The organism is Microbulbifer maximicatervae (SeqCode), from assembly GCF_052467065.1.
Window position 1 is genome coordinate 2507672 of the sequence record NZ_CP174299.1, and the last position, 56871, is coordinate 2564542.

Here is a 56871-nt window from a genome sequence, read left to right on the forward strand (position 1 = left end):
ATGGTCAGCTCACCTTTGAGTTTGCCATCCTCACTTTGCCCTTCGGTTTTACTGGCAAATTCCGCTTGAAGTGCTTCCAATTCACCGCGCAGGTTGGCAATTCTCTTGCGCTCGATATCGATTTGTTCTCGCTTGGAATTTAGGTCCCGGTTGATAACTGTGGTCTCACCACGGATTTCTGCCAGCTGTTGCTGTAGTTCCAATACCTGCCCTTCGAGGTCTACTTCAGCTTCTTCTAATACAATCGGTTCTGCAGTCTTGGCGATCATCAGCAGCAAAACAATTGCGCCAAATCCACAGCAGATAACATCCAGGAAGGAAATGCTGAACTCCTCCTGGCGACGTTTTTTTTGTGCTCCTATCATGGCCAGTCCCTCGAAGGTGCAAGGAAAGAGCCTTTGCTTTGCATCGCCAGCTTCCAAAATTCACTAGCCGCAAATGGGTCCCCCTCCATAGGGGCAAGAATGACATTGATGGGGATATTCTTGGGGAGCACTTTGACCGCGCGCTTGAATAGACTGCGCCTGTCTCTACCCGAAATAGTGGGTTTTCTGGGCGCACTCATCCCTTGGGTCGGTAACCCATCGGTAATGAGAATAATGTTGTCGGGCAGTGGCGTCATAGCGTTAATGGCGTTAAATACTCTCTCTAGACTGGTACCATTTTCCGGCACTACTTCATCTAGTCCCTTGATAGCCTGGTCCAACTGGTCGCGGTCATCCACATTGAGCCAGCGATCTTCTGTACCGGCGATTGCGGCACGAAAAGAGGTATTAAAAGTATAGATCTGGTATTGGCTATCCCTGGGAAACTGAGCAGTAAGCCAGGAGACTGTGCTGACGGCCCTGCGCCATTTTTCAGTTTTGCGTTTTACCGGTGAAGACATGTTACGGGCGCGTATTATTTTAATAAGCTCGTCGCCGAGCATGGACGCCGATGAATCCAATAGAATCAGGATACGATTGCCGCCTAGGCGCAGACCGGTGAGATATTGACGGTCCCCATCACCGACAAACTTGCGAACGTTATTTCCCAGCTTTTTATTTTCTTCTTCAAGGTTCTTTTTCGCCTGCTCCAGTTTTTTGAGTTTATCTTGTAGCCTCTTGATATCCTCTTCTTCATCGATACTATCGATTTCAGCAATATTGCCTTTGGTTTCCTTTATTTGCTCCAAAATGCGCCTGGCAAGCCCTTGAGCCTCAACCAGTTCATCACTAACGACATCCAGAGTATTTCTAGCTTGAACTAAGTGTTCCTGTCCAAACTCCACCTCCTCTTCCAGAAGGTTCACCTCGGCAGTGAGATCTTCAGTCTCTACTTCAACTTGGTGATCGGAGCCGTGTTTGATAATAAGAAAAATTAACGCTACTGCCCCAAAACCACAGGACATGATATCGAGGAAGGACAGGCTAAATGTGGAAAAACGACGCTTTTTACGCCCCATATCGCTCCACGCTAATTGCAGTTATCACATCTTGATAATCTGCAACTCCAATTGTATCGCCGGCGTTGAGATTAACGGGTGACTCAATCTCTTTTCCATTGAGTGTGAGCTGAATTCCAGCATCCACCCGCAAAGCAAGTCTGCCGGCATGATTTGTGACTGTTGCGGCAGGGTGCTCCGGTGGTGTTGGGGTGACTTGAAATTTCTCGTCATGCCAGAAAACGAATAGAGGTTCCTGGGCGGCCAGTGCCTTGTGGCCAAAAAGTAAATGTGTCGCTACGGTTTCTGAGGATTTCTCTACATGCACCTTGACCTCGTTGGGGGGGAGGGCAGTGACAGAGTTGATCAGTTTCAATGTACTGCTATCACTGCGTAATTCTTTCCAGCGATGATTTATGGCATGTGCAATGGAGTCTCTTGAGAGAAGATGTACACGTTGGGCCAATTGAATTCCCCCTGGGATATCAGCCCAGCGATGGGAGATAAAACTCACACTTTGACTTTCCTCCAGGTTTTCAATCATTGCCCGTATACGAGAAAGGAGAGGGGTTGTTGCATCTTGAAGCTGCCGCAGGCTGATCTTTGCTGTTCGATCATCAAGTTCAGCTAGAACTTCTCCGTGACGCATCGCTCGATCAGTCCACTGGGGCATCAAATCATAGAGTTGCTGTTCTGATTCAGCTGAATGGAGAGGGTCAAATCGGCACTGCATAATAAATGCATCGGTAAATACGCGAGCCCAGGATTCCTGGAAGTTGTGTAGTCCTGCGTCGGCAACAGTTTCTACCGTTTTCACCGTGGCTTGCTTATCCACAGCAATCTTTGTTACCAGTGTCTGGTGGAGTTGTAGGTCGATATGCAGTTGGATTCCTGCAGGAGCCAAATTACCCAGGCACGCGGTTGCTGCATCAACAATGCCTACGATATTGATATCGCTGACTTTAATAACTCCCAGAAGTAAGGCCAGTTGTTCGTGGGTAAAATTGCCGGGAACAGCGAGAACAATTTCATCGGGAAGGTCACAGTGCTCCGCTATTTCCTGAAGGTGGCAGTAGACCAAGTCGGCATGATGGCGGCAGCGTTGATTTTCTGACTTTAGCGACTCGAGGCTCAGTCTTCTCCAAAACTGGTTGTTAACCTGAGTCGGATGGCTCCTGGCACGCATTTGAGCTGAGGTACCAATATGAATTTTATTGTGTTCAATAACTGCAATTCCAGGACTTTCCAGTACCTCGTTAGTATTTGAAAATACACGTAATCCGCAGTCATTTATTTCCAGGACGCCTTGTCCCATGGGTTTATTCCTCGCTACGACTTATTCAGGTAAAACCGCTAGCTGATTTTCAGAAAACGCAGTAAGCGGTTGTCACAGTAACTTTGTGTATCCAACACCAGGCGCTCCTGCATGAGTTGTAGCTGGTGAGTGAAAAACATAATGACGATACTAATTACCAGGGCGATAAAGGTAGAGTTAAACGCGACCCCCAGACTTACCGTCACGCCAGCTATATCCCCCTCTACGGCTCGATGCGCCTGTGATAATGCTTCGCCGATACCTCGTACCGTGCCAATAAATCCGATAGATGGAATAGCCCAGGTAATATAGCGAACCATTGCCAGTTCAGAGTCGAGTCTGTCTCCCTCAGTTTCGCAAACCTCTTTTACAGAGTTGGAAACGGCGGCGACATTCTTGGTAGAACCGAATCTCTGCAGGGCGGTGAGTAGTGCCCTGGGAACTAAATATCGTCGTTCCTCTTCAGGAAGGGCTTGTATCGGGCGGGATAAATCACGGGTATCCTCGGGAAGAATAGGAGTTCCCTCGCTGATATTAAGTAGAGCTTTGTCCAGTAATTTTCGTTCGCGAATGCTTCTCTGTGCCTTTAGTCCCATAATGGCCATTGCCCACAACATCAGAACAAAGCAGGCCTCTTGCTCATAGTCGCGCATCACAATGTAGATAGAGCGTTGTTGAACGTAGGTTTCCCCAGCGGCCTCCCTCGCCAGTTGCTCCTCAATTAGCGCATCTGCATTAGGGCGAATAATGGCGACATAAATCGCGTGGACCAAAATAATAGACCCCAGAAGAGCAAAGACCTGGAAGACAAAATCTGATGATTTAAATTTCATGGCGATACTCGCTAGAGGCTATTTCTATATATCTACGGGAAAGGAAACCGATAAGTCTTCGGAGATTTCTTCCGAGGCCTTATAGTCATCTGAATTACTTTTATTCCTAGTTATTGGTGCTTCTTTCTTTGGAATTACTGCCGCTGTTTGTTGGTTCTCTTCCGGCTTGTTTTCATCTTCTGCGTACGCGAAGTTGATAAATAGAAGCAGTAAGGTAAGTAATAAAAATTTCACACTAGTCTCCTAATTCACCCAGCGGGCAAGGCGGAAGCCAATATCATTACGAGCGGACTCTCCGTAATCACGGTAGGAGAGGCGTAATTCAGTCAAACCCGAATGACGCCAACTGGAACCACGGATTACATGGAAGTCCCCATCCTCCGGACCGACAGGGTTTTCTTCGATACGTCGGGATAACCCGGTCCCTATCGTGTATAGATCGTGAATCCATTCAGAGACATTTCCACCTAAGTCATAAATACCAAAAGCATTAGGACTGTAGCTACCTACCGGTGAGGTAGCTGCGTAACGATCACTGTAGGTGCGAAGGACTGCAGGAACTAGTTTTGTGGCAGTAGTATCTGCGTAGTTTCCGGAATTGTTCTTTATTGGTAGCTCATTTCCCCAAGGGAATTTTTTCATGGTGCCTTGATCGTATCGTGCAACCCAGGCCCATTCGGCTTCAGTCGGTAAACGATAACCGTTGGCTGCGCCATCAAAGCCCACAACACGTCCGGCTTCCGTCAAATAGACCGGTGTGAGACCGTCTCTTTCACTGAGCCAATTGCAAAATAGCACTGCCTCTACCCAACTGACATTTACAACTGGCAGATTGTCATTGTCGAGACTGACACCATTTACATGGCTTGAGGTGTGTAGGCGCTTGAAACGCCGATATTCCCGGTTGGTAACTTCAGTGGTCCCAATATAGAAAGGCCGATTTAGAGATACTTGACGCATAACCTCATTTGCCCGCCGCCCCTGTTCTCGTCGGGATGATCCCATGGTAAATACGGCGTTGGGGCGCATGAGCTTCATGGTGCCGCCAGCTGCGTGACGCAAAGTTGAGGGGGTTTCTCTCCAGCGCGCTTGTTCGGATGTAAGCAGTACCGCTCTGACAGTTTGCTCCAGTTTGGTGCTGGGAATGACACGAGTGTCAAATTCCTGGTAGCCCTGTTTGCGTACGACAATGTTATGGCTGCGAGCTGGTAGGTTAAAAGTTTGTCCACTGTTCCCGGCGTATTGACCATCAATGTAAACTTCCGCATCTGGAGGGACGCTACTGACGTGTACCCTGCCGTACACAGCATTTAGGTTTATATTCAGGTCACGCTGTGTGCCAGCACCGAGGTCAACAGTGTGCTCAATAGAGGCGTAGCCATCCTTGAAGAAGCGAAGTCTATGCCTGTGGCCGGAGGCCAATTCCAGTTCCAGTGGGGTATGACCGCGAAACTCTCCGTTGACTGTCACTCCCGCTCCCTCTGGGGTGGTAACAACGCGTAAAAGTCCATCAGCGGGTCCCAGGCTGACGGTTGCTAGCGTTTGATCGACACCGGCTGTAACAGCGACAGGAATATCGACAGTTTTATGTTCCGGCAGTGAAATGGACACGGTTCTGTCGCCCTGAACTAATTCGGTGGTCAGTGGTGTTCTGCCGAGAACTTTTCCTTCAACCGTGACCGTGGCCCCGGGAGGGTTGCTGCTGACGGTGATATTGGCCCAGGCCGGTCGAAGCGCGGCCTCCAGTGTGTGGGTATTGTCTAGCCCCTCAACATTGATTTCACGGGTGAACGGCAAGTACCGGTCTGATAGGACAGTCACACGCATAGGACCTGCGTTGATCGCTTCCACAAGACCATTTCTATTGGGTACTTCCCGTCCATTAATAAGGATTTTTACTGGTACAGGGGGCGTTGTTTTAACCTGTAGGTGGCCTGGAAGTTTTTCCAGGGAAACAGAGTGGCGACTGTGTCCGTCACGTTTTACTTCGACTTCGCCGCTCTGGGGTAAGTAGCCGTCGGCACTGATCGTGAATTGATAATTACCAGGTAAAACCAAATGGCCATCGCCCAGAGGGATGGCGAACCCACTGACCTTGATGCGGGCATCAACCGGGTTGGTATCAAAGATTAATGACCGCGCCATAATCAGATAGCTGAGTGCAAAAATAGCGAGTAAAAGGCAACCTGCGACAATCAATGCTCGCTTAGAAAGAAAGAGTCGCACGCGGGTAGATTTTATTTGTACCGGGGTGAATCCAACTGGCTCAATCAGGCTTTGTTCCTGAACTGGCGGCTTTTCATCCTGGACAGGTACTGCTTCCTTCACTGTCATTTATGTTTCCCTATTGCTGGTACTTATAGATTTTTCGCAATGGCATTGGTTTGGCACGCATCGCTTTATGCTCAGTCAGCCTGACCAAAGGTGGGTACACAATTTTCTATCTGCAGAAAGCTTAGCTTGCTGGCGTAATCTGCATGGGGATTTATAGGGTGTTTGTCACAGAACACCTCGTTTCGCTCAGCTCAACGAAGTGTCTGTTGTCATCGCAGCTCATTACGGAAAATCTTATTTTTAGAGTTTATGCTGCTGTCTGGGTTCTCTCATTTAACTATTATTGGCACCGTTTATCCTTTCGGCACATTGGATAACAACTTCCGTTGTGGGCTTACCTGGTTTTACAACAAACTCTTGGCGAACGTCCCGGTAACCTTCTCTGGTACCAATGGCGATATAGCGCCCAGGTTTCAGCGCGATTTCCCTCTGGTCAAAATTACCTAATTTCCCTACATGGTAAATGGTGACACTGGTGGTTCGATCCGACTTGAATTTAACCGGTAAGGGGATCAGGGCTTGTGTCAGGGCATTTTCAAGGTCTTCAATTTGTCTTTGCAGCCTTGGGGTTTTAGTATTGAGTTTGCGAGCGTCTGTTAGTACTTGTCGGGCAAAATAGTTCCTTTTACCTTCGCCAAGGGTTAATGGATCTTGAATTAAGTCTTTTAACTGGTCATCCAGCTTTGCTCTGGCAGCAGCTCTAGCCTTGCCTGTTATTGCGTCCACCAGGCTAGAGTCCTTCTTGACCAGATCTGTATAACTTTTTAGGGCTCTGTGCCATTCTTCCTTGGTTTCTTCCATGCGGGCTTGTTGGAGGAGTTTTTCTATCTGCACTCTGTCAGCTTCATTTTGTGCTTGTGCTAAGCCGATATCGGGGGCTTTTGCTGTTGGCTTTAAGTTCTTTGCTCGATGAAAATAGGATTTTGCCGATTCAAATTTTTCTTCGGCAATTGCACCGTAGCCAGATGACATCGCGCTTTGATAATCCCTTTCTGTAATTGCACCCTCAACCTTTGCTAATAGATCCTGAGCATCGGCTGTTTCTGAGTCGATCGCGAGAGATTTCTTGAGCTGTTCCTGAGCCAAATCCAATTTGGCCTGTTTAAATGCCTTTGTTCCTTGAGTTAAGTACCACCAAGCGAGGGGGAGTTTGTCGGCTCGCTCAATACCCTTAAGGCCTCTGGGATGGTTATTGGATATGGTTAATACCATCTTGAAAGCATCGCTGGCGGAATCCTTATCTCCCTGACTCAGAGCTCGATTACCTTCACTAATATGCGTCTCAATGCGCTCGGGAATACTATCTTTCAGGTACTCTAATGCCTGGAGTGATTCCCGGTATTTTTCGAGCGCTGCCATAAAATTGCGTTTGCGATAAATTTCATCAGCTTTTAGAGCCAGGTCTTCAGCAGAGTAGAATTCTTCAAAAGCCCATACTTCTACCTTTCGATCTTTGAGCTCTTCTTTGATTTCAAGAATTTCCTGGAGAACCTTTTGAACCTCCCTGCGCTGCTGCATTATTTCTGCATCGCTATAAGGAGATTTTTGGTTGCTCTCTACAGCTGCGCTGTTTCCAGGCTGTACGGAGACAATTGTATCGGCTGAACGCTTTGGTGGTTTTACAACTTGAGGAAGCCCCCAAAATACACCGACCAGTGCGCTTACCATTATCACCCCAAGAACGGCGGGCCAGTAGGACCTTTGCTCCCGTTGATGAATAGCGTTGGCAGTCGTTGACTTAGGGGATTTAGAGCTTTCCTCTCCGCCGAATGTGAATTCTGCGGGCTCTATATGAACTGTATCTTCCTTGGAGTTATCGCGGTGCTGCATAGTGATTCCGCCGTGTTATTCAATGACCCAGTGAAGATGTTGGGTATTCAGTAATAACTAATCACAATGATTAGCGTGCTTTTTGGGTACCTCTAACGTGATTTAAATGCTGTTACTGACTGCGCCAGTTTCGGCTTCATAGATTTCCTTTAGAATTTCCCGCCATTGCCGATACTGATTTTCTACAGTACCTGTGAGGGTAATAGTGCGATCTTCCAGCTCAACAATTTGCGGTTCTACCTCTGCCTCGATGGAGTCTCCTAATTCTTGCAGAGCTTCCAAATGCATCTTGGCATCGGATTTTCGGTCAAATGCACTTTTAACAAGATAGCCCCCGGCACCGATCCCAACCTGCCCAGCTGCCTGGGCGCTTCCAGTACCAGCGCCAGCAGCTGCAATACCTCCAATAATGGCTGCTGCTCCCATAATTGTGTGATTGCGGGCTTTGCGCTTTAACTCTCGCATCTCCCTTACTTCTTCATAGCTGCGGGCTCGCCATTCCTGATAGGGAACTTCCATACTTTTGGCGAAGGTGCCGTAGTACTCCTGCAGAGTGTCGACAAACAGATAATCTCTTTCCCGTATTTTTCTTACCCTCTGTAACATGGGGTCATTCTCTGCGGGTAAAGCACTTAAAAAATAGACACCCTCAGCACTTTGAGTTAAATAGCGATTGAATGCCTGGGGAGAAAAATCCCGTGCAAACCGCATCTCAGAAATTGTGCGCAGCTCTACGATTTGCTGATTTGAAAGCTTTTGTCGGTAATTCAGCATATCGTTAGCAATACGGTTATAGATTCCCTGAAAAGCATCTCCTTCAGTAGGGTGCTTTCGGTCGTAGGCATAGTGGGATGCGTTCTCTGAATACTGCTTGGTAAACCACAACTGCCCCCGGGAATCGGATACGGTGATTTCCACCGTCAGCTTTTCTCCATCAGATTGCAAAATACGCCCGGATACGGTCACATCAATATTGGTGCGGCTCGATGGAATAACCCTTACAGCTCCCCACCCCAGGCTGGACTGCAATGAATCGGCAAGGGTGACAGCCATATAGCGGGATTCAGCTTGACGAAGCTCGGGAAAAACAAGCTCATCTTCATCTGCTTGTGCTGTATCGAGACCTGGATTGAATTGAATAACGCCGACATCCAGCAGTCTCTCTTCGGGAACATTGTTATCTTCGATTGTTAGCGGAGTAAATGCGGTAGTTCTGACTTCGGTAGTGGTACAACCATTGATAACAACAAGAGTTAGTAAAAATGCTGCGACTCTTGTTATGAACTGATACTTAACCGGTCGGGTTTTTTGGTTGGTCGACATATCGGCGTTCTCCAAGACTACTGCGTTGCACTTTTATACTTGCGATACTCTTCCCAAAGCTTTTCGCGCAATTCGGGGTCAGTCTCGCGTGTGGCAGCTTCACGAATCTGTCGAGCTACGACGTCATCATCTGTACCACTGGGTATATCGGCAGGCACAACTGCCTGTGAACCACCGTGATTAAAATCACCTTTACGTCCAGAGGCGGGCAGTCCGGGACCGGTTATTTGTCCACTGGAGTTATTATTTTTGGGGCCGTTACCTGATGTTGGGCCTGCATTGGGGGGAGGTGGAATTTCGGCTTCTGCAGATTGAATTAAGTCTTCTAGGGATTCCCCTGCTGGTGGTGCCTCATCCATCGCCTCTTCTTTATTTTCATCGGAGGCTGACCCCGGTCTGTTTCTTACAAAGTCACGCTCCCGCAAAATCATGCCGTCATAGCTGACCATAGTGGATTCAAACTGGCCCTCAAGTTCTGCAACGCGATCTGCCGATGAAGTGGGAGCTTCATTGGGGGCACTTCCGGAACGTGGCGAACCACCGCCGGGTTGCCCAGAAGCTGAACTGCTGGCAGGCGCGCCGCTGGCCGCTGAGCTACTACTGGATGAGCTGCTGCTAGAAGCTGAGCTACTACTAGATGATGCGCTGGAAGACGAGGATGATTGCTCCTCCTCAGAAAAATCAATTTCTTCGGGAGGCGTTCCATCTTCACCAGACGAAGGATCAGTAGGTTTCTCTCCATTTTGGCTGGTTTGTTCGGGATCCGTATAAATTGGTGACGATGGATCATTTGAACCGTTTGGGTCCGGCATTTGATCCCCAGGTGAACTTTGATCCCTCGACTCTGATCCGCTACTTCCACTACTGGAGGACTGGCTCTGTTCTGATCTTGCTGTAGGCATATTCGCACTGGGCTGGCTGGAAGAGCTGCTACTAGGCTGCCCACTGCTTGAAGCCGTTGATTGGCCAGATCTTTGCGAACTACTGCTGCTACTAGATTGCGATTGCGATTGTGATTGCGATGCAGAACTGGAAGATGAACTGGAAGATGGTAAAGATGGCATTGCTGGTGGCTGTGACTGAGTTTGTTGGCTCTTGCACCCACCGGTTAAGATCGCCGCCAAAGCAATTGGTACCAGTACATTTGACAAACAGCTGTGGCGGTGAATTTTTTCTACCGCTGCTCGAGGTGTCATCTCTTTCTCTCCTAGACTGTTTGCCGGTGTGACCGCGTGAGACACATGAAGTGTTTTTCCGGTACTAGCAAATGCTCAATGTGGAACTTTAAAAATAGTTGTTATTTGATTATTTGCGTAGATTCCACATCGAGCTGGTGTCAGTGGTGATAGGTTTCTCAGTCGAATATAAAGCGTTGCACAATTCCGCGGGTTTCCACCGCCTCTCCATCTTCAAACCTTGGTCTGAATTTGGCGCGTTTTAGAATGTTTCTAACTTTTGAGCGGATCTTCACTTTATCTGAAGGGTAAGCCCTGAGTATTTTTATATTCCTCGCCTTGCCAAAAGCCGTGACATCATAGGAGACCGTAATCCGGGAATTGGCTAGGGCTTTGCTGTCCGACTCCAAAACGGGGAGCGCGGGTAAAGCCACAGGCCGTCCAAATATGTCCTCAATTTCATCGTTAGAGGCACCGTTATCCCAAAGTGCCTTGTAGGCCTCGCCGTAGGTTTGGCGTGCGGAGTGCCACTTGTTAAACATCATGTACCAGTCGCCGAGTTCAACTTTGGCTTTGGCTGAGGCTGCCGGGGGGGACTTGGGGTTTCTTTGGTAGACATCAACGATACGGGTAATGGCTTTTTTCCCGGTGTTAAAACTCTTCATCCGGTAGTGATCTAATTTGGTTCGCTGATGTGAGTCGGGGCCACTACCACCAAAGCTGGCGTTAACAAAAACTGGAGAGTTGGGTTCACCCTTATAGGTGGCCAGATAATAGTTAGTTGCTTTTAATCCGCGCAGGGCATCAACAAGGCGAAGGTCGGTGGAGCCAAAGTTTTTTGTAATAATATCTACCGCCAAACTGTAAAGATTGGTTGCACTAATTAGATGCTCAAATAGCGTGTCCCCTTTTTCCTCCACATAAGCCTGTAAATGCCAACGACTCAAGTTGTTGATTACTGGCAGCATACGGGGGTCTTTTTCGCCGTAATTTTTCTGGTAGAGCCAGTAGAGGTACTGCTGGTTGTCGTTAGCTTCTTCCCACTGATTGAGCGCTATTTGACTCTCGATCAAGCGCTTGATCATAGGGATTTGGCTTAGGGAATAGAGCCCCTCATTGACTCTGCTAATCAGCATTGCACGACGAAATTCAGTGACAGCCTGCTCATGATCGCCAGCTTTCTGTAATGCGGTGGCCAGCCCCAAAAGCTGTTCATCAATACCGGCGCCATAAGCACCATATTGGGCTTCGAGCTCCTCTATACGTTCACGGTAATTTTCTACAGCCTCGGAGGGCCTTAGCTGTCGAGGTGTTTTCTTGAGTGGTTTCGAGGCGGCTTCAATAAAGGCTTTTGGAGGTGCATTAGTTTGGACTGCCACAGGTGCGCCATCGTCGGCCAGGGCGCCATTACACAGCAGTGCTGTGGCTGTAAACATCAAGCCGATAGCAAAGGAATTGCTGGTATCTATCTGTGTCACGATTGAACCACTTCCGTTTCATATTTGGCTTCACCGAATACCAAACAGCTGAGGTTGGAACCTGCACCTGTCAGTTTTCGGGTCTTATTTCCGCTCGCCCACTGCAACAGCGAATACGGCGGAAGTTCTCTCCTGAATGTGGTTCTCTCGACCCTGAGCGCATTGAGGGGGTATCCTCAAGCTCACAGTGACGGCGCGACTGGATGCTTATAAATGCCTGCCTGGCCGCGTATTAGTCAGTATAGCTAGCACTATGTGCCAAGAAGGAAGCTGCGGCGGGTACTTCAGCCACTTAATGCCCATTGCGCCAGCATGCCTGTGACCACCCTTTTGGTTTAGCAGTTGGGAGTGCAAATTAGGGGTGAGGGACTGTAAGTAGATGCCAAAAATTTGTTGATTACGTCCGATATCGCGACTTGGCAGCGAAGTGTAGCGAGTGGCTTGGTTGGCGCTGGTGCCACATCAGGATGGCGGAAGCTAAATAGGTGGATCATCGTCCTAACAAGTATGCTGAATTTGGGGTTAGATTACTGCTGTTGCTGTATCAGAGGTTGATCTATTTGGATTGCAGCGTAACAAGCGCCATAATCAGCTGATTCGAATTCAGAGGAGAGCTCAGTGAGTATCTATATCGATCCAGAGATCGCGGTAAGCCTTCGGGGCTATGAAGCACCCGAGAAGCTGGGCTTTGGAACCGCCATGGCCCCAGTAATGTTTCGCGCCATTTGGCAGGATGGTTGCTGGAGTAGTGGAGAGTTGATCCCCTATGCGCCTCTGACCGTCGACCCTGCTGCTAAGGTACTTCACTACGCGCAGTCATGCTTTGAAGGAATGAAGGCCTATCGAACTTCCGAGGGGGGAGCTGCACTGTTCAGGCCCGAAATGAATGCTGCACGAATGGCATATTCAGCTAAGCGCTTATGTATGCCTCCGGTTCCTGAGTCCCTGTTCCTGGATGGCGTTCGTGTTGTGACTGCTTACTGCGCTGGCCTGCTCCCGAGCAACAGCGGTGAGTCCCTGTACCTGCGTCCTTTCCTAATGGGAACCCAGCCGGACCTAACGGTTTCAGCCAGTAATGCCTATGAATTTTATGTAATAGCTAGTCCCTCGGAAGCCTACCATTCCGGCAATATGCGTTTGTGGGTTGAGAGAGAAGATGCTCGAGCTGCAGTAGGGGGAACTGGGGATGCTAAAGTTGGCGGAAATTATGCCAGTTCTCTACTTAGTATCGGCCGCCTTAAAGAGCGAGGTTATGATCAGTCGCTTTGGTTGAGCCCCTCTAACCGGCAGAGTATCGATGAGCTGTCAGGGATGAATTTTTTTGCGGTCATTGATGGCGCTATATATACCCCAGCGTTGAACGGCTCAATTCTCGAAGGCATTACCCGATATTCTCTGATCCAGCTTGCGGAGGGATTGGGGTACAAGGTTGTTGAGCGGGCGATCCCCATTGATGAACTGTTAGAGCAGGTAGCTTCTGGAGACTGTAGCGAAGCTTTTGCTTGTGGTACTGCTGCAATAATCAGTCCTATCAGCGTAATCGGTGATGGCGATAGGGAGTACGAACTAGCCGATGCCCCAGGTCCTGTTGCAGAGCGTTTGCGACAAGCACTGCTGGATATTCAGGAGGGGCGTTCTGAGGATGCTTACGGGTGGATGCACTCTGTTGAGCCTGTAGTTTAAGTACTAAATCTTCGTACCCGGGCAGTTTCCAAGGCTGCCTGGGTCTAGTAACCCGCTTTTCCCCACCATAAATCCTGCTTTATCCTTCGCGGGTTTTTTTGTAGCAGTATTTTCTATTTACTTGTTTCCAAGCGAAACGCTCGCGTAAACATTCCCGCCAATTTAATTGAGTTTGTTGACTTGTGCGACCTTAACACCTAAAAGTGAAGGGGTTAAATAAGAAATAAATTGGAGCTTGAGATTGGCCTGATTGCGGTACACCTCATTTTGACAAGCAGTTCCAAGATCAATTTGAGCTAATAGGTCTCGCTTATAGTTCCTTGCACAGTCGAGGATAACGAGATGTTGACCCATATGCTTGGCCTTATGCTGCAACCACGTAGACAGTGGCAGCTTATTGGCAGTCTCTCTGAACGTAATCTGCGTAGACAGGTTCCTTATGTCATCGTTCTGGCATTACTTCCTGCAGCTGCTTGGTATTTTGGCACGACACAAGTTGGCTGGACGATTGGCACTGGTGCCCCGGTGAGAATTACGGGACAAAGTGCTTTGGAATTGGTCGCCGTATTTTATTGCACAATGGTTTTGGCTGTTACTGCTATTGGTTATTTTATCCATTGGATGGCAAAGACTTACGGAGCTGAAACTCACCCCCTTAAAGGCGTTGTTGTAGCGGGTTTCACTGCCACGCCTATTTTTATTGTGGGTATTGCAGGGATTTACCCTGTGTTGTGGCTGGACATACTGCTCGCAACTCTGGCGGTTGCTTACGCCGTCTATCTGCTTTATTTGGGAATTCCTATAGTGATGGGTGTTTCTGAAGAGCGTGGCTTCCTTTTTGCCAGTGCAATTATTACGGTGTCACTCGTCATGGCAGTCATTGTTATGGTTGCTACAGTTCTATTCTGGAGCTATGTATCCGCACCGGTCTTTTACTCCTCTTGAGTAGTTTGGGCTCCTAGCTATCACTAGATGAAATGTCGTTTCAGGCATTTTCGCCAGGAGATTTAGGGCTGTTGTTGTGGTGGGGATACAAGCTATCGACGTCGTACCCGGTGAATGGCTCATATTCACGGGTACGGCGAAGTCTCTTCTATCCTGGCTGTAACGACAATGCGTAAAGTAAATGACCGCCTTTCGGGGTTTCTTGAAGAATTCAACAGCTCTATGAAAGAGCTCTACTCGAAGGGCTTTGAGTTCAACCCCATCAATGTTCGGGAATCGACCACAAAGTTTATAGATAAGTATGTGACCGATATTCCAGATGTTGCCTCGGTACGAGATGGCATTATCTATGCCTCTGGATACGATGTACCAGTAAGAGTCTTTGTCCCCTATCCCGATGAGGTTCTACCTGTTCTTGTCTATTTTCATGGCGGTGGTCATGTAGCTGGAAACGTTTATTCATTTGACCCGATTTGCAGAAAGATTGCCCGGGAGACTCGACATATTGTTGTTGCGCCTGAGTACCGGTTGGCCCCTGAGAATCGCTATCCGAGCGCAGTAACAGATTGCTATGCTGCAGTTATTGGGGTTTGGGCGGCACTGGATAGATTGGGCCTATATTATCAACAGAGTTTGTCTGTCGCTGGGGATTCTGCAGGTGGCGCTCTGGCCGCCACAATGTCTCACCTGGCTCAATTTGACTACAGCGTTAAGATTAAAAAGCAGGTTTTAATTTATCCGGTTCTCGATTACACCATGCATTTACGGTCCCATGAAGAGAATGCGGTAGGCTATTTTTTAGAGGCACGAAAATCAATTTGGTACTTGGGGCAATATTTTGCTGAGGGGCAGTGTAGAAAAAAAGCATCCCCTCTTTTTATGGATTTTACGGCAGCTCTTCCTGAAACCTTGGTTTTTACCGTAGAGTTTTGCCCGCACCGGGATACTGGGGATATTTACTACCGGAAAGTGGAAGAGGTGGGTGTTAGATCTGAAAATGTTCACTTTTCCGATATGATTCATCCATTTTTGATTCTTGAAGACTTGGTGAAAGGGGAGTGCGCAAAAGTTTATGCTGGCATGAATAGTTTCCTGAATGACTAAACTTACGGCTTTCCTTTTGTAATTGAGTACTGGTAAGATAATTTATACCCATTATCAAACTCTAGTATTTCTTCTGAATTTATTGATCTTTCGATAACTATCTCCGCTATTGATTTAATAACTTGTTTAGGTTCTGCGTCCATGCAATGTATGCTCATGGAGTTAATGGACATGTCAGCGCTAATTACTCGGTGTTCAACAACCTGAATGAGCAGCTGCTTATCACTTTGGTAGAGCTTGAAACCAGGCCCCTCCGTCATCCATTTTTTGTACTTTGTAGCGCCCCACGGGCCTTTGCACTTTATTGCTTGATATTGAGTTGATGATATTTTGATATAGATAGGCTCGCTTCCTTTGATATCTGCACTTTTATCGATAGGTTGTTCTGTGTAGAGGTTTGATCCATTAGGAGCAGTGATCTGTATCGCTATCATTTCGGCAGCAGCGTCAAGTGAGCAGAATACGTAAATAAGAAAATACAAAAACTGACATTTTTTAATTGAAGTGCTGGCCATCTTGATTTCAATAAGTGGTTTTTGTTTTTGGGAGTATGGCGCTTAAATGAATTTCTAGGGTTGTCTTCTGTATTAATAATAGCGCCTTGATAACGAGGTGTTGGTTGGATAGTATCAAAGTGTGTATTTAGTCCTGTTTTCACCTTTAAATTGGTACATGAGTACCAATTTGAGGTTTGAGTAGCTCAATTGACAATAATTTATATAAAAGGTGTGGCTATGAAGACTTTAGCGTATATGGGAGTAATTCTGGCTTTAATAGTATCCGTTGGATGTTCTGAACGGCCTGAATCCAGAGTTGAGGACAGTTCCAGTAAGGTTAATTTTCAAAAGCAACTATTAAAAAAACTGATATCTGCAAAGACCGGGGATGTTATTACTATTCCTGAGGGTAAATTCCATATTAATCGTAGTTTATCCCTGAATATTGATGGGGTAACGCTACGTGGAGCTGGCATGGATAAATCTGTCCTCTCCTTTGAGGGGCAAATTCAGGGTGCTGAGGGGATATTAGTTAATGCCAGTAACTTTATTATTGAGGGGTTGGCTATTGAGGATACCATAGGCGATGCCCTGAAAATTAATGAGGGCAAAAACATTATCATCAGGGATGTTCGTGTTGAATGGACCAATGGCCCGTCTACCCAAAATGGTGCCTATGGTATTTATCCTGTACAGACTGAAAATACTTTAATCGATGGTGTGGTAGCTATTGGTGCTTCAGATGCCGGAATTTATGTCGGTCAGTCGCGGAATGTTATTGTTCGCAATAGCCGTGCAGAATTTAATGTGGCGGGTATTGAGGTAGAGAATACGATCGGTGCAGATGTTTACAACAATATTGCTGTGAATAACACTGGGGGAATTCTTGTTTTTAATATGCCTAATCTTCCGCAGCCAGGGCACAGTACACGTATCTACAATAACCAGATAAAGAATAATAATACTGGAAATTTTGGTCATGAGGGCACGCCGGTTGCTGCCGTGCCAGCAGGATCTGGGGTGGTTATTAACTCGAATGATCGGGTGGAGATTTTTGAAAATGATATTTCTGATAATGATACCGCTAACATATTGATCAGCAGCTATTTTACGGCTGGATACTATAGTGATAAGTCTACGCAGGCTGATTTTGACCCATACCCAGAGGGGATCTATATCTATGCCAATAACTTTTCTGGGGGTGGTACATCGCCAGATCATCTTAAGTTAAAAGCTCTGAAGCTAGCTATGTTTGGAATCTCAGGTACATTGCCGGATATTCTTTGGGATGGGGTTGTTGATCAAAGTAAACTGGTGGATGGTCAAATACCTGAGGCATTAAAGTTATGTATTGATAACGAACCTGCAGGAATTCTCAACATAGATTTTGGAAATGAGTATAAGAATATATCCACGGATATAGCACCTCATCAGTGTCATTTGGAAAAGCTTGCCAAAGTAGTTTTAGACTTTGATTCAAAGCTAGAAAATGAAGACCATTTGGCAGTGATAGAGGTAACTAATGAAGAATAATAATCAAATAAGTAGGAAGCTTGTCTACTCTATTTGGAGCCTTATATTATTGATTGGCCTTGCGGGGTGTGAATCATACAAAAAGGATGTTCATTTATTCCCAGCAGAAGAGGTGCCCGAAAAACTCAGTGCATGGAATTTACTGAGGATGGAGAAAGGTGTGCTCTTTCCTGCAGAAAGAGCATTACCCTATGATTTGAATACGGGGTTATTTACCGATTATGCTCATAAGTTCAGGACCGTCTGGCTGCCTGAGGGGGCTTTTGCAGCCTACGGAGAAGAACAGTTTAATTACCCTGTCGGAACTATCTTAAGCAAGACATTTTACTATCCACAGGAGAGTAGTGGTGTAGTTCGCCGTACCGATGACTTTTCTGCGGATTATGTTGAGGGGCGCTTTGGGCAGGCACTTGATTTAAATCGAGTCCGTCTCGTTGAGACGCGGCTTTTAATCCGCAGGCAGGAAAATTGGCAGGCGCTGCCCTATGTCTGGAATAAAGAGCAGACTGAGGCAACTCTTGAGATTGCTGGTGATGTGAAAAATTTTCAGTTGGTTAGCCTGAACGGACAGCAGGAAAACCTTAGTTATGTAGTACCTGACGCCAATCAATGTGCTGGTTGCCATGCAGAAAAGTTTACTGAAAAAGCCATTTCTCCTCTCGGCCCTAAAGCTCGACATCTGAATAAAGACTATCCCTATGGTAGCGGAGTAGAGAATCAATTGCTGTTTTGGCAGAAGGCTGGCTATTTACGTGGGCTGCCTGATCTGAAAAGTTTGCCGAGAAATGCCAATATTTACGATGCAACTGTGTCGCTGGAAGACCGCGCCAGGGCTTATTTGGATATTAATTGTGGCCACTGCCACAATCCCACTGGGCCGGCAGACACCTCAGGGCTTATGTTGCATCATGGCGAAACTGATTGGCGCAAACTTGGGCTATGTAAACCGCCTATTGCTGCGGGTACAGGCAGTGGGGGGCATTTATTTGCAATAGTACCGGGAGAGCCTGAAAATTCTATTTTGAATTTTCGTGTAGAGTCTACCGCGCCTGGGGCCATGATGCCTGAATTAGGTAGAAGCATGGTGCATACAGAGGGCGTTGAATTACTAAAGCAGTGGGTAAGTTCCCTACCGGGAAGCTGCACTTAATCTTTATTGGAAGCTATCTGGAAAGAGCTATATGAAGAGGAATTGGGTATGGAGGGGACAACTCCATACCCGTTTCCTGGAGACGAGTAATTCAGAAAGATTCAGCCGTATGCTGCAGTTTCAGCAACAACTGTTGCCGCTGGAATTAATCCGTTGATCATCAAGGTGACGGTGCGTTCCAACAGCGGTGAGTCGATTGCAATAGCACCACTCAAAATTTCATACTCAAGGTTCAGGATCGTACCGTGAGCAATTTGTGCAGCCGCTTCAGAATCCGCTAGACCCAGTAATTGGAAGAATTCCTTAATCATTGACTCTCTGGCGTGATTGGCCATCCGCACTGCGCGGGTCAGCTGCTCATTGCGAAGCGCTTCATTGCGGAATGCCAGTTCAACCAATCTGCGATCCCGGTCTTCAGCCTGGGTGCGGACATGAGTAAGAATAAAACGGGTCAATTGTTGAATCAGCAGTTTACGACTGCTATGTGACGCCCGCTCTTGTGCGGATAAATTCCGTGCCGCACTAAAACTCTCTTCATGCAGTTGGCGTGTAGCCTCGAGTCCCTGCTCAACAAAATAAGTAAATGAATCGCTGATCAGGTCATTCAGGTCTTTGAAATAATAAGTAGTAGCCGCGAGAGGAACGTTAGCTTCGCGGGCGACTGCACGGTGCCTGATGCCGCGGATACCTTCTTTAACGATCAGTCTCAGGGTGGCCTCTAGAATCGCCTTGCGCCGCAGACGGCTATCTGCGCGTTGGGCCCGGCGGCCGTGGTAGACCAATTCAGACTTTCCAGTGTCTACAGTCATAGCATTATCCCTGTCTTATTGCGTTGGCGCCGATAGCAAGGTGAAGCTGGTCGGCCGTGCCATTCTAGCCAAACAAAATTAAAAAAAGGGAATAATGCTATTACATTCGATTACACGAATATTGCACTGGTACAGCGCAATTAATGTAAAAAAGTGGGGATTTGATGATGTATCTCATCATACTGAAAAAGTGAAAGATGAAAAATCCGCAAGATACAGATTAGTGAGGGGGTTCACATTTTGGCTTTTGGTGAAAAAATTAAGTTCTGCAATCGATTGGCAGGATAAATAGCCATTCAATTGCAGAATTAAATTGGTTAGCTGCTGCTTATCTTAAGAGATTTTTCCGGTAACACGTACGCGCTTTGAGCCTGGAATGATCTTAACTTTCTGGCTTTTATGTCTCTCAATACCGATATCAATGGCGTTTTTTGCTGCGATCAATAAGCCGGCGACAAGGAATGCACCGGGAGGAAGCACGGCAACAAGAACGCCTGGATAGTCACTGCCAAAAATTGAAATACCCCAATCTTTTGCCATTGAACCAAATAACAAGTCCATATCTGAAAATAGCGTGCCTTGGCCAAGAATTTCTCTGACTGCGCCAATGGCGATGAGTACTGCAGTGAAACCTATACCCATCATAAATCCATCTGCCAGGGACGGAAGCACGGGGTTTTTACTGGCAAAAGCATCTGCTCGCCCGAGGATCGCGCAGTTGGTTACGATTAGCGGGATAAAAATACCTAGTACCAAGTAAAGCTCGTAGGTATAAGCCTTCATCAATAGCTCAACGCAGGTAACGAAGGTGGCGATGATCATAACGGAGGCTGGTAAACGGACAGTATCCGGAATTTGTCGTCGGATCAGGGAGACCGCAAGGTTTGAGCAGGTGAGAACTCCGGTAGTGGCCAAGCCGAGGCCGATGCCGTTCACTACGGAACCGGTGACCGCTAGCAGGGGACAGAGGCCAAGCAATTGCACCAGGGCGGGGTTATTTTTCCACAGCCCATTTTGGGCGATTTCTGTGTAGCCGGGAGTTGCCATCAGTTCTGCTCCTCAACCGCCGCAGGTACTTGTTCCGAGTCGATTTCAGAGTTCTCAATCTCTACTGCTCGCTTGGACATTGGCGCATTAAATATTTGTTCGTGGTGCTGGGCTACAAACTCAAGCACCTGGTGTACTTCATTGACGACAGCGCGAGGAGTAATTGTTGCGCCAGTAAATTCATCAAAAACACCGCCATCCTTTTGTACTTTCCAATCGGCTGAGGGCGGATTTTTTAGTGACAGGCCGTCAAACTGGAGCACCCAGTTACTTTTTTTCAGCTCGACTTTATCGCCCAGCCCCGGAGTTTCTGTGTGGCTTGTTACCCTGACGCCAGCAATAGTGCCATCTCGATTCACACCAACGAGTATTTTTATCGGGCCGGAATATCCATCCGGTGTGACTGCGGGCACAATGACCGCAGAGACTTTTCGGTCCTCTTCCCGCGCGAGATTGATATCTCCACCTTGTTGCAGGCCTAGCTGATTCCAGTAAGGTTTTGGAATTGGATAGGTGTCTACCAACATGTCATTACTGTGGCGTTCCAATGGGATAATTTCCAGTAGTGCTTTCGCCGAAGCTTCCCGGATAGCTCTCTCAATCGGTTCTTTAGTCGTAATTTGGGTCACTGCGAGTGTACCTGCAGTGACCAGGGCGATAAGAGTGAGAACGGCGGCATTGGAGGCCATTGACTGTTTAAGCATCAGCTCTCCTCCAGGTCGGTAGCGCGGCGGGAGCCCTTGTGCCCATAGGTCCGTGGAAGCGTGTAGTTATCAATGGTTGGTGTTGCAAAGTTCATCAGCAATACAGCAAAAGCCACCGCATCGGGGTAAGTGCCCCAGGCCCGGATTACATAAGTGAGCAGCCCCACACCGGCCCCAAAAATCAGGCGGCCCCGGTTACTGGTGGCACCGCTGACAGGGTCGGTAATAATAAAGAAGGCCCCAAACATGGTGGCCCCAGAAAATAAATGCAGTACGGGAGATCCCTCTGACAAGGAACTGCCGCTGTCGTAGAAAAACAGGGAAATCAGAGTGAGGGTGGCGAGCATGGCAACCGGTGCATGCCAGGTAATAATGCCGCGAAATAATAAGAACAGCCCACCTAACAGGAATCCGAAGCTGACGGTTTCCCAACCGACTCCAGCAAATGTGCCTTTATTGAGGACCGGCTCCATTTCATAGAGCTGGGAGAGAAGCACTGACTCATTTAACCGCACGATTTCCAGTGGTGTAGCGCGGGTAAAACCATCGACATTGTAGCTACCGATTACCAGAGAGAAGGCTTCTTCCAGGCTGGGTGTCCCGCCGATAACCTCTGCAGCTCCCACCCAGCGGGTCATATCTACCGGGAAACTAATCAGCAGGACAACATAGCCCACCATTGCGGGGTTAAATGGGTTGTAGCCCATGCCGCCATAAAGATGCTTGGCCAGGACAATTGCCACCGCAGTGCCCACTATCGGCAGCCACCAGGCACAGTAGGCTGGAAGCGCGATACCGAGCAGCAGTGCAGTTACAAAAGCACTGCAATCCCGCAGATAGAATGCTGCCGGCCTGCCGCGTAATCTCATTACCGCTGCTTCACACAGAAGCGCTGTGATTGTGCACAGGGCAATATTGATCAGCACCCCGATACCGAAATAAATCACCATCGCCAGCACACCGGGTATGGTGGCCGCGGCGACTTGTAGCATGACTTTGGTGGTGTCATTGCCGGAACGGGCGTGAGGGGAGGTGGCGCGCATCAGAGACATTATTGCTTTCCGTCCTGTGCTGCTTGTTGTTCGCGCATTTTGTCTTCCAGTTTCTTTTGTAGCTTCTCCAGGGCACTTTCGAATGCGCCCAGATTGGCATCATCTTCATCCCGAGCCTTTTGCAGGCGAGTCTCAGCTTTGGCGACGCGCTTGCGCAGTGCTTCGATATCTGCAGCAAGTCTGTCGGCGTCACTCATCTGGGCCCGCGCCTCAGCGGAGGCACGGGCTCTGGTAATTGCCCGCACAGCTGCATTGGTTTCTTCCTGGTTGGGCTCCCGGGTGGTATCCCTATCGGCGCGTCGTTCGGCAAGGGTCAACTTGTGTTGTGCTTCCTGCAATTTAACTTCAGCAGCTTTGAGTTGCGCTGCCAATTGGTCGCGCTGGCTCTCATCGGCAGCTTCCAGTTTATTGCGTATGCGTTCCACCCGGCTCTCGGCACTGGAGAAAGTACGCTGGGCGCGGGCTAAAAGCTGCTTGGGGTCCTCCTGGCGGGACTTAACTCGCGCCAGGGCGGCGGCAACAACATCTGCTTCCTGCTTCTCAGCTTTGGCAGTCGGAGATTCAGGGTTTTGTTCCCTTTGCTGGCGAGCTTGTTCAGCGGCTTTGCGCCGGGCTTCGCGTTTCGCTTCTTTCTCTTTTTCAGCTTTTTCAAGGCGCAACTTGCGGAATTCGAAACGATCGCGTGCGCGATCGGACTTTTCTTTTTCCGCTTCAGCAGTGCGAATTGCACCTTTGGCAGCGCGGTAGTACTGAACCAGGGGAATCGTACTGGGGCAGACGTAAGAGCAGGCACCGCACTCGATACAGTCAAACAGGTTATAGGCCTGTAGCTTCTCCCGTTCGTCGGCGCGGGCATACCAATAGAGTTGTTGCGGTAGCAGGGAAGCCGGGCATGCCTCTGCGCAAAAACCGCAGCGAATACAAGCTTGGGCCACCGGTGCTGGCGGTAGCTCCTCACGGGTCGGTACCAGCAGGCAGTTGGTGGTTTTTACGACTGGGGCGCGTTGATCGTCAATCGTATAACCCATCATCGGACCGCCGATGATCACTTTTTGCATCAGGCCCCGATGGACACCGTGATATTTGAGGATATGTTCTATGGGAGTACCGATAGGTACATCGATATTGCGCTGCTGCTCCAGCGCTTTGCCGACAACAGTCGTCACTCGGCTGATCAGGGGTTCGCCAATCCGAATCGCGCGATATACCGCGCGAGCAGTGCCGACATTTTGGCATACAATCCCCACATTGGCCGGTAGCCCTTTGTTGGGCACTTCTCGGCCGGTAAGGATTTGGATCAGCTGTTTTTCGCCGCCGGACGGATACTTTGTGGGGAATACCACGATATCGAAACGGGTGCCTTCAACGGCTTTGCGCATCGCGCGGATAGCTTTGGGCTTATTGTCTTCAATACCAATTAATACTCGTTCGGGCTGATCGAGGATATGGGCAAGAATTTCCACGCCGGCGATAATTTCGTCGGCACGCTCCCGCATTAGCATATCGTCGGCAGTGATATAGGGTTCACACTCTGTGCCATTGATAATCAAAGTATCAATTTCGGCGCCGCCGTGAGGGTCTAGCTTCACAGCGGTTGGAAACCCTGCACCGCCCATGCCGGCAATACCGCAGTCGCGGATCTTGTCCAGAAGCTCTATCGGTGAAACCTGAAGGTAATCTTCGCAGGGGGTGAGATCGCACCAGGCATCGTCGCCGTCTGTGCGAATGACAATGCAGTCCTCCAGCAGACCCGAAGGGTGGGGCACTGGATAGGGTTCAATGGCCATAACCCTGCCGGAGCTGGGAGCATGCACTGGACAGCTAATGAAACCGTCGGCTTCGGCAATCTTTTGCCCCTTTAATACCTTATCACCGAGGTTCACCAGCGGTATGGCGGTGGTGCCGGAGTGCTGTAGCAGTGGTACGATCAAGTCCTCGGCGAGGGGGATCACTCCTATAGGCTCACCGGTACTCTGGTGTTTGTTCTCGGGAGGGTGCACTCCGCCGGGGAAGTCGTTGGGGCGTAGCTCGCGCGCTTTTTCACTGGCAATCAGTTGTGCCTCGCGGGCTGCGCGTCTCTCCTGAACGGCCTCTCTTTGTTTGGTCTTGCTATCTACGGGGTTCAAACCGCGCCTCCCCCGGTGTGTTCTTGAATAGTGCGGCGATCGCTGGCAATCAGCACCGAGCTATCGCTGGGCTTGTGTGGATGCCAATCCTGTAAAGCGGTTTCCTGGGGAACCATATCGATACAGTCAACGGGGCAGGGTTCGACACAAAGGTCACACCCTGTGCACTCATCGGTGATCACCGTGTGCATATATTTGGCGGCGCCGGCAATGGCATCTACCGGACAGGCCTGAATACATTTTGTACAACCGATGCACTCTGCCTCGCGGATAAATGCCACTTTTTTTACATCTTCAACGCCGTGCTCGGCGTCCAACGGCATGGGCTCTACATCCAGCAGATTGGCCAACTCATTGATAGTGGCCTGCCCGCCGGGGGGGCACTTGTTGATGGTATCGCCGTGCACTATCGCTTCTGCGTAGGGGCGACAGCCGGGGTAGCCACACTGGCCACATTGAGTCTGTGGCAACAGGGCATCGACCTGCTCAACAAGGGGGTCACCCTCCACCCGGAAGCGAACGGCGGCGAAACCCAGCAGGGCACCGAATACCAATGCCATGCCACCGAGCACCAGTAGGGGAGAAGAAATTTGTGAAATCCAGTCCAGCATTTCGAAATCCTATACCAGACCGCTAAAGCCCATAAATGCCAGCGACATCAGTCCGGCAGTGACCATACCGATTGCGGCGCCGCGAAATGGCAGCGGGACATCGGCGGCAAAGAGGCGCTCGCGCATCGAGGAAAACAAGATTAACACCAGGGAGAAACCCACTGCTGCGCCAAATCCGTAAAGAGTGGACTGTATAAAAGTGTGCGCTTTCATAGTGTTCTGTAGAGCGACACCCAACACGGCACAGTTGGTAGTGATCAGCGGTAGAAAAACGCCTAGCACCTTGTACATCAAGGGGCTGGTCTTCTGGATAAACATCTGTGTGAACTGTACGACAACAGCAATCACCAGAATAAATGAGATGGTGCGAAGATCTTCAATACCAAAGGGGGCCAACAGATAGGTGTTGACCAGGTATGAACAAATAGAGGCCAAAGTAAGTACAAAGGTGGTAGCGCCGGCCATACCCACAGCGGTCTCCAGTTTATTGGAAACTCCCATAAACGGGCACAGGCCGAGAAACTGCACTAACACATAATTATTGACCAAGATGGTGCTGAGCAGAATGACGGCAAATTCGGTCATAACAGGTCCGGTTAAAGCCCGAGGGCGGAGTGGCGCGAACAGCGGCAATGGCGTCGGCAGGGTTAAGGTGAGACTAGCACCTTCCTTGTGAGCACCGTCGAATGCCGCGCAGGGCGGCTATTATGGTTGAGTCGCTTGGGGGCTTCAACTCGTGAGGAGGGTGGCAGGGGAAAAGGGCCGACAAAGGGACACTCTGGATCAAAAGGCCTCCACTTGGAATAAAGGTGGAGGCCTTTGTGGATACTATTTGCAGTACCTTTGCCAATTTGAAACGATAGGTACAAGATGGGTAACCCAGTTTGGTACTTGGTGTTAAGCGTGGGGTAGAGGCAATACAGTATATTGACTCGGCATGCGTGTTTTTGCTTGAGAGCAACCTTAAATTCAGTTGGAGCAGTTTAATGTCGAACGAAACCTACACTCCCCCCAAGGTTTGGCAGTGGGATAAGGAAAGCGGGGGCGCTTTTGCCAGTATCAATCGGCCGGTAGCGGGTGCGACCCATGATAAAGCGCTGCCGCAGGGGCAGCACCCGATGCAGCTCTATTCTTTGGCCACGCCGAACGGGGTTAAGGCGACGGTGATGTTAGAGGAGTTATTGGAACTCGGGTTTGAGGGAGCAGAATACGATGCCCATTTAGTCCGTATCACTGAAGGAGAGCAGTTTGGCAGTGGTTTTGTTGAGGCAAACCCAAATTCCAAGATCCCGGTCTTAGTGGATCACAGCACTACGCCACCAATCCGGGTATTTGAGAGTGGCTCCATACTGCTTTACCTGGCGGAAAAGTTTAATGTCCTCTTGCCCCATACACCCGAGCAGCGCACTGAGGCATTGAATTGGCTCTTCTGGCAGATGGGCTCGGCTCCTTACCTGGGAGGAGGCTTTGGACACTTTTATGCCTATGCACCGGAAAAATATGAATACCCGATCAACCGATTTGCTATGGAAGTAAAGCGCCAGTTGGACGTATTGGACCAACAGCTGGCGAAGCATCCGTATGTGGCGGGAAGGACTTATACCATCGCCGATATTGCGATCTGGCCCTGGTATGGGGCTCTGGTGCGCAATGAAGCTTATAGTGCGGCGGAATTTCTCGATGCCCAGAGTTATAAAAATCTCAACCGTTGGGTGGGGGAAATTGCAGAGCGGCCAGCAGTAAAGCGCGGACGAATGGTCAATCGAACCTGGGGTGAGCCCAGCGAACAACTACATGAGCGCCACAGCGCCGGTGATTTTGACAATAACACCCAAGATAAAGTGACCGATAAGGATGTTGATTAATACAGGGTATTAATAGGTAAGGCTGGCACAAGGATGTGCCAGTATCTATTTTCTAAGGTTATTTTCCGGTGCCCCTCTTTTTAGAAGTGGCCGTTGAATTAATATTTATATAAAGAGTAGCGTCGGCTAAAAAGCCCTCATAGACAGCATAAACTGAACCACCTGTGAGGTGCGGGGCAATTGCCATAATTTTTCCGCCGCGAAGCCGGCGATTAAAGCGAGGCCTAAAACCAATGGCAGGGGAATTCCCTGTAAACGCTGCTGAACATCTTGCTGTTGCTGATTTACGATTGCCAATACACTGAGCCGCTGTCGCTCCGTATCCCGGCTGCATTGTTCGATCTGTTTATTTAAAGACTTCAGTGACATCGTTTAAAGCCTCTTTAACTTGTCGCTTGGTCTCTTCAAAACCCAGTAGGGGCACCAGCTTCTTTTGATAAACGATAGCTCCCGCCAAAATAGCGACCTGGATAAGAATAAATACCAGAAATGCCAAATAAATAGACTGGGAAAAATAGTAGGCAATCAGCCCAACGCCTCCACAGAGACTGACGATGAGGGCCGCACTTAGAGGCAGTAACATCAGTTGCAGGGCAACAATACGCTTGCCGGCTGCAATCGTTCTATCCAACTCCAACTGGAATAGCTTTTGAATATTAGCCAACCAGGCAGTCAGTAGGGTCAGTGTTGCTTCGGCGCGAGCAAGGGTAGCTTCAAGGCTATTTTCACCTTCTCCATCAGAGTCTTTCCCTGAGGGAGAAGGTGAAGACTGACCCGGGCTGCGCTCCTGCGCAGCGGAATCGGCATTCTCGCCAGACGCTTGGGACTTTTTTTCATTGCCCATCAGGGGGTGTCCTTACCAGTCGAAAAAAAGAGAGAAGCGTTACTTAAAGAGCTTCGCAATTGCCCAGCCAACAACAAATGCACAGCCAACAGCGAGAATGGGGCGCTCCCGAAGTGAGGACTCCGCTTTTTCCATTACATCGGTGGCACGTTGTCTCTGGGACTCTACAGAGGTCCGGGCCCTCTCTTTCAAGCTGCCAGCAGCTTGTGAAGCGGCCTCTCCAGCAAGATTATAGGCCTGTTGCAGCTTCTCCCTACTGGAGTTCGTATGTGGAGATCTTGCGGTTGCCATCAGGTTTCTCCTCTCGGGGTTTAATTGCCGAGGAAGTCTATAGTCCCGCGTGGTAATTCCCACTTGAAAAAGGGGTTTTTTTCACGCGATTTTTGCAGGAAAAAGTCCCTGTCTCTGCTACTGATCTTGGACTATGGCTGGCAGCTGTTCGGGCCCGGTCGTAGTTTCAAACGGCAAAAGCCGGCCTGAGTTCACAGAGGGGATTAGTCCTCGGACCGGCAGATGCCTGAGATGGCTTGGGTTAGATAAAAGCGAGTTGTTTATGGATGGCTGGTACTCTCACTTTTCCAGGTTTCAATATTCTCTACGACCCCGTTGAGTAGGCGCTGGCGTGATTCACGGCTGATCCAGGCGTTGTGGGGGGTGATAATCAAATTGGGGATATCTCTGTCCAATAGTGGGTGACTGGCGGGTGGGGGCTCCTGGCTGAGGACATCCAGCGCCGCCCCCCCAAGGTGTCCACTGCGCAAAGCATCCGCCAGTGCCTGTTCATTTACCAGCCCGCCCCGAGCCGTATTGACCAGGAGTGCGCCGGGTTTCATCGCGGCGATGAATTGCTCGTCTACCAGCTGATCGGTTTCTTCTGTGAGCGGGCAGTGCAGACTGATGACATCGGACTCTGCACACAATTGTTGCAGTGGCGTCCTGCCTTCAGCGGGTGTGCCGCTAAATGATTCAGCCACCAGTACCCGCATGTCCAGGGCTTCCCCCAGTTTTGCCACCTTCTGCCCGAGGGCACCAAAGCCAATGATACCGAGTGTTTTTCCTGCGAGTTCAACCACTGGGTGATCGAGCAGGCAAAAAATTGTAGATTGGCTCCAGCGTCCGGCAAAAACATCGTTGTGATAGCGGTGCCACTTGGAAGCAAGAGCCAGGATCAGGGCAAGAGTGTGCTGTGGTACAGAAGCCCCCGCATAACCTTTAACGTTGTACACCGGAATATTTAATTCCTGTGCGGCGGCGAGATCGATGTTATTTGTACCGGTTGCACAAACACAAATCATTTTTAATTTGCTGGCCTGCTCCAATAATGTGCGGCTTATTATGACTTTATTGGTTATTACCACCTCGGCCTCGGCGATTCGCTCCGCGACTTTTTCGGCGGGAGTCGTTTCATAGAAGTCCCACTGGTCTAGACTATTTGTTAGGGCCGAGGTATCCAGCTCCTCAAGCTTCATTGTCAAAGTGTCCAGAAATACGCCGCGCATGACATCTCCTCGATAGATTTGCAGTGTGGTGGACATGCTACGGCAGTGAAGAGGGAATGCAAAACTTTGCTGGCCAGCGGCCTTAACTGCGCATATTCGTGGCTACGGTTGGTTTGTCGGGGCCTTTCTGTCGCAATTGAAGAGGGCCTCTATGGGAATATCGTTTACCGCTGCCAGTCTTGTTTTAATTTCTGCATTTCTACACGCGGGTTGGAATTTACTGGGGAAGTCCCGCACACCAACTCCCGCCTTTTTTTGTATCGCGACTCTCAGTGTTGGAATTTTTCTTTTACCGCTAAATTTTTGGTTGCTATATCAGGTTGATTCACTCCCGCGAGGTTTTTGGATCCTCCTTATCGGTAGTGGTTTTTTTCAAATGATTTATATGGGGGGCTTATCCCTCGCCTACCAGCGAGCCAATATGGGATTGGTCTATCCCGTTGCCCGAGCATTGCCGGTATTGCTGGTTGCACTGGCAACGGTATTGTTGGGGCAATCGTTGCCTCCACTCGCCTGGGTGGGAATGCTGTTGGTGACAATTGGCTGCCTGCTGGTACCGCTGGTGTATTTCCGCGAGTGGCACTGGAGAGCTTATTGGCGCGCGGACTGCGCCTGGGCGCTGGTAGCAGCCATTGGCACTGTGGGCTATTCACTGGCAGATAAAGGGGCGCTGATTTACCTGGGGGATGCTGCGGGAGGCACTATCCCTGCGCTTGTTTTGGCCTACGGCTATTTGGGGATGCAGTTTCTCGCCTGTGGTGTATGGCTGCTTCTGGGGTGCTTGGGTCAGAGTGGCACTGCGCCATTGATCCAAAGTTTTCGGGATTTGAAGGTCGGGGCTCTGACCGGTGCCATGATGGGAGCGACTTATGGCCTGGTACTGCTGGCGATGACAATGACTGAAAATGTGAGTTATGTAGTCGCCCTAAGGCAGTTGAGTATTCCCCTGGGCGTGGGTTTGGCGGTCTGGTTACTCAAGGAGCCGGCACACAGGCCCCAGCTGCTGGGAGTGGGGCTGGTGTGTGCCGGCTTGATTGCAGTTTCCCTGCGTTAGCGCAGGGAAATTACATTACGCGCATACCGGGTTTGGCGCCCTCGTGGGGCTCCAGTATCCACAGGTCCTTACCTCCGGGACCTGCTGCCAGAACCATACCCTCACTGACACCAAAGCGCATTTTACGCGGCGCCAGGTTAGCGACCATAACGGTGTGCTTACCTTCCAGGTCTTCAGGGGCGTAGGCGCTTTTAATACCGGCAAATACCTGGCGGGTTTCGCCGCCCAGGTCCAGGGTTAAGCGCAGCAGTTTACCGGCGCCTTCAACATGCTCAGCTTTGGCGATCAGGGCGATCCTCAAGTCTACTTTGGCGAAGTCATCAAACTGGATTTCCTCAGCAATGGGGTCCTCCGCCAGAGGGCCGGTAGCAGCTTTGGTTTCCGCTTGTAGCTGGGCCAGGGATTCCGCAGCCGCATCCATAACCGCATCTACCTGGGTTTTCTCCACCCGTTGCAGCAGCGGCTTGAACTTCTTGATTTCGTGATCTGTCAGCGGTTTGGTTGCGCTGTTCCAATCCAGCTCACTGTTGAGGAACTCCGCCGCTTTTTGTGCAGTGTTGGGCAATACCGGGGCGAGCCAGGTGATCAGGGCGCGGAACATATTCACACCCTGGGAGCAAATAGCCAGAACCTCAGCTTCGGTGCCCTCCTGCTTGGCCAGGGACCAGGGAGCCTTGTCGGCGATCCAGGCGTTGGCGGCGTCGGCCAGAGCCATAATGTCGCGCATGGCGCGGGCGTATTCTCGCTGCTCGTAATACTCAGCAATTCGTGGAGCCGCTTCTACAAATTGGTTCCACAATTGTTCGTCGGCCAGTTCGCCGGCCAGCTTGCCACCGGACTTGCTGACAAACTTGGCGGTGCGAGAGGCGATATTGACTACTTTACCCACCAGGTCAGAGTTCACCTTGGCGATAAAGTCATCCAGGTTCAAATCCAGGTCATCGACGCCACCGGTCAGTTTGGCGGCGAAGTAGTAGCGCAAATACTCAGGGCTCAAGTGATCCAGGTAGTTGCGGGCATTGATAAAGGTGCCACGGGACTTGGACATTTTCTTGCCGTTTACGGTAAGGAAGCCGTGTACGCAAACTTTGTTGGGGGTGCGGAAGTCCGCCGAGTCCAGCATGGCAGGCCAAAAGAGTGCGTGGAAGTTGACGATATCCTTGCCGATAAAGTGGTAGACCTCGGCGTCGCTGTCTTTTTTCCAGTACTCCTGCCAGTCCAGCCCTTTGCTGTCGCAGTAGTTTTTGAGACTGGCCATATAGCCAATGGGAGCGTCGAGCCACACGTAGAAATATTTGCCCGGCGCATCGGGAATTTCGAAACCGAAGTAAGGGGCGTCGCGGGAAATATCCCACTCTTGCAGGCCCTCTTCCAGCCATTCGGCCAGCTTGTTGGCCACTTCATCCTGGAGAGTGCCGGAGCGGGTCCACTCGCGCAGGTATTCGGTGAATGCGGGGAGGGTAAAGAAGAAGTGCTCGGACTCCTTTTCTACCGGAGTGGCGCCGGAGATTGCTGATACCGGATCGATCAGTTCGGTAGGGCTGTAGGTGGCGCCACAGGCTTCACAGTTATCACCATACTGGTCGGGCGTGCTGCAGCGGGGGCAGGTTCCCTTGATATAGCGATCTGCCAGGAAAAGCTGTTTCTCTGGATCGAAAGCCTGGGTAATAGTGCGCGATGCGATGTGGCCGTTTTCGCTGAGGCGGCGGTAGATCATTGCCGACAGCTCGCGGTTTTCCTCTGAATGGGTGGAGTGATAGTTGTCCACACCAATTAGGAAGTCGGCGAAGTCGCGCTCGTGTTCTGCCTGCATATTGGCGATATGCTGTTCCGGGGTCAGGCCCAGTTGTTCAGCCTTCAGCATAATTGCAGTGCCGTGAGCATCGTCGGCACAGATATACAGGCAGTTATTACCGCGCGCACGCTGGAAGCGGGCCCAAATATCGGTTTGGATATATTCGAGCACATGGCCCAGATGTAGGGAGCCATTGGCATAGGGCAGTGCGCTGGTGACGAGAATGTTGCGCGTATCGGACATCGGTTTTTCCATCGCTGTGGGGTTGCGGCCAGGGACTCACGGAGAGTGGGCCGAAGATCGTCAAAAGACCGCGGAATATAGCAGATTTGCACTATGTCGTGGAGGGATCAAGCTGGCTTATGTGAATCCTTGTTTGGCTGCTGTGGCTGGTGTTAGGCCGCGTCATCCGACACAATGCGAGCCAATCTAGAAGCGCTGAGAGGGAGATACCGTGAGCGATCATCATCACGATCATGACGAGCTGTCACAGGAAGTTCAGGCTGAACTGGAGCGACTGGCGGAGTGCCTCGGCCAGTTGCATGATCCTGCCAGTGGCTTGCCGCTGGATGATTTGGACGCAGAAATTGAAGTTGGGTATGAGGACGAAACTGTTTTCGCCGGGATTACCCTGGGATATCCGTGTGCGAGCCAGGAGGCAGATTGGCACCAGCGGGTGGAGGAGAGCTGTCAGCCGCTGTTGAAAGCCGGGCCCCTCAAAGGCTCCAAGTTGCAGTTTGAGCTGTTCAGCGATATTCCCGCTACGCCGACTTCCGGGACGCCGGAAACTCTGGCGAAGGTAAAAAACATTGTTGCTGTGGCGTCGGGCAAAGGCGGGGTTGGCAAGTCCACGACTGCGGTCAATCTGGCCCTGGCCCTGGCGGCGGAAGGTGCCCGGGTTGGTTTGTTGGATGCTGATATCTACGGCCCGAGCCTGCCCACCATGCTGGGAACTGAAGACCAGCGCCCGCATGTGAAAGAACAGAAATTCTTTGTGCCGGTAGAGGCTCACGGAATAGAGACAATGTCTCTGGGGTACCTGATGACCGAGGAGACCCCAGCGGTATGGCGCGGGCCTATGGCCAGCGGCGCGCTCAACCAGATTCTCAGTCAAACCCTGTGGGGGGAAAGTCGGGATGGGCTTGATTACCTGGTTGTGGATATGCCCCCGGGTACCGGGGATATTCAATTGACGCTGGCACAGAAAACTACATTGGCCGGTGCGGTAATTGTAACTACCCCTCAAGACCTGGCACTAAAAGATGCCATTAAGGGCGTGGAGATGTTCCGCAAGGTATCGGTACCTGTGCTGGGTATTGTGGAAAATATGGCGCTGCATACTTGTTCCAAGTGTGGTCACAGCGAGCCAATTTTCGGTACCGGTGGCGGTGAGCGAATCGCTGCAGAGTACGATACCCATTTACTGGGAGAGCTTCCGCTGGCACAGAAAATCCGCGCCGATGTGGATAGCGGACAGCCCAGTGTTATTTCCGATCCAGATAGTGAAATTGCTGGTTTTTATTGCGAAATTGCCCGCAAGGCTGCTGCCCAGATCTGGTTAAACAGCAGTGATGACAGCGATATGCCGGAAATCGAAATAAGTTGAACCCATTCGCGATATTGATCACAAAGAAATAATTTTCTTTGTTTTTCTGTTTTTACCGGGCTCCAATATTTCTATATTGATGCAGCCCGGTGTCCCTCATTGAAGTAAGCCGTACTAGTTTGTTCCTTGTTTTATGGTACAGATTTTCTTTTAGCGATAGCCCACTTCTGTCGCGCCCTGGGTAAATTAGAAGTTTCAAAATATTTCACAGAATTACCTGGTAAAAAACAGGGGTATTTTGATCGTACTAGTTACTTATTGTTTTAAAAATCATAAAGCCGATATTTTTTTGCGATATAGACCGCTTATGATTTTTAGGTGGCAGTATTTGCAGGTTTTTTGTCGCTTATTAAATGTAGTTGGGGCTGAGGGTATTAAAACGGGTTTACAGGTGCAGTATTTTCGCCGACAAACGTCAAACCCTTTATACGGATGTTGGATTGCCGTTGAGGTAGAAGTAAATATCAGGAGTGTACGAGAAAAAAGTCTGCCTTATTTCGCGTTTTCAGTACAGGTAAGACAATAAAAAGAGGCATTGCGGAAGCTGTAGTCGATAAAAATAAAAAAGACAAGCGCACGGGTGCTGTTATCAATGAATTTTCATATTAGCTATCGGCCGGCGGGTGGAATAGCGCGTGTGCTTTTTTTTGGTCCGGTGGGGTATAAGGACAAAATAGAAGCCATTGCACTACTGGTGGAAAAGTATCGCCACCGAAAACCCCTACGTGTACTACTTGACCTGCGTTATGCGCGCAGCAAAACCACACTGGAGGAACACAAGAAGTTTATTCACTTTATTGCTGAGAACCCTGTGCTGCGACGGGCATTTATCGCGGTGTTACATCCGCGAGGGCGCTGGACCTGCCCGCTGCCCAGCCATGGCTCCTGCCTGTGCAGGCTCAGTTCTAGGGAGTTCGTTGTGGAGGCCGAGGCAGAGGCCTGGCTAGCCCAGATAAAGGTCGTACCTCAGCCTCTTGCTCTCTAGGGGAGGAGTTAGGCCTGCTGGTTGCGCGCCTGTTGGGCTTCAGCCTGGCGGCGGCGCTCCTCCCTCTTTTGCTCGCGGCGGGAGACGGTTTGCGCGCGGGCGTCCTGGCCAATGTGTACTTCACCGCGCTGTTTGGCTAGCTGAATTTGCTTTTCGCGCTCGCGGAAACGGGCTCGGTCAGCTTCAGGCACCTTGTCGTGGCAGTGCGGGCAGCTTACGCCCTGCTCGAACAGGGGAGATTGCTGGTCTTCCTCAGTGATGGGCATGCGGCATGCATTGCATTGATCGTATTTGCCGCGTTCCAGGTTGTGGTTGACTGTCACCCGCTCATCGAAAACAAAGCACTCGCCTTCCCACAGGGATTCTTCTGCTGGGACTTCTTCCAGGTATTTCAAAATACCGCCGTGGAGGTGATATACCTCTTCAAAGCCCTGCTCTTTCATATAGGCTGTGGACTTCTCGCAGCGGATACCGCCGGTGCAGAACATGGCGACCTTCTTGTGCTTGGCCGGGTCCATATTCTCTTTTACGTACTGCGGGAACTCGCGGAAAGTCTCAGTTTCTGGGTTGATGGAATTCTTGAAAGTACCAACCTGGAATTCATAGTCATTGCGGGTGTCCACGACAACAACCTCTGGGTCGCTGATCAGGGCATTCCAGTCTTTGGGTTTGACATAGGTGCCGACGGTGCGCAGTGGATCAATGCCCTCTATACCCATGGTGACAATTTCTTTCTTTAGCTTCACTTTGCTGCGCAGGAAGGGCATTGCCTGGGTGATGGACTCTTTGTAGTCCAGGTTGGCGAGGCGCTCGTCTGACTTCAAATGGGCTAATACCGCGTCGATACCTTCGCGGGAGCCGGCTACAGTGCCATTGATGCCCTCTTGGGCCAACAGCAGGGTGCCGCGAACACTGTTTTCTTGCATCACCTCCAGCAGTGGGGCGCGAAGCGTTTCAAAGTTCTCAAGGGTAACGAACTTATACAGTGCACAGACAACAAATTGGTTCATGGTACTTCCTCAGTTGCGGGCCGGATCGCAAATCCGGAGCAGAAAAAATCGCCGCGCATTTTATCGCAAAAAAAGGAGCTTGTCGTACAGTAAGCAGGCGGTCCGCATCTGCAAGAAAAGGGATTTGTAGTTGACCGTCGGGCCGCAAGTTGTCAAAGTTCTGGCCGAAATTTCAAGGTCACAGCGAGGCGAATCCCATGGGCGAAGAGTTTGCACCGAAAGAGTCGGAGTTGAGCCAGATCTATCGGGAGGGCGAGGTTTCCGTCCAGATCGATATTTATGAAGATGGTGAGGGCGGCTGGCTGCTTGAAATCGTCGATGAACACAACAACTCAACCGTTTGGGAAGACGCGTTTGAGACTGAGCGGGAAGCGCTGGATGAAGCGCTCGATGCTCTTAAAGAGGAGGGGATCGCTACCTTTGTTGGGCCAGTTCAGGAAGCCGATGGCAGCTGGTAAGCCCTCTTCAGAATGAATCGGCTGACTGGCAATTCCCAGCGGGAGTTGTGGCAAAAGTCGGCTGACACTTGTTCAAACTGCTATGGTTAATGTGAGAAGGGAATCGCGACTGTGTAACAGCACACCCAATCACAGTGCCGCCGCGAGACAATGGTGGAATCCAGGTCTCCGGCGGTACTACCTAACCTGCGGTTACCCTCCCCATGAACCTGCGCTACCTTATTCTGCTGGTGACTGTATTAAGTCCACTGGTATCCGCAGAGAGCATCCGCCTTTCCAATCGACAGCTGCTCACCACTGACCTGAAAGAAGCCCGACTTATCTCCGAATTGAGTGGCTATGCCATCGTTGCCGGGCGCCATTGTCTCGATTGCGACGAGAACCTGGCAATTTATATACAGAGAGTTGGCCGCGCCGATATGGGGATAAACCCAGAGAAAATTGGTATTGAGGCTGATCGCTATACCTATCCCGGCCGTTATCTAGATTACATGACCAAGAAACTGGTGGAAAAAACCCGTATGTTTTATGGGCTCTGTCACGAGGGGCAGCCATCGCTTTTATGGCTAACGGAATACAGGGAGGGTGAGCGCTGGGTAAAATCAGAATACTTAATATTAATTGGCGAGGATGGATTAAAACATCGCTATACCGAGAACCAGCAGCCGAGCCTGTTTTATATCGGAAATTCAAATTGTATAGAGCTAGAAGGGTTTTTAATGGAGATGGAACCCTGATTGCTTTTTGCTGGATTAGATATAAATTCTGTTAACAATAAAAAAACCCCGCTGGAGGGCGGGGTCACAAGCTCTGTTGAAATTAGGTCTAATTACTTTACGGGTTCAAAAACAATCTTCAGTTTTTTCTTGCCCCAGGCGCGGGCTTTCTTAATGTCTTTCTCCATCCAAACATCGATTCGGTTAGTAAAACGCTTGTTCATACGGTCGCGCACGGTATAGGTGCCAGGCAGACCTTCAATTTTAACTTTGGCGCCGTTAGTCAGACCGTGTTTTTCCAGGTCACGGGATACGGCGATAATTTTGTCACCGGGGCGCAGGCGGTTGTTCCAAGCTGCTACCCAGGGATCACTGTCAGTTTGTCCGGGTACAGAGTTGTAAGCAGTTGCGTCAACAATCATGGTTTTCTTAAGTGCTGCTGAGGCATTAACGCTTACACCGATAGCGAGTAAGGCAGCAATAAAAAAGGCAGTATTTCGCAGAGTCTGTTTCATCATGTCCCATTACCTCCAGGTCATAAATGGTCACAAGCCAAGGGCTGCTTGTGAAATTTCCAAGTTTGTTTGGAAATCGTTGATCAATATTTAATCAACGCTGGCTATATTACCGGCGATTCCTGAGGTATCAACTTTTTCCTGCAAAGCGAGAAAAAGCCGTATGAATTGGCGGGTTATTTACAGAAAATAAAAAAATGGCTTAATTTTCAGATATAAAGAACAATAAAATTGCGATGTATATATTTTGTACAGAAGGAAATGGCCGGATAGAACCCAGCTCCTTGGTAAATGGTTTCAAAAGAGAAAAATTGCGTGACAGCGATGTCATTCTAAAGAGTCGTGCTAGGAGTGGTAGAGGGCATTGCTTAGCATGACTGGAACAGTAAAAAATTCCTTATAAATTATTTGTGACTTATTCTCCATATATTGCTGATATGACAAAAAACAGCAGGTTTTAGCGGAAAAACCGGTGCGTCACATTAAAAAGTGCAGGGAATCCCCAGTACTTACAGCGCGGTTTCGGGGTTTTCCAGTATCGGTTCCACCTGGCTGCGCAATGCGGATAAGTAGTCACTGTCTTCCTGGAGGTCCGGCAGCTTGTGCTGCATGTCCAGCTTCACCGTTTTTTCCAACCAGATGATGGCTTCCTCCAGGTTTCCCTGCCATTCACAGACTTGCCCCAGGTTGAAATAGGTGATGGCAAGGTTCTGCCATTCCGCCTGTTCGCGCAGGCCTTGGATTGCACTCTTATATAGAAGGTAAGCCGAGCGTAAAAGATGAGCTCGCTGAGTGTGCTCCTTCTCCGTTGCTGCTTGCTGATGGTAAGTGTGTGCCATGGCCGACCGCACTCTCGCGGTGGACTGCGGTAGCACCGCGCCCTCATCCAGGTAATTGAGGACCGATTCGAACTGTGCGCGGGCAAGGGGGTAGAGGTCAGGTCGCGCTTGGGCGCTAAATGCATTGAGCACAATGCCGTAGCGGTAGCGCAGGGCCTGTTGTTGATCCGGATAGTCGGACAGCGAGGAGATGGCCTTTTCGTAAAGTGGCAGTGCGTCGGCGTAGTTGCCCGTGCGGGCGTAGGTTTCAGCCTCAGTAACCAATGCCAGGGAGTGTTGGGCCTGGGATAGATGGTGCCCTAATTGTTGTTTCCCGGAGTTTGAGCTTATGGATATTGCTGCTAGCAATACGGCGATGCCAAGCAGTGCATAAAACAGCATGAGCAGGTTTGAGAGATGTTTGTGCATAGGCACTTCCCGCAGGCTACTTTGGGTGGACGGTAAGAGACCCGGAGATATGGGCCCCTTACGTCAGTAAATGCCTATTTATCCAGTTGTGCCAGTAGCCCCTGTAGCGGATGGCGCAAGGATATGCCTGCAAAGCGATTGGCCTGGCAACGACAGGAATAGCCGGTGGCCAACTGGTTTTCGCTACTGTTCAATCGGGGCGCCCAGGATTGCTGGAAAATGACTCGTGAGGTCTCTTTGTGATCTGCTTCGTGGCCATAGGTACCGGCCATACCGCAGCAGCCGAGGCTCTCGGTAGCGAGTTCCAGGCCCAGGGCTGTGAAAACATTGTGCCAGTCTTTTACTGAGGCGGTGGCATTGGTTTGTTCACTGCAATGGGGCAGAAGCTGGAAGCTGGCGGGCTCTATGCGGTGGCGCTGTTGTTCCAGGTGCTCCCGCTGGGAAGCCAGCCATTCCTGCAACAACTGGACCTTGGGGGCCTCATCGCCCATCAGCTTTTTATACTCGGAGCGATAAGTCAGGGTCATTGAGGGGTCGATGCCCACAAGGGGAATACCGCTGGCGGCGAGGTCGTTTAGCATCTGGCTGTTTAATTCAGCGACCCTCTGGAACTGGCGCAGGAAACCGTGCACATGGAGAGGTTTACCGTTGGCGCGGTAGGGCGCCAGCATGGGGACAAAATCGAGCTGCTTTAGCAAGCGCACGATGTCGGCAACCACTTGGGCATCAAAGTAACTGGTAAAAGCATCCTGTACTATCACCACTGCGCGACTGCGCTGTGCCGGACCCAGGGACTCCAGGCAGGCGGCACTGGCGACAGGCACACCCAGCTCCGCCATAGTCGCTTTCAAGGTTTTTTCCGATAACAGTGGGCTGTCCACCATGCCGAACAGGCGCTCCATCAGAAAGGAAACTGGCTTGAGTTTTAGTGGCCAGTTGTATAACTGAGGTAGCTTGGCCAGGTGTGGTATCAGGAATTCCAGCCCACCGACGGCGTAATCTTTTAGCGGACGCAAATAGCGGCTGTAGTAGAGTTCAAGGAATTTGCTGCGAAACTCCGGCACATCCACTTTTATCGGGCACTGCCCTACACAGGATTTACAGGCCAGGCAGCCTTGCATCGCCTCGTTAACTTCGTGATTGAAATCGTACTCGCCACGGGTCTTTGCCAGGGAATTGATTATGCGCTTGGGGAGTCCGACGAAAAAGGAGCGCTCCCGCAGGCGCTGGGCACTGGAGACTGCATCGACATTTTTTTCGCTGAGCAATCGCAGCCATTCGCGCATTAAAGAGGCGCGCCCCTTGGGAGAATGAATACGGTTGCGAGTGGCCTTGTAGGAAGGGCACATGGCATCGTCGGGGTTCCAGTTAAAGCAAGCACCGTTGCCGTTGCAGTGCACACCTTCTTCATAGCCCTCCCAGACCTGGGCGGGAATTTGCCGGTCCCGCTCGCCTCGGGTGGATACCTCGTCAATTTTCAGCAGCTGGCTGTCATCATTTGGGGTAGCTATTTTCCCCGGATTGAGTTGGTTGCGAGGATCGAAGGTGGCTTTGATTTTTTGCAGCTCAGGGTAGAGCTCGCCAAAAAATTCCGGTGCGTATTCAGACCTGACACCTTTCCCATGCTCCCCCCACAAAAGGCCCTTATATTTCTGTGTGAGGGCGACCACCTGATCGGTGATCGGACGAATTTGTGCGGCTTGCTGGGGATCTTTCATATCAATTGCCGGACGCACGTGCAGCACGCCCGCATCGACATGGCCAAACATACCGTAGTCGAGATTGGCCTCATCCAATACCGCGCGGAACTCAGCGATAAAATCCGCCAGGTTTTCCGGTGGTACTGCCGTGTCCTCGACAAAGGGAATTGGGCGTTTTTCTCCCTGGGCATTTCCCAGTAAGCCCACGGCCCGTTTGCGCATGGCCCAGATTCGATTGACCTCGGCGTGGCCTCGGGCAATGGAATAACCGAAACTTTTACCTGCCTGGCCAATAGCTTCATCAATATGAGCAGTAAATTGGGCTAGTGCCTGCTCCAATTCCTCTTCGCTATCGGCGGCGTACTCGACTAAATTAATGCCCTTGACCGGGCGATCATCCGCTGGGAAAAATTCACTGACGCTGTGCCAGACGATATCTTCCATCGCCAGCTGCAACACTTTGCTGTCCACTGTCTCGATAGACATGGGACCGGCCAGCATCAGGTCTTTGGCGTCGCGTAGCGCCTCTTGAAAATGGTCGTACTTTAAATTGACCAGAGCGACACATTTGGGAATTGGCAACAGGTTGAGTTTTGCCTCGGCGATAAAACCCAGGGTTCCCTCTGAGCCACAGAGAACACTATTGAGGTTAAAGCCTTTGTCGTCGCGAATATGAGCCAGGTCGTAGCCGGTGAGGCAGCGGTTGAGCTTGGGAAACTTTGCTGTGATTAACTCTGCTTTTGTACGCGCGATAGAATCACAGACTTGGTGAACCTGTGCAGAGCGTTTATCCCCGACACTAACTTGTGCCAGCTCCTCATCGTCGATCGGGGCCGAGTGCCAAATCTCACCGCCCAATAATACGGTGTGTAACTCCAGCACGTGATCGCGGGTTTTGCCGTAGACACATGAACCCTGGCCTGAGGCATCGGTATTGATCATGCCGCCAATGGTGGCTCGGTTACTGGTGGAAAGCTCCGGAGCAAAAAAGAGGCCGTGGGGTTTGAGTGCTGCATTCAGTTGATCTTTGACCACACCGGCCTGTACCCGGACCCAGCGCTTCTCAACATTGATTTCGAGGATCTGGTTCATATGGCGGGAGATATCTACAACCAGTCCATCGGTCAGGGACTGGCCGTTTGTACCGGTACCACCGCCACGGGGGGATAGCACTACCGAGTGAAACTCCTCCCTGTCAGCCAGCTCGGCGAGCAGCTGCAAGTCACGACTGTCGCGGGGATAAACAACGGCCTGGGGGAGGACCTGGTATATCGAATTATCGGTAGCCAGGACCGTGCGGCTGGCATAACTGGGGGTGGTATCGCCACGGAAACCTGCGTCCTTCAGTTCCTGCAAGAACTGCAAATAGAGCGCCTGAACCTCGTCGACTTCGCGCAATGCTGGAATCATGAGCTAATCCGTACTTTCCGGGAGGTATGGGCCGCATCGCAGACCGGGGACTGGCGATAAGAGTGCGCGCAGCGCTAAAACTCGGAATGAACGCGGCTTTGCATTGTAGCTTTGGTTTGTATTTGCGCAAGCCACGGTTACCTTGCAAGAGACTTCCAAAAACTTATACAAGAGCAGATCTTGTATAAGTTTTAGTGACAGGCTATAAAAAAGGTAGGCCATTACCTGCACACTTTGTGACTATGAATATTCAATTCCTGCCGCATAAGATTCCCGTTGGTATCAGCCGCTGTGCCGTGGGTGATCCAGTTCGATATAACGGTAGCCATAAGCACAGCAAAGTCTGCACTCAGCTGCTGGGTAATTGCTTTGATCTGCAAGCTTACTGCCCGGAAGTGGCAATAGGCTTGGGAGTGCCCCGCCCACCAATTCACCTGATTGTCAGTGATCGCCTGCGTGCAGTTGGGCGCGATGACACCAATATCGATGTGACAGAGGATCTTGAGGCTTACGCAGATGAGATAAGCCCGGAGGTTGAGCAGTTGCGCGGTTTTATCCTGATGCAAAAGTCTCCCAGCTGCGGTGTGCGTACTACCCCCCATTACAAAGAAGATGGTCGCGGTGTACTGGCGCATTCGGCAGGTCTATTTGCTGCGCGTGTGAGAGAGAATTTCCCCCACCTCCCTATGGAGGAAGTAGGGCGACTGAATGCCAGCGATATTCGCGAGAACTTTTTAACCCGAGTATTTGCTTACGATGCCTGGCATCGCTATGTATCGCCGGATCCTCGACCCGCTAAAGTTATTGAGTTTTACACCGCTTATAAGTACCTCTTGCTAGCCCATAGCCAGCCTCTGACCCGTGCCTTGGGTCAGTTTGTTTCCAACTCTCGTGCGGTGACCCCCGAAGAGTTCGCTTATGAAATTCGTGGGCGGATTATGGATATTCTCTCCCAACATGCATCGCGCAAGGATCGAACCAATGCACTGATGCACAGCCAGGGGCATTTAAAGGGCTATTTAAGCCGGGAAGAGCGGGCTGAATTAGCCCAGCTTATCGAGGAGTACCGGCAAGGGCATAAACCGATTTCGGCGGTGCTTACTATGCTCCGTCATTACTTGCCGAGAAGCCCACACCACTTTATCCACAGTCAGGTCTTACTCGCTGCCGAGCCGGCAGAGTTGGGTTTGTGTGAATTTCGATAATGAGCGTCATGTCCGACCCAGAAGTTGTTGAAAAAAACTATTTTCCGATTCGTGAGATAGCTCGGAGGACAGGGGTGCATCCCGTGACCTTACGGGCCTGGGAGCGCCGCTATGGTTTACTAAAACCCATGCGCACCAGCAAAGGGCATCGACTTTATAGTGAAGAGGAAGTCGAGCAGATTGAAAAGGTCCTGCAATGCCTAGCCAGGGGCGTTTCCATTGGTCAAGTGCGAGACCTGTTGGCGCGAGAGCAGGACAATTTAGGGGTGCCAGCGACTGCAGGCGATGGAAAAAACAATTGGCAGGCGATGCTGGATGAAACCTCCAGTCTTCTCAGAGACTTTGCAGAACCCCAGCTGCGCCGCCGTCTCGATCAGTGGTTTTCCTCATTCCCTGCAGCTTTGCTGTTGGAGCATTGGCTGAAACCTTTGCATGTGCGGCTTGAGCGATTTCGCCTACCTGAAGCCCATGGAGCGCAGACATTTTTCTGGCCTCTGTTAAATGAACAGCTACTTCTGACTAATGGTATGGCCAGGAAAAACCTGGACAAAGACAAGTCCCAGGCGAAGCCCCGTATTCTTTTACTGGAAATTGGCTTTCAGGGCCAACAGGCATTTATACAGATGTTTATTGCGGTACTCCTTGCCGCAGGAATAGAGGTCGTTACCCTGGCTTATCCTGCGAGATTATTGGAGCTGGGAAGTACAGTCAAAAAACTGGGTGCTCAGGGAGTGCTTTGCTATAGCCACAAGGCTATGCCGAAAAATATTCTTGAACGTGAGCTACCAAGTGCTGTTCAGGGGATGACTGATCCTCTGTGGCTTGCGGGTGATTTTATTGAGGTGCAGCGTTTGGCTTTGACTGAACTGAACCGACTCCCTTTAACAAAAGTACTTGCCGGAAATACAGAGAGTGCAGTTACACAATTGCGGGAGTCTTTAAAGCTATGAGTCGCCCAGTGACTTTGCCGCGTGGCCTGGTATGGCTACGCAGTGACTTACGCCTCAATGATAATTCAGCACTTTACCAAGCCAGTGTGCAATGTAAGGAGGTGGCTGCTGTATTTATTGCCTGTCCGGATACCTGGCAGAGCCAGGATGAAGGCAATCCGCTGGTGACTTTTCGTATCGCCTGTTTGCGTGAATTACAAGATGGATTAGAGGAGCGCAATATACCGCTGTACTTCGTTGAAGTTCCTACTTTTGCTCAGGTTCCAGGGGTTCTTCAGCAAATAGTTGAGCGCCTGAATATCAATGCACTCTATGCGAATGCTGAATATCCACTCAATGAGTTGCGCCGTGATAATGCAGTAAAAGATTTACTGACAAATGAGGGGGTTCAGGTTCAATTCTATAGTGACCGCACCCTGCTTCCACCGGGAGCAGTAAGAACCGGCGGAGGGGAACCCTACAAGGTGTTTACCCCCTTCAAGCGTGCACTGATTCAATTGTGTGCCGATAGTGAAGTAAAAACCTTGCCTAAGCCTCGGAAAATTTCTACCCGGGAAAATGAAGCACATTGGCCAAAGTGGCTTTCTTTATCTGAAGGGCAGAAATTGAGCCAAAAGATTCCAACGCAACTGTCGACATACTCGATAGATAAGATCGACGATGCAGGCCTGATTAAAGGTTGGCAAGCAGGAGAAAAGGCGGCACTGAAACGGCTCAAGAAGTTCGGTGGAAAAATATCTGCTTATCAGGCAGAGAGAGACTTTCCAGCACTTGATAGTACCTCCTGCTTATCCCCCTACCTAAATAGTGGTGCTGTTTCGATTCGCCAATGTATAGCAATGGCGTTGGATATGAATGAGGGGCGTTGGCTGGGTGGAGATGATGGGGCGGCCTGTTGGATTAGCGAATTAATCTGGCGGGAGTTTTATACCCATTTGTTGGTGGACTTTCCCCGTCTGAGTAAAGGGAGGCCATTCAAGCAGGAAACTGACCAAATCCCCTGGTCCTACAATAAGGATCAGTTTGAGCGTTGGACTTTGGGGGAGACTGGGGTTCCGATAGTTGATGCAGCGATGCGACAGTTAAATGAGACTGCCTGGATGCATAATCGATTGCGTATGATAGTAGCTTCATTTCTCAGTAAAAATATGCTGATAGATTGGCGCTGGGGTGAGCGCTACTTTATGCAGCGCTTAATTGATGCAGACTTTGCTTCCAACAATGGGGGCTGGCAGTGGACTGCCTCCACGGGTACTGATGCTGCACCCTATTTTCGTGTATTTAATCCTTATAGTCAGTCGCAACGTTTTGATCCCAATGGAGATTTTATCCGCAAGTTTATACCTGAGCTAAAGGAGCTGAGCGACAAAGCCATACACGATCCACCGCCGACTCAAGGCTATCCTCAAGTGATTTGCGATGTGGGGGCTGGACGGAAGCGAGCGATTGAAGTTTTTGCCAATTTGAAGTGAATTTGAGTGCGACAATGCGATTTAGAACGTTTCATCCTCAGTATGAGCCACGATAGATAGCTCGCCATTTAAATCGAGTTCCACAGAGAAAACGATAGGCCTACAGCAAACTTGGCAGTCCTCAGTGTACTGTTGAGGCAAAACTGATGAATCAACCAGTATTTTTATAATTTCACCACAATAAGGACAGTAAATACTTCTCTCCACTATTACCTCTGGCACAGGATAACTCCGTCTGGTGATTGTCAGATTCCCTTCTTTAGTCCATGCGAATTAATAGCATAACTATACTTCAACCTTTAGTCAGTCCCCTCTAATTGCAGAGTTACTCAAAATAGGAAGCGGTAACCATGAAAATTGCTATGGCGCTGTTGGTTGTCGTATTTATTGTTTTTTCATCTGAGATGTATGCAAGCTCGCGCAGTGAAGTATCTGATCTTATTAAAAATTTTTACAGCACATTTAATAGTTCATCTCCGCCGAGTAGTTTAAAGAAGTACTTTGCTCAATCCCCTTTATTTTTTATCGGTGAGCAGCCGGGGTTGTCTAATCATCCCGATTTAATCCCAGTAATTATCGGCCAGTTGCGTAAAACTATGGATCTAGAGACATATCCATTTTCCGGATTATATATAGAGAAAATTTATGTTTCAGAAGATGGCTCAGCAACATCGCTTGTTGTTTTTCAGCGATCCAAATCAAAGGAAAGGAATAGGAAAGCTACCTGCAATATCTTGTCGATAGCAAAACTGGAAGGTGGCTGGAGGATTATGGGGTGGACACTGATTTCTACTTCGGATGAGCGGGTCTGTACTTGGGCCTAAGTAAGTCTGGGTAAGGTTATGAATTCTAAAGTGTGTTAACAAGGGTGAATATAAAAAGTAGAGGCTTGTGGCTAGTATCGCTATCACTGACGAGGCGGGTTGTTGGGATGTCCCCCTTTTTTCGATTATAGTGGCGCAATTATAAGTATAGATAGAAGGAATGCCGAGTTTAGCTGGGCGTGAGTCGTCATTATGGGGTACTTTCTTGAGTTTGGATTTTTGGGGCTTTTCGTATCAGCATTCCTGGCAGCGACCATTCTGCCGCTAAGCTCAGAAATTGTAATGACTGGTCTATTGCTCCAGGGGCTCTCCCCTTGGGCCCTGATAATAGTCGCCACTACTGGGAATGTAGCGGGCTCTCTTCTCAATTATGCATTAGGCTACTGGGCCAGCTTGGGCGTGATCAAGAAATGGTTGAGAATGTCTGAAGAGGAATTTGTAAAGGCTGAACAGAGATTTAAAAAATATGGAGTATTCTCCCTGTTTTTTTCCTGGGTGCCTATTATTGGTGATCCCCTTACTGTAATGGCTGGTATTCTAAGAATTCGCTTGGTTTGGTTTTTGTTATTGGTTGCCACGGGTAAATGTCTACGCTATCTCGTGGTTTACTATATGGTCTTGCAAGCATCTTGATGCGGATATTAAGTTAATAAGAGATTTTATTTGAGTGTTTTCACAAAAATTTGAAGTACGAAGAAAAGACGTATTTAAAATGAAGTCAGGCTCTCCTTCAGGGCGGCAGCCAATCGATAGTAGCTATATACTTGATTTGGCAGAAGTGGAACCGGGTATCTACTTGGTTGAGTATCCTAATGCATTTGGCACCTGGTTAGCCTCGTTTCAAGGAAACTCCCATCTCCTGTCGAAAGTGGATTTTCTAAATCAGTTTAGTTTCTCCTTTTCTATTCAAGTGGGGGATGATGGAGAGCTGTCTTTAATCCATAAAGAAGAGGTTGTGAAGTTTTGCTCAGTAATTGAGTATGGGCTTGTTACACAAGGGGTTGATAAGAAAGAATTAGATTTATTGTCTCTAATAGAACAAAATATTTGTAATGAGGTTAAAGTAATTCTTGGTGATTACAAACAGTTTTTAGATATGGAGGAGGGGTTTTACGATATAGAGAATGGGGCCATTAAATGTAGCTCCCTATATATTGGCCAGTATGATGAAGGTACCTATATTGTAACTCTCTCAGGGGTACGAATGGCCCAGAGTATTTCAAGTTCAGACTTAAAGAGAGCTTTTGTTGATTTTGAAAGTGGGGCTTTCCAATCTGTTGATGACTATAAAAATGTAAATCTAAAAGTCAAAAGGGTTTTTGTTAATGCTCTAGGTGAATTGATAGGGTATGCTAACCATCTGAGAGCTAACTCCAGATTGTATGATAAAAATCAACTTCTTGTAATTGAGAAGTGTGAGCCTTAATGAGTTTATGCAGTTATGGCTCTAGACAGTGAAGGTGGTGGTATCTAAGGTTAATCTTGACAGTTATTTTTTAGAAAATGACATTGTTTAAGAATTTCCTTTCTCTGTTGTGATGAAAATAGGTTTAAATCAACATGGGCTGAGTGGTTGTGTCCCGTTATGGAAATGGAGTTAGGTGGTTTGCCGTGTGTTTTAATTGAAAGTTTATCTGACATTGGAATGATTATATTGCCATAGAGTGATCTATAAATGATGTGACTATCCGTGAACTCAAGGCTATACTCGTCTACCTTTCCTTTTCCTGAGTTAAATGTTAATAGCCAGAGTGTGGTCAGCACTGGGATTAAGCATAATCCTACTAGATATATTTCTAGGACTTCCGTTTCTTGGGGGGCTTTAAATATATAAGCTAGTGTTAGGTATAGAGATAAAGGTAGACTGATTTGGATGGCCAGTCTTTTGGATCTAAAAATAATTCCCTGTGATCTAGATTGGGTAAACTTCATATTTTTATATATTGATTGTATTGCTGTGTAATGTAATTACCACAACATCTCTAACAGCCTCCCCTGGAAAAAGAGGGGTGATGGGGCTTACGTAGTGTTTGAGTGACCTGTCGTTCAAAACTAAAGCTTTTCCTGGGGTTAGTGTGCCATGAAATATAATTTCATTTTCATCCAAGCTGCTGATGAATGACTCGCCTCCATTGACATTATTCCTATTAATACAATTAATCGCTACATAGTCAAACCCATCTTGGTGAAAACCTTCAGGGGTGGGATAAGCGTTGAATTCATCTGTAGCACGAACTCTTATCTGGTGGCATCCGACCTGATACTCGTTTGCCGGTATATATTGGCTGGATACTAGGTGCCTTACAATGCTCTGCGAAAATATTTTAGCACTTGGTTCCAGTGCGGGGTAGTGACGCTCTATATCCCCGAGGTATTTGTTAATCGTTTTACTTTGCATGAAAGTGGTACTAGAGTTCCATTCGATTGAGTTGCCACGATATAATCCTGAGCAATATGTTCGATAACGATATGAATATTGGGATTTTAAATATTCATCTGGAGGGAGTCGAGCAAAGCTGTCCTCAAGATCCTCAGGGATATGTCTACGAATTTGGGTAAACTGAAACATCTGACTTGCCTCATAATACGAATAAGATGAGGTTTACATTAGAATTTTAATGTGAATGACTGTTCTTCAAAATTTTTAAACGCCGTTTTTTTTGTAAGATATTAAATTAATCTGGGAAGGGAGGCTAATGACTAGGCCTCCCTCCTGATTTAATAGACTGAATACTTATTGTAAGGAGGGTGAGGTAATTTAAAGGCTAACGAGATCTTGTAGCTTTTGCTGGATTTCTTTTAAATGTTCCGGGTGTGCAGTAGAGATTTTGGCCTCTTGTAAAGCGAGTCTATAGGCTGTTGAAAGTGCTTTCTCCCGAGATGTCTCGATATCTGGTTTTACACCAGTCCCCTCCCAGTTAGTTTTGGTAATCGGATTAACTGCCTTGGCGATAGGGATTGCTATTGTAAAGCCATTCTCAAGGGAGAAGTACTGCCAGGGATTTGCCCCACCTTTGGTAGCCTCTCCAATAATGGTTGCACGGTCCAGGTGCTTTAAATAGTACGCAAAGGCCTCTGCTGCTGAGAAGGTATCGCTACTGGTTAATATATATACCGGGGTAGCTTGCTACCTTTTTACCCTGAACCTTTTCCTGACTCCAAATCTCTGTAATATTGCCCGCTGGCTTCCAGTGGATGCTATTGAGGTGGGTGGGTTTATCAAAAAGGTAACCGCTGATAAGGCCGCCCATAAAGCCATTGCCACCACTATTCTTTCTCAGGTCAAAAATAATAGCGCTAGTATCTTGGATTAACACTATAGCTGCAGCCACTCGACCTTGGGACTCCTCGTTAACATGGTCAAACCCCCAGAAATCAATATAGCCGATGTTACCCTCTAAAACTTCGACTCGGGTAAATCCAGAATTTTTTCTACTGAGCTTACTAAACCAATCATCGTGTTTCGGCTGCTGTTGGGGAGATTCTGGATCATCCCAGCTTACACCAAAGTGTTTATCATGATTTGTTAAATCGGATTTAATAATTCCAGCCACTGACTCTGTATCAGTGGCTTGTCTGAATGCCTCTGATTCTGCAACTTTATCTAATGAAGAGTGAATAGCTTCCAGGTTTTCTTGCAAGACATAGTTGGAGGCAATCTTTTTCTCGATAGAATTAACAAGCTCCAACTTCCTTTCCTGAGAAATTTCAGCGCCGATTGCCGTAAGTGAACAGGAGAGCAAAAGTTAGGTTAGTAATTGTTTCATCTTATCCATGATTTATATTTACTTATTGGTTTTCAGGTGTTAACGATAACACGCAATCAAGTCGTAATAGATAGTCTCGGAAGCCCAAAGCTGGTTAACATTAAGCATATCCAGAGGCGCTAAGGGGCCAGTTTCGCACCTATACCGGGATTGGAGCTTGCCCTCCATCTTTGAAGATTAAAGTTAATCTAAATACAGCGAAAACTTGAGGGAGATTGCTGCGAGCCAGGTGAAAGGGGCATGGGGCGCGGACGGGATGTCAAAAAAGAACATCGCAATGAAGCTTTGTCCATAGCCCTGGGATTTTCCTGGCTCCGGTTAATAGTGTTCAATTGCAGTGGGATGGGGTGATACCTTGCTTGAGTTTTACTCATTACTCGCTCTCTCTGGGGCGCCAGGATCGACCTGAGTAACTGAGACTAAAAATCTATTTCTAGTCGCGATCCGCGCGAACACACTGGCCCCCGCATTATCTGCGGGAATACCTGAGAAAAGCTCCCTCTAATGCGAAATTGACGGTCATATAGCGGCACCGATTACCCAGATGGTTGTTACCTTAGCCCCTATAAATGGCTGCTAAATAGTGAAAAACGTGACAAATTTTACCCCCAGGTTCAGCTTGCAAAGTGAGGCTTTGAATGGTGAGGACGCCAATGTTTGGGCTGTGAGTGACCGGGCTCACGATCTCGCCAATAAAGGGGAGGATGTCATCTTTCTCTGTGTAGGTGATCCCAACTTTGACACCCCCGAGCCGATCCTCGACTTTGCCCGCGCTCGCCTGGGAGTGGGGCGCACCCACTATTCCCCTGCGGCCGGGGAGCCAATGTTGCGCAGGGCTATCGCGGATATCGAGAGCAAGGTCTCTCCCCACCCCTGTAATCCGGATGATGTTGTTGTTTTCCCCGGTGGAACCAACGCTATCTACGCAGTACTTGCCTGCCTGCTAAACCCCGGTGAGGAGATAGTAATTCCCGAGCCGATGTATATCGGCTATGTCCCCATTTGTGATGCCTTGCGCCTCTCCGTAAAGCGAGTGACTTGCCCGGCGGAGACCAATTTCGCTTTTGATGTTGACGCTATCAAGGCCTCCATCAGTGAGCAGACCAAGGTCGTTATGATCAATACGCCGGTAAACCCGACTGGCGCGATGGCTACCCCTGAACAATTGCGCGAGTTGGCGGCATACTGCCGCGAGCGCAATATTTGGCTGGTGTGTGATGAAGTTTATTCAATGATCACCTTTGCCCGCCGCCACACCTCTCTGCGTACGGCAGCGGAGTCGCTGGATAATATTGTTGTGGTTGATGGCTTGTCCAAATCCCACGCCATGAGTGGCTGGCGCCTGGGGTGGGCAGTGGCTCGTGGTCCCCTGGTAGATCGTTTGATTGCTTTTGCAGGGGCGACAATTTTTGGATGCCCTCAGTTCATCCAGGAGGCTGCAGCCTTTGCCCTGGAGTTTGATAGCTACTTCGTCAAGCAGATGCGGGATGCCTATCAGCAGCGTCGAGACCTGATTGTTGAGAGGATTGGCCAGATACCAGGCTTGAGTTGCTACAGCCCTGAGGCTGGGATGTTTGTAATGGTGGATGTCTCCAAGGTATCCAGCTCCGGGCAAACCTTCGCTGAAGCTCTTTTGGATGCTGAGCGGGTCTCGGTACTGCCTGGCGCGCCCTTTGGTAGCAGTTCAGTGAATCATGTTCGCCTCACCCTGGCGGCTGATGAGGCCGAGTTGTCGCGGGCCTTGGATCGCATTGAACAGTTCGTCACCAGTGGTAACCGCCAGGCCGGTTAGGCCTTTGCCGGGAGGCTGGTTGTCGCCAAATTCGCCTTTGAAGTGATGACAAGTTTCCCATGCCGGTGGCTGTAATGTTTATGCCACCGGCGAATACCGCTATCCTTGCCCCCTTTCAGATTCAAAAGAAAATAGCTCCGTGAAAATTGACCGGCATAATTTGCGTATTTTGCAGGCCCTGCAATCAAACGCACGTACAAGTAACCTGAATTTGAGTGAAAAAATTGGATTATCGGAAAGTGCCTGCCTGGCCCGGGTTAAACGCCTGACCAGTGAGCGCTATATCCGCGAGTTCTTTGCCGAGATAAACCTGGATAAAGTTCGGCATGCAGAGTTTTATGTAAACGTTGCGCTTAAGCGGCAGGATGCCCGTACCAGTGAGAACTTTCGCCGCATTATTAGCGATATTCCACAGATTGTTTCCTGTGTGAAGATGTCTGGTGAGTTCGACTATATGCTGCATTTCGTCTGCCCGGACGCGGCAGATTTTAATCGAGTCTCAGAGCAGTTGTTGGCCAATGAAGAGGCGGCGATTTCCCGTATGACTTCTCATTTGGTGATTGAGAAAACCAAGCCTTTTACCGGCTACCCACTGGAACTCTTGTTTCAGGACTGAGCCTTAAATTAACCGGTGCCCGTGATTTGCAGGGCGCCGGTTAATGTTCTCTGTTATGGGAAAACAATAAGCAGGCTGCGCTCAATCACCCAGTAGCAGGCAATGCCCCCCAGCGTATACGCGACCACCGTAGCGACTGGTATTCCGATACCTCCACCCTCCCCGAAAGAGTATTGTTCGCGGTTCCGAATGGCATACCCTAGCCAGAGTTTAAGGAGCTTTTGATACAAGTTGATTGCTGTAAGAACAGCAGTGATAAATATTAATTGCCCCACTTCCACACCGAAATTAAAAGTCAGTAATGCCTGGGGAATAGCCCCCTGGGGAAGCCCAATTTCCCCCAGTACACCGGCAAAACCCAAACCGTGTAAAAGTCCAAAAGCAAAGGCAATTGCCCAAGGGTAGCGACTGGTCAAACTGAAAACACCATGCCCCTGGCGTACAGCTTCTCTGGCTGCCAGTAAAATACTGAGGGCGATAATCGCCTCCACTGGCGCCGACGGCAGATGGATATAACCCAGTACGGCAGCTGCCAAGGTAATACTGTGGGCGATAGTGAAAGCAGTGATAGTGCCGATCAGCTGGCGAAGGCTTTGTTTGAGTAAGATCAGAGCCAAAACGAACAGCAAGTGATCGACACCGAGAAGAATATGTTCAACGCCCAGCACAAAGTAAGTTTGGGCGACTTGGAACTCGCTAGTGGGTTGGTCAAGGGTCCATTCTGGCTGGTCTGGTGTCAGTCGGATAACTTGCTCACGCCCATCCAACCAGGAGATCCGCACTAGCGCATCGGTCATAGTGCTCTGTAGGCCATCGATATGAATCGACAGCTGTTGTAGCTCCCTGGGGTGATGGATGGTCCAGTGCTTTGTGTAGTAGCCCTTACTTATTTGCGCTCTGGGTTGGCTTAGGGGAGAGGCAGCTTGGTTCAAATGGACATTCAGAGCGAGGCGAAGATCGCCTTGTGCGGGCAATCGCCAAAGTACTTTAAATAATTGTGCATCAACTTGAGTGATGCCCAGGTAAGCCGGGCGCAGTTCGTGGGAAGATAGTATTGGGGTAAAGCTGAGGAGCAGAATGAACAGGAGTGGCCGGATGTGCATCACTTGACGGCAACCTCGGCTGAGAAGTTATCCGGCTTGTGGACAGTGACCTCGTAGTTTTTACGATACTGGAGATACTGCTCCTGCAGAATCTTCTTTTGCGCCTGGGATTGCCAATCATTTAGTACGCGGCTGCGTATTTCAGCCAATGCCGGTAGCTGGGTGGACTTGATTTCCTCAAGGAGGACCAAGTGATCGCCGAAGGTCGAGCGGACTGGACCACTCCACTTGCCAATAGGCAACTTGGACAATTGAGCGGAAAATCCCAGCCCAAATTGCCTGTCTATTCGTGGCTCTGAAGTGTCGATAAAAGCAGCTGGCAGTAGGGTTGAGTCTCCAATGATTGGTGAAGCCTGACCGCTGTTTAGCTGCATGAGTAAGTCGTTAAAATCACGTGAATCTGATGAGGCCAGATCCACTGAGAAAAATCGTTGTTGGAAAGATAGGGTGGGGGGAACCCAGTATTTATCAGCCTGACCTTGAAGGAATTTCTCCAATACGCGATCGCCTGGGTCTTGAGTGTCAGCGAAATTACGCGCCGTAAGTTCCATTTTCATTCGTAGGCGGCGGCGGATTACCGTATCGTTCTCGGCTAATCCCAGGGCAAGCGCTTCCCTGTAAAGTATTTCCTCTCTTAGGTAATTCTCAATAAGTTGCTCCAGCTCGCTATCAGTGGGGTACCTGTGCCACTTGCGCTCAAACACCGAACGTAGATGTTCGACGCGCCCCTCGCTGATAACAATCTCTTGTGCAGGCAGTTCCAGGATTTCTCCCAATCCCAATAGGATTAGGGCGATCGCAATAAAATACAGCAGGGGCTCTTTCGCCAATGACTTGAGGAAGGTAGTGGTATTCAAAAGCGCGGCCCTTATTTTGGAGTGGGTCGGAGTTGCGCTGTGGATTCTAATTATGGAAAGACATTCTCAGTTTGCCAGTAAGAAAATATTGATAAATCCATCGCTTTGTACCAAATTGGTGAATTGTTCCGGCGTATGGCGGGGTGTGGCTCATATATACTGTGACAGTACTCCAAAGCGGTGTTCCCCTTGTGTAGGGGTGAGTAACAGAAATTAGAGGGGAGAATCGATTGAAATATTTGGGAAGAGTCTATTTGACACTCAATCTATTGGTTTTTGCTTCTATTGGCCTCTGGGCCCTGTTTAAACCGCAGAGCCTTGCGAATGAAGTGGATTTTTCATTTGATACCCCCGAAGCCATGCCCGAGTTTATGGCCACTTATGGCGGGTTTATGTTGGCCATTGCGGTGATTCTACTGGTGGCTTTGGCTATGCGCCCGCACCGCAGGGTTGCTTACGCTGCGATGTCTATCGCCTATATCGGCTTCGCTCTTGGGCGCCTCTACGGAATGTTATTTATCAGTGGTTTTGATCAGCGCAATTTAGTGCTTTTTGCTATCGAAGTCGTCTTTGTGATCTGGGGACTTTACTGTTACCGAGAATCCCGCTGGTTGCCTTTGCAGCATGGCCATTAACACGGTTGTTACGGCTAGTAGAAAGGAGCCGGGAGAACCCCGGCGCCCATTTAAGTGATTTGAGTGGGTTAAGCGTGAGCTTTTGCGCCTTCTGCTGCGCTGTTGTCTATTTCCACCTCTTTTTCTCCCCCGTGTAATTGCCCATCCACTGCTTGCCGGAAGACTTGCTTGTAGTCCTTAAATTCTGTGCCCATCCAGCGATCCCACCAAGTGAAGTAAAAGCCGTAGTTACCCTGGAAGCGCTGGTGGTGCAAGTCGTGGTGAGTCGTGGTTGTGAGCCTGTCCATAGGGCCGTCGACCCAGCTGCGGGGGTGGAACTCGCGGCCAGTGTGCAGCATGGCGTTGCGGAAGATGCTGATAAATAAAAAGGTGAACCAAATAGTTGGATTAAGTGGCAGTATCAGGGCTATCAGGGGAGAGAAAGCGCCCATCAGGACCGCTTCACCTACGGAAAAACTGTATGCCGTCCAGGGCGTGGGTGTTCTGGACTGATGGTGTAGGCGGTGGAAGTGTTTAAACACCTTGGGATGGTGCATACCTCGGTGGGTCCAGTAAAAATAAGCGTCGTGGATCAAAATCACTACTGGCAGGCTGGCAATACTCCACCAGAGTGGATAATCGCTCCACTGCCAGTAAAATTTGGTCAGTCCCAGATCGTGCATCATGGTGGTAATAATCCCTACCAGGGTAAAGATACACACCGTTAATAGTGAATAACTCACCTCCCGCCGAATATCTTTCCACTCGGCACGACGCTTTTGGATACGGCGCCGGTTCATCCAGGTGCGAAACAGCCAGCCGGCCAAAATACTCATTACTGAAGCGGCCAGCACATAGCGAAATAAACTCAACTGGAAATGTTTGGCTCCGTCCTGGGATATGTCGACTAAAAAATCCATATTCTCACCATCATTATTCTTCTATTGAAGGGAGACTCACCGGTGTTAAATCGGGTCTCGGTGAGCCGGGCACGCAGCGGGAAAATCGCTTTCACCGCGCTCCCAGTCTGGGAGCCTTTTACTTTGCGGGCTTACGGAATATGAAAAAATGCTGACGGATTCTTTCAGGAGAGGAGATTCAGGCGGGCAGCTTTTCCCGGCGGTACTCAGTGGGGGTTTGGCTGTGACGGCGCTTGAAAGCAGCGTTAAATGGGCTCAAGGAGCGATAGCCGATGTCCAGAGCAATGGTGAGTACTGGCAAATGGGCCTGTTCCGGATCTGCCAACCGGTTGCTGGCTTCATCAATACGAAACTGATTTAGGTATTCGTTAAAATTGCGATAACCCAGATGGCGATTAATCAGCACACGAAGCACATGTTCGCGAATATCCAACTGCTCCGCGAGCTCCCTGATGGTGAGTCCGGTATGGCGATAACCACCGTTGTGCATATGTTCCTGTAATTTTTGCAGCTGGGTTTGCTGTTGTTCATCCAGTTCAGGTGGCGGAGCTAAAGGCTGTTCTTCCTCCTCTGGCTCGCTCCTCTTCGGGCGCGGCAGGGATTCTCCCAGAGCGCTGGGGGAAAGGGCCAGCAACCATAGGCAGGCAACCAGTGACAACAGGCTGGCAAATAGTGCGTGCAGTGTCGGTACACCGTTGGGAAGCGGGCGGTAAGCAAAGATAGATTCTGCGCCAATTACTACCAGCATATAGGCGCCGACGGCGATAAGTAGGGTTGTGCGCAGGCGTCGGCGCTCTGCGACCAAGTCCAGATGAAACTGTCGTTGTAGTGTCAGTAGGCCGAGGCTGATTAAACCGAGTTTGAGTAGCTGCGAAAGGGTAAATAGTGGGGATTGCTGATCTGACGTCAATGGCAATGGTGCGTGGTAGGCGACTATGCCGATGACCAGGGTAATACCAATCGGAATCCAGCCCCACAGGGGAAAAGGCTCTTCCTCGCGGCATAACAGGTGAGTAAACAGCCAAAAAATTGCGGGAATCAGAGTAATTGGCAGGTTAAGCAAGAGCGCAGTAGG

Annotated in this window: 55 protein-coding genes (2 of these 55 only partly in view); 20 read left to right on the forward strand and 35 right to left on the reverse strand. The window is 49.5% G+C overall.

What is annotated here, in order from left to right; genetic code table 11:
• The 10 genes from ACJJI1_RS11080 to ACJJI1_RS11125 form a co-directional block, all read right to left on the reverse strand.
• A protein-coding gene (locus tag ACJJI1_RS11080) for a VWA domain-containing protein (protein WP_413664370.1) crosses the window boundary here: on the reverse strand, positions 1-365 show its start. It extends 640 nt beyond the left edge of the window; the window shows 365 of its 1005 coding nt (coding positions 1-365); it begins with the start codon at positions 363-365; the stop codon falls past the left edge of the window.
• Complete coding sequence (locus ACJJI1_RS11085) at positions 362-1444, reverse strand: vWA domain-containing protein (protein WP_444934872.1); 1083 nt, start codon at positions 1442-1444, stop codon at positions 362-364. The genes ACJJI1_RS11080 and ACJJI1_RS11085 overlap by 4 nt, the downstream gene beginning before the upstream one ends.
• Entirely contained in the window at positions 1434-2738 is a 1305-nt protein-coding gene (locus ACJJI1_RS11090; protein ID WP_413664371.1) for a hypothetical protein, read from the reverse strand. Before ACJJI1_RS11090 ends, ACJJI1_RS11085 begins: the two co-directional genes overlap by 11 nt.
• 38 nt (positions 2739-2776) lie before the next feature.
• The gene (locus ACJJI1_RS11095; protein ID WP_282934287.1) at positions 2777-3571 is read right to left on the reverse strand and encodes a MotA/TolQ/ExbB proton channel family protein; all 795 of its coding nucleotides are present in this window, start codon (positions 3569-3571) and stop codon (positions 2777-2779) included.
• Between the two features lie 24 nt (positions 3572-3595).
• Positions 3596-3805 (reverse strand): hypothetical protein, encoded by a 210-nt coding sequence (locus ACJJI1_RS11100; RefSeq protein ID WP_413664372.1) that lies wholly within the window; start codon positions 3803-3805, stop codon positions 3596-3598.
• Between the two features lie 9 nt (positions 3806-3814).
• The gene (locus ACJJI1_RS11105) at positions 3815-5905 is read right to left on the reverse strand and encodes a PEGA domain-containing protein (protein WP_444959324.1); all 2091 of its coding nucleotides are present in this window, start codon (positions 5903-5905) and stop codon (positions 3815-3817) included.
• Between the two features lie 273 nt (positions 5906-6178).
• Positions 6179-7735: an ABC transporter permease gene (locus ACJJI1_RS11110; RefSeq protein ID WP_444959325.1), complete on the reverse strand. Its 1557-nt coding sequence runs from the start codon at positions 7733-7735 to the stop codon at positions 6179-6181.
• Between the two features lie 102 nt (positions 7736-7837).
• Positions 7838-9058 carry a hypothetical protein gene (locus tag ACJJI1_RS11115; protein ID WP_413664375.1) on the reverse strand — a complete coding sequence of 407 codons (1221 nt, stop codon included), beginning with the start codon at positions 9056-9058 and terminating at the stop codon, positions 7838-7840.
• Positions 9059-9075: 17 nt separating this feature from the next.
• The gene (locus tag ACJJI1_RS11120) at positions 9076-9870 is read right to left on the reverse strand and encodes a hypothetical protein (RefSeq protein WP_444906421.1); all 795 of its coding nucleotides are present in this window, start codon (positions 9868-9870) and stop codon (positions 9076-9078) included.
• 542 nt (positions 9871-10412) lie between these two features.
• The gene (locus ACJJI1_RS11125; RefSeq protein WP_413664377.1) at positions 10413-11711 is read right to left on the reverse strand and encodes a hypothetical protein; all 1299 of its coding nucleotides are present in this window, start codon (positions 11709-11711) and stop codon (positions 10413-10415) included.
• 618 nt (positions 11712-12329) lie between these two features.
• On the opposite strand from ACJJI1_RS11125, the gene ACJJI1_RS11130 reads away from it, so the two are divergent.
• From ACJJI1_RS11130 to ACJJI1_RS11140, 3 genes are all read left to right on the forward strand, one after another.
• Complete coding sequence (locus tag ACJJI1_RS11130; protein ID WP_413664378.1) at positions 12330-13394, forward strand: branched-chain amino acid aminotransferase; 1065 nt, start codon at positions 12330-12332, stop codon at positions 13392-13394.
• Positions 13395-13736: 342 nt separating this feature from the next.
• Positions 13737-14339: a Yip1 family protein gene (locus ACJJI1_RS11135; protein WP_413664379.1), complete on the forward strand. Its 603-nt coding sequence runs from the start codon at positions 13737-13739 to the stop codon at positions 14337-14339.
• A gap of 168 nt (positions 14340-14507) precedes the next feature.
• Positions 14508-15443: an alpha/beta hydrolase gene (locus ACJJI1_RS11140; RefSeq protein WP_413664380.1), complete on the forward strand. Its 936-nt coding sequence runs from the start codon at positions 14508-14510 to the stop codon at positions 15441-15443.
• A gap of 2 nt (positions 15444-15445) precedes the next feature.
• Here the strand turns inward: ACJJI1_RS11140 and ACJJI1_RS11145 are convergent, their stop codons facing one another.
• The gene (locus ACJJI1_RS11145) at positions 15446-15958 is read right to left on the reverse strand and encodes a hypothetical protein (RefSeq protein WP_413664381.1); all 513 of its coding nucleotides are present in this window, start codon (positions 15956-15958) and stop codon (positions 15446-15448) included.
• Positions 15959-16177: 219 nt separating this feature from the next.
• On the opposite strand from ACJJI1_RS11145, the gene ACJJI1_RS11150 reads away from it, so the two are divergent.
• A complete protein-coding gene (locus ACJJI1_RS11150) occupies positions 16178-17473 on the forward strand; it encodes a parallel beta-helix domain-containing protein (RefSeq protein WP_444959326.1) in 1296 nt (431 codons plus the stop codon).
• Positions 17474-17633: 160 nt separating this feature from the next.
• Positions 17634-18623, forward strand: coding sequence for an SO2930 family diheme c-type cytochrome (locus ACJJI1_RS11155; RefSeq protein WP_444959327.1), 990 nt, complete (start codon positions 17634-17636; stop codon positions 18621-18623).
• Between the two features lie 101 nt (positions 18624-18724).
• On the opposite strand, the gene ACJJI1_RS11160 is transcribed toward ACJJI1_RS11155, so the two are convergent.
• The 7 genes from ACJJI1_RS11160 to rsxA all read right to left on the reverse strand — a co-directional run bounded on the left by ACJJI1_RS11160 (position 18725) and on the right by rsxA (position 25557).
• Entirely contained in the window at positions 18725-19432 is a 708-nt protein-coding gene (locus ACJJI1_RS11160; RefSeq protein WP_282934272.1) for a TetR/AcrR family transcriptional regulator, read from the reverse strand.
• A 333-nt stretch (positions 19433-19765) separates the two neighbouring features.
• Positions 19766-20479, reverse strand: a complete 714-nt coding sequence (locus tag ACJJI1_RS11165) for an electron transport complex subunit E (protein WP_282934271.1) — start codon at positions 20477-20479, stop codon at positions 19766-19768.
• Positions 20479-21183, reverse strand: coding sequence for an electron transport complex subunit RsxG (rsxG, locus tag ACJJI1_RS11170; protein WP_444959328.1), 705 nt, complete (start codon positions 21181-21183; stop codon positions 20479-20481). The genes ACJJI1_RS11165 and rsxG overlap by 1 nt, the downstream gene beginning before the upstream one ends.
• Positions 21183-22235: an RnfABCDGE type electron transport complex subunit D gene (locus ACJJI1_RS11175; protein ID WP_282934269.1), complete on the reverse strand. Its 1053-nt coding sequence runs from the start codon at positions 22233-22235 to the stop codon at positions 21183-21185. Before ACJJI1_RS11175 ends, rsxG begins: the two co-directional genes overlap by 1 nt.
• Positions 22235-24286 (reverse strand): electron transport complex subunit RsxC, encoded by a 2052-nt coding sequence (gene rsxC, locus ACJJI1_RS11180; RefSeq protein WP_444959381.1) that lies wholly within the window; start codon positions 24284-24286, stop codon positions 22235-22237. The genes ACJJI1_RS11175 and rsxC overlap by 1 nt, the downstream gene beginning before the upstream one ends.
• Before the next feature lie 71 nt (positions 24287-24357).
• Positions 24358-24972, reverse strand: a complete 615-nt coding sequence (gene rsxB / locus ACJJI1_RS11185) for an electron transport complex subunit RsxB (protein ID WP_444959329.1) — start codon at positions 24970-24972, stop codon at positions 24358-24360.
• 9 nt (positions 24973-24981) lie between these two features.
• Positions 24982-25557 (reverse strand): electron transport complex subunit RsxA, encoded by a 576-nt coding sequence (rsxA, locus tag ACJJI1_RS11190; protein WP_108731788.1) that lies wholly within the window; start codon positions 25555-25557, stop codon positions 24982-24984.
• A 401-nt stretch (positions 25558-25958) separates the two neighbouring features.
• On the opposite strand from rsxA, the gene yghU reads away from it, so the two are divergent.
• A complete protein-coding gene (gene yghU / locus ACJJI1_RS11195; protein ID WP_444959330.1) occupies positions 25959-26837 on the forward strand; it encodes a glutathione-dependent disulfide-bond oxidoreductase in 879 nt (292 codons plus the stop codon).
• Positions 26838-26963: 126 nt separating this feature from the next.
• Here yghU and ACJJI1_RS11200 read toward each other — a convergent pair whose 3' ends face one another.
• The 4 genes from ACJJI1_RS11200 to ACJJI1_RS11215 all read right to left on the reverse strand — a co-directional run bounded on the left by ACJJI1_RS11200 (position 26964) and on the right by ACJJI1_RS11215 (position 29180).
• Positions 26964-27206 (reverse strand): hypothetical protein, encoded by a 243-nt coding sequence (locus ACJJI1_RS11200; protein WP_413664387.1) that lies wholly within the window; start codon positions 27204-27206, stop codon positions 26964-26966.
• Entirely contained in the window at positions 27184-27681 is a 498-nt protein-coding gene (locus ACJJI1_RS11205) for a hypothetical protein (RefSeq protein WP_413664388.1), read from the reverse strand. Before ACJJI1_RS11205 ends, ACJJI1_RS11200 begins: the two co-directional genes overlap by 23 nt.
• 39 nt (positions 27682-27720) lie before the next feature.
• On the reverse strand, positions 27721-27972 hold the full coding sequence (locus tag ACJJI1_RS11210) for a hypothetical protein (RefSeq protein ID WP_282934265.1): 252 nt from the start codon (positions 27970-27972) through the stop codon (positions 27721-27723).
• Positions 27973-28232: 260 nt separating this feature from the next.
• Entirely contained in the window at positions 28233-29180 is a 948-nt protein-coding gene (locus ACJJI1_RS11215; RefSeq protein ID WP_282934264.1) for a D-2-hydroxyacid dehydrogenase, read from the reverse strand.
• Between the two features lie 151 nt (positions 29181-29331).
• Here ACJJI1_RS11215 and ACJJI1_RS11220 point away from each other — a divergent pair, with 151 nt between their 5' ends.
• Entirely contained in the window at positions 29332-30234 is a 903-nt protein-coding gene (locus ACJJI1_RS11220) for an EamA family transporter (protein ID WP_444959331.1), read from the forward strand.
• 10 nt (positions 30235-30244) lie between these two features.
• Here ACJJI1_RS11220 and metG read toward each other — a convergent pair whose 3' ends face one another.
• Positions 30245-32272: a methionine--tRNA ligase gene (gene metG, locus ACJJI1_RS11225; protein ID WP_444959332.1), complete on the reverse strand. Its 2028-nt coding sequence runs from the start codon at positions 32270-32272 to the stop codon at positions 30245-30247.
• Between the two features lie 211 nt (positions 32273-32483).
• On the opposite strand from metG, the gene apbC reads away from it, so the two are divergent.
• Entirely contained in the window at positions 32484-33635 is a 1152-nt protein-coding gene (apbC, locus tag ACJJI1_RS11230) for an iron-sulfur cluster carrier protein ApbC (RefSeq protein WP_444959333.1), read from the forward strand.
• A gap of 592 nt (positions 33636-34227) precedes the next feature.
• Positions 34228-34620: a hypothetical protein gene (locus ACJJI1_RS11235; RefSeq protein WP_444959334.1), complete on the forward strand. Its 393-nt coding sequence runs from the start codon at positions 34228-34230 to the stop codon at positions 34618-34620.
• An 8-nt stretch (positions 34621-34628) separates the two neighbouring features.
• On the opposite strand, the gene trhO is transcribed toward ACJJI1_RS11235, so the two are convergent.
• Entirely contained in the window at positions 34629-35630 is a 1002-nt protein-coding gene (gene trhO, locus ACJJI1_RS11240) for an oxygen-dependent tRNA uridine(34) hydroxylase TrhO (RefSeq protein ID WP_444959335.1), read from the reverse strand.
• A 197-nt stretch (positions 35631-35827) separates the two neighbouring features.
• On the opposite strand from trhO, the gene ACJJI1_RS11245 reads away from it, so the two are divergent.
• Positions 35828-36088, forward strand: a complete 261-nt coding sequence (locus tag ACJJI1_RS11245) for a hypothetical protein (protein WP_108731798.1) — start codon at positions 35828-35830, stop codon at positions 36086-36088.
• Between the two features lie 203 nt (positions 36089-36291).
• Positions 36292-36825, forward strand: coding sequence for a hypothetical protein (locus ACJJI1_RS11250; protein ID WP_282934257.1), 534 nt, complete (start codon positions 36292-36294; stop codon positions 36823-36825).
• Between the two features lie 92 nt (positions 36826-36917).
• On the opposite strand, the gene ACJJI1_RS11255 is transcribed toward ACJJI1_RS11250, so the two are convergent.
• The 3 genes from ACJJI1_RS11255 to ydiJ form a co-directional block, all read right to left on the reverse strand.
• Positions 36918-37322 carry a 3D domain-containing protein gene (locus ACJJI1_RS11255; protein ID WP_238152122.1) on the reverse strand — a complete coding sequence of 135 codons (405 nt, stop codon included), beginning with the start codon at positions 37320-37322 and terminating at the stop codon, positions 36918-36920.
• A 506-nt stretch (positions 37323-37828) separates the two neighbouring features.
• On the reverse strand, positions 37829-38566 hold the full coding sequence (locus ACJJI1_RS11260; protein ID WP_282934256.1) for a tetratricopeptide repeat protein: 738 nt from the start codon (positions 38564-38566) through the stop codon (positions 37829-37831).
• Positions 38567-38640: 74 nt separating this feature from the next.
• Positions 38641-41676 (reverse strand): D-2-hydroxyglutarate dehydrogenase YdiJ, encoded by a 3036-nt coding sequence (gene ydiJ / locus ACJJI1_RS11265; protein ID WP_444959336.1) that lies wholly within the window; start codon positions 41674-41676, stop codon positions 38641-38643.
• Positions 41677-41918: 242 nt separating this feature from the next.
• Between ydiJ and ACJJI1_RS11270 the strand changes: the two genes are divergently transcribed.
• The 3 genes from ACJJI1_RS11270 (at position 41919) to ACJJI1_RS11280 (ending at position 45303) form a co-directional block, all read left to right on the forward strand.
• On the forward strand, positions 41919-42881 hold the full coding sequence (locus ACJJI1_RS11270; protein WP_108731802.1) for a YbgA family protein: 963 nt from the start codon (positions 41919-41921) through the stop codon (positions 42879-42881).
• An 83-nt stretch (positions 42882-42964) separates the two neighbouring features.
• Positions 42965-43831, forward strand: a complete 867-nt coding sequence (locus ACJJI1_RS11275) for a MerR family transcriptional regulator (protein ID WP_444959337.1) — start codon at positions 42965-42967, stop codon at positions 43829-43831.
• Positions 43828-45303, forward strand: a complete 1476-nt coding sequence (locus ACJJI1_RS11280) for a cryptochrome/photolyase family protein (RefSeq protein ID WP_444912127.1) — start codon at positions 43828-43830, stop codon at positions 45301-45303. The genes ACJJI1_RS11275 and ACJJI1_RS11280 overlap by 4 nt, the downstream gene beginning before the upstream one ends.
• A 21-nt stretch (positions 45304-45324) precedes the next feature.
• Here the strand turns inward: ACJJI1_RS11280 and ACJJI1_RS11285 are convergent, their stop codons facing one another.
• Positions 45325-45525, reverse strand: a complete 201-nt coding sequence (locus tag ACJJI1_RS11285; RefSeq protein WP_444959338.1) for a CPXCG motif-containing cysteine-rich protein — start codon at positions 45523-45525, stop codon at positions 45325-45327.
• Positions 45526-45653: 128 nt separating this feature from the next.
• Here ACJJI1_RS11285 and ACJJI1_RS11290 point away from each other — a divergent pair, with 128 nt between their 5' ends.
• The 3 genes from ACJJI1_RS11290 to ACJJI1_RS11300 all read left to right on the forward strand — a co-directional run bounded on the left by ACJJI1_RS11290 (position 45654) and on the right by ACJJI1_RS11300 (position 47553).
• Positions 45654-46127: a hypothetical protein gene (locus ACJJI1_RS11290; RefSeq protein ID WP_413664400.1), complete on the forward strand. Its 474-nt coding sequence runs from the start codon at positions 45654-45656 to the stop codon at positions 46125-46127.
• 192 nt (positions 46128-46319) lie between these two features.
• Complete coding sequence (locus ACJJI1_RS11295; protein WP_108731806.1) at positions 46320-46760, forward strand: YqaA family protein; 441 nt, start codon at positions 46320-46322, stop codon at positions 46758-46760.
• Between the two features lie 34 nt (positions 46761-46794).
• A complete protein-coding gene (locus tag ACJJI1_RS11300) occupies positions 46795-47553 on the forward strand; it encodes a hypothetical protein (RefSeq protein ID WP_413664402.1) in 759 nt (252 codons plus the stop codon).
• 510 nt (positions 47554-48063) lie between these two features.
• On the opposite strand, the gene ACJJI1_RS11305 is transcribed toward ACJJI1_RS11300, so the two are convergent.
• The 3 genes from ACJJI1_RS11305 to ACJJI1_RS11315 all read right to left on the reverse strand — a co-directional run bounded on the left by ACJJI1_RS11305 (position 48064) and on the right by ACJJI1_RS11315 (position 49816).
• Entirely contained in the window at positions 48064-48696 is a 633-nt protein-coding gene (locus tag ACJJI1_RS11305; RefSeq protein ID WP_444959339.1) for a 2OG-Fe dioxygenase family protein, read from the reverse strand.
• 189 nt (positions 48697-48885) lie between these two features.
• A complete protein-coding gene (locus tag ACJJI1_RS11310) occupies positions 48886-49236 on the reverse strand; it encodes a S41 family peptidase (protein ID WP_413665841.1) in 351 nt (116 codons plus the stop codon).
• The gene (locus tag ACJJI1_RS11315) at positions 49223-49816 is read right to left on the reverse strand and encodes a S41 family peptidase (RefSeq protein ID WP_444959340.1); all 594 of its coding nucleotides are present in this window, start codon (positions 49814-49816) and stop codon (positions 49223-49225) included. The genes ACJJI1_RS11310 and ACJJI1_RS11315 overlap by 14 nt, the downstream gene beginning before the upstream one ends.
• A 670-nt stretch (positions 49817-50486) precedes the next feature.
• On the opposite strand from ACJJI1_RS11315, the gene ACJJI1_RS11320 reads away from it, so the two are divergent.
• The gene (locus ACJJI1_RS11320) at positions 50487-51686 is read left to right on the forward strand and encodes a pyridoxal phosphate-dependent aminotransferase (protein ID WP_413664405.1); all 1200 of its coding nucleotides are present in this window, start codon (positions 50487-50489) and stop codon (positions 51684-51686) included.
• A 139-nt stretch (positions 51687-51825) separates the two neighbouring features.
• Positions 51826-52302 carry an Lrp/AsnC family transcriptional regulator gene (locus tag ACJJI1_RS11325; protein WP_108731811.1) on the forward strand — a complete coding sequence of 159 codons (477 nt, stop codon included), beginning with the start codon at positions 51826-51828 and terminating at the stop codon, positions 52300-52302.
• Between the two features lie 53 nt (positions 52303-52355).
• Here ACJJI1_RS11325 and ACJJI1_RS11330 read toward each other — a convergent pair whose 3' ends face one another.
• Both ACJJI1_RS11330 and ACJJI1_RS11335 read right to left on the reverse strand, forming a co-directional pair.
• Positions 52356-53405 (reverse strand): HupE/UreJ family protein, encoded by a 1050-nt coding sequence (locus ACJJI1_RS11330; protein WP_444959382.1) that lies wholly within the window; start codon positions 53403-53405, stop codon positions 52356-52358.
• Complete coding sequence (locus ACJJI1_RS11335; RefSeq protein WP_444959341.1) at positions 53405-54262, reverse strand: peptidylprolyl isomerase; 858 nt, start codon at positions 54260-54262, stop codon at positions 53405-53407. Before ACJJI1_RS11335 ends, ACJJI1_RS11330 begins: the two co-directional genes overlap by 1 nt.
• Before the next feature lie 230 nt (positions 54263-54492).
• Here ACJJI1_RS11335 and ACJJI1_RS11340 point away from each other — a divergent pair, with 230 nt between their 5' ends.
• Positions 54493-54897, forward strand: coding sequence for a DUF4345 family protein (locus ACJJI1_RS11340; RefSeq protein WP_282934243.1), 405 nt, complete (start codon positions 54493-54495; stop codon positions 54895-54897).
• A gap of 68 nt (positions 54898-54965) precedes the next feature.
• Here ACJJI1_RS11340 and ACJJI1_RS11345 read toward each other — a convergent pair whose 3' ends face one another.
• On the reverse strand, positions 54966-55796 hold the full coding sequence (locus ACJJI1_RS11345; protein WP_413664407.1) for a sterol desaturase family protein: 831 nt from the start codon (positions 55794-55796) through the stop codon (positions 54966-54968).
• Positions 55797-55974: 178 nt separating this feature from the next.
• Positions 55975-56871, reverse strand: the 3' portion of a protein-coding gene (locus ACJJI1_RS11350; protein WP_413664408.1) for a helix-turn-helix transcriptional regulator. 171 nt of this gene lie beyond the right edge of the window; only the last 897 of its 1068 coding nucleotides appear in the window; its start codon lies off the right edge, out of view; the stop codon is at positions 55975-55977.

Excerpts from the sequence above, each read along its gene's own strand:
- ACJJI1_RS11085 (WP_444934872.1), bottom strand. The coding sequence starts at position 1,444 with ATGGGGCGTAAAAAGCGTCGTTTTTCCACATTTAGCCTGTCCTTCCTC.
- ACJJI1_RS11090 (WP_413664371.1), bottom strand. The coding sequence starts at position 2,738 with ATGGGACAAGGCGTCCTGGAAATAAATGACTGCGGATTACGTGTATTT.
- ACJJI1_RS11095 (WP_282934287.1), bottom strand. The coding sequence starts at position 3,571 with ATGAAATTTAAATCATCAGATTTTGTCTTCCAGGTCTTTGCTCTTCTG.
- ACJJI1_RS11105 (WP_444959324.1), bottom strand. The coding sequence starts at position 5,905 with ATGACAGTGAAGGAAGCAGTACCTGTCCAGGATGAAAAGCCGCCAGTT.
- ACJJI1_RS11110 (WP_444959325.1), bottom strand. The coding sequence starts at position 7,735 with ATGCAGCACCGCGATAACTCCAAGGAAGATACAGTTCATATAGAGCCC.
- ACJJI1_RS11115 (WP_413664375.1), bottom strand. The coding sequence starts at position 9,058 with ATGTCGACCAACCAAAAAACCCGACCGGTTAAGTATCAGTTCATAACA.
- ACJJI1_RS11120 (WP_444906421.1), bottom strand. The coding sequence starts at position 9,870 with ATGCCGGACCCAAACGGTTCAAATGATCCATCGTCACCAATTTATACG.
- ACJJI1_RS11135 (WP_413664379.1), top strand. The coding sequence starts at position 13,737 with ATGTTGACCCATATGCTTGGCCTTATGCTGCAACCACGTAGACAGTGG.
- ACJJI1_RS11140 (WP_413664380.1), top strand. The coding sequence starts at position 14,508 with ATGCGTAAAGTAAATGACCGCCTTTCGGGGTTTCTTGAAGAATTCAAC.
- ACJJI1_RS11145 (WP_413664381.1), bottom strand. The coding sequence starts at position 15,958 with ATGGCCAGCACTTCAATTAAAAAATGTCAGTTTTTGTATTTTCTTATT.
- ACJJI1_RS11150 (WP_444959326.1), top strand. The coding sequence starts at position 16,178 with ATGAAGACTTTAGCGTATATGGGAGTAATTCTGGCTTTAATAGTATCC.
- ACJJI1_RS11160 (WP_282934272.1), bottom strand. The coding sequence starts at position 19,432 with ATGACTGTAGACACTGGAAAGTCTGAATTGGTCTACCACGGCCGCCGG.
- ACJJI1_RS11165 (WP_282934271.1), bottom strand. The coding sequence starts at position 20,479 with ATGGCAACTCCCGGCTACACAGAAATCGCCCAAAATGGGCTGTGGAAA.
- rsxG (WP_444959328.1), bottom strand. The coding sequence starts at position 21,183 with ATGCTTAAACAGTCAATGGCCTCCAATGCCGCCGTTCTCACTCTTATC.
- ACJJI1_RS11175 (WP_282934269.1), bottom strand. The coding sequence starts at position 22,235 with ATGTCTCTGATGCGCGCCACCTCCCCTCACGCCCGTTCCGGCAATGAC.
- rsxB (WP_444959329.1), bottom strand. The coding sequence starts at position 24,972 with ATGCTGGACTGGATTTCACAAATTTCTTCTCCCCTACTGGTGCTCGGT.
- rsxA (WP_108731788.1), bottom strand. The coding sequence starts at position 25,557 with ATGACCGAATTTGCCGTCATTCTGCTCAGCACCATCTTGGTCAATAAT.
- yghU (WP_444959330.1), top strand. The coding sequence starts at position 25,959 with ATGTCGAACGAAACCTACACTCCCCCCAAGGTTTGGCAGTGGGATAAG.
- ACJJI1_RS11200 (WP_413664387.1), bottom strand. The coding sequence starts at position 27,206 with ATGTCACTGAAGTCTTTAAATAAACAGATCGAACAATGCAGCCGGGAT.
- ACJJI1_RS11205 (WP_413664388.1), bottom strand. The coding sequence starts at position 27,681 with ATGGGCAATGAAAAAAAGTCCCAAGCGTCTGGCGAGAATGCCGATTCC.
- ACJJI1_RS11210 (WP_282934265.1), bottom strand. The coding sequence starts at position 27,972 with ATGGCAACCGCAAGATCTCCACATACGAACTCCAGTAGGGAGAAGCTG.
- ACJJI1_RS11215 (WP_282934264.1), bottom strand. The coding sequence starts at position 29,180 with ATGCGCGGCGTATTTCTGGACACTTTGACAATGAAGCTTGAGGAGCTG.
- ACJJI1_RS11220 (WP_444959331.1), top strand. The coding sequence starts at position 29,332 with ATGGGAATATCGTTTACCGCTGCCAGTCTTGTTTTAATTTCTGCATTT.
- metG (WP_444959332.1), bottom strand. The coding sequence starts at position 32,272 with ATGTCCGATACGCGCAACATTCTCGTCACCAGCGCACTGCCCTATGCC.
- ACJJI1_RS11235 (WP_444959334.1), top strand. The coding sequence starts at position 34,228 with ATGAATTTTCATATTAGCTATCGGCCGGCGGGTGGAATAGCGCGTGTG.
- trhO (WP_444959335.1), bottom strand. The coding sequence starts at position 35,630 with ATGAACCAATTTGTTGTCTGTGCACTGTATAAGTTCGTTACCCTTGAG.
- ACJJI1_RS11245 (WP_108731798.1), top strand. The coding sequence starts at position 35,828 with ATGGGCGAAGAGTTTGCACCGAAAGAGTCGGAGTTGAGCCAGATCTAT.
- ACJJI1_RS11250 (WP_282934257.1), top strand. The coding sequence starts at position 36,292 with ATGAACCTGCGCTACCTTATTCTGCTGGTGACTGTATTAAGTCCACTG.
- ACJJI1_RS11255 (WP_238152122.1), bottom strand. The coding sequence starts at position 37,322 with ATGATGAAACAGACTCTGCGAAATACTGCCTTTTTTATTGCTGCCTTA.
- ACJJI1_RS11260 (WP_282934256.1), bottom strand. The coding sequence starts at position 38,566 with ATGCACAAACATCTCTCAAACCTGCTCATGCTGTTTTATGCACTGCTT.
- ydiJ (WP_444959336.1), bottom strand. The coding sequence starts at position 41,676 with ATGATTCCAGCATTGCGCGAAGTCGACGAGGTTCAGGCGCTCTATTTG.
- ACJJI1_RS11270 (WP_108731802.1), top strand. The coding sequence starts at position 41,919 with ATGAATATTCAATTCCTGCCGCATAAGATTCCCGTTGGTATCAGCCGC.
- ACJJI1_RS11280 (WP_444912127.1), top strand. The coding sequence starts at position 43,828 with ATGAGTCGCCCAGTGACTTTGCCGCGTGGCCTGGTATGGCTACGCAGT.
- ACJJI1_RS11290 (WP_413664400.1), top strand. The coding sequence starts at position 45,654 with ATGAAAATTGCTATGGCGCTGTTGGTTGTCGTATTTATTGTTTTTTCA.
- ACJJI1_RS11295 (WP_108731806.1), top strand. The coding sequence starts at position 46,320 with ATGGGGTACTTTCTTGAGTTTGGATTTTTGGGGCTTTTCGTATCAGCA.
- ACJJI1_RS11305 (WP_444959339.1), bottom strand. The coding sequence starts at position 48,696 with ATGTTTCAGTTTACCCAAATTCGTAGACATATCCCTGAGGATCTTGAG.
- ACJJI1_RS11330 (WP_444959382.1), bottom strand. The coding sequence starts at position 53,405 with ATGCACATCCGGCCACTCCTGTTCATTCTGCTCCTCAGCTTTACCCCA.
- ACJJI1_RS11345 (WP_413664407.1), bottom strand. The coding sequence starts at position 55,796 with ATGGATTTTTTAGTCGACATATCCCAGGACGGAGCCAAACATTTCCAG.